A 57,671-nucleotide genomic window follows, 5' to 3' on the forward strand; every position below is an offset into this window, starting at 1 on the left:
CCAGCCAAACGCGCGGATAATTACATCAAACAGAGCAGCAAACCATACGAAGCCGCACTAACGGCGCACGTAGCGGCTTACAAACGGTATTTTGACCGGGTCAGCCTCAATCTTGGTGCAACCGAGGCCGTCAAACAGCCCACCGATGTCCGGATTGACCAGTTTGCCCGCACGAATGACCCGCATCTGGCGGCCCTGTATTTCCAGTTTGGCCGGTATCTGCTCATCAGCTCGTCGCAGCCGGGCACCCAGCCCGCCAACCTGCAGGGCATCTGGAACGGCGAGCTTAAAGGCCCCTGGGACAGCAAATACACCGTCAACATCAATACCGAAATGAACTACTGGCCCGCCGAATCGACGGGTCTGCCCGAGATGCACGAACCGCTGTTCCGGATGCTCAAAGACCTGTCGGTGACGGGTCAGGAGAGCGCCCGGACGATGTATGGCGCGCGGGGCTGGATGCTGCACCACAATACCGACCTGTTCCGGATTACGGGTACTGTCGACCCGGCTTTTTATGGGTTATGGCCTATGGGCGGAGCCTGGCTGAGCCAGCACCTCTGGGAACATTACCTTTTTACGGGCAACAAAGGTTTTCTGGCCGAATACTATCCGATTCTGAAGGGAGCCGCCCAGTATTTTGTGGATGCGCTGCAGGAGGAACCTTCGAACAAGTGGTTGGTCGTCGCGCCGTCTATTTCGCCCGAGAATGCCTATATCCGTACGAAACCCAACGTATCGGTAACGGCGGGTGCCACTATGGATAATCAACTGGTGTTTGATCTGTTCGACAAAACCCGGCAGGCGGCCCGGGCCCTGAACACCGACCGGGCGTTTGCCGATAGCTTACAAACGATGCAGGCCCGACTGGCGCCCATGCAGATCGGACAGCACAGTCAGTTGCAGGAATGGCTAGGCGACTGGGATGACCCCAACGACAAACACCGGCACGTTTCGCATCTGTACGGTCTGTACCCCAGCAACCAGATTTCGCCTACCCGCACGCCGGAGTTGTTCAACGCGGCCCGACACTCGCTGATTTACCGGGGTGATCCATCAACGGGCTGGTCGATGGGCTGGAAAGTGAACCTCTGGGCCCGGCTCCTCGACGGCAACCACGCCTATAAGCTCCTGACTAACCAGTTACACATCGTCACCGAGCAGGGTGGTCAGGGCGGAGGCACGTACCCAAATATGCTGGATGCCCACCCGCCCTTTCAGATCGACGGTAATTTCGGCTGCACGGCCGGCATCGCCGAGATGCTGCTCCAGAGCCACGACGGTACCCTGCATATTCTGCCCGCCCTGCCCGACCAGTGGCCCAACGGCCAGGTCAGGGGACTGCGGGCGCGGGGCGGGTTTGTGGTTGACATGGACTGGAAAGAGGGTAAGATTGATCGGCTGGTCGTTCGGTCAACGTTGGGCGGCAACTGCCGGATTCGGGTCAACCAGCCCATCCGGGCGACTGGCGAGGCTCGTCTGGTAACAGCTACGGGAACAAATTCTAATCCCTTTTATCAGCAGCCCGACATAAAACAGCCGCTGATTTCACCAAAAGCGCAGGTGCAACCGCTCAGGCTGGCTCAAACGCAAATGTATGATCTGCCGACCGTAGCGGGGAAAACATACACCTTCCGCCCGTAAGTCCCATTGAGCGAATATAACAGGATAGGAACCGGCCGAAACCGTTTAGACGGATTTAGCTAAACCGTTTCGGCCCGAAGCGAGTTGAACAGATAGCCGACTGAGTAACTCTACTTTGATCGGATCTCTCGACAAACAATCTTCGACATGCGTCCTATTCTGTTTTCCCTGTTTTTATGTTTGAGCGGGTCGGTCTGCTTCGCACAGATTGATTCGGCCCGTACCGTACGGAGCGGTCAGACGCCCAATCCGCCGGTGTTGACACCGGGTATCAATTCGCCTATATCCGCACCCGGTACACTGATGCAGTCGTCGCCCCGGCCCAATGCGCTCCCGCAGGGCACTCTGGGCAAAGGTGACGTAAAGACAACGCCCCCCAGCGACCCGAGGGCTTTCGGTGTAGCGATACCCCTCGGTAAAGCCAAAAAAGATACGTTGAAAAATTAGCGGCTATTACGTTCGGTAAGGCATAGCCACGTTACCTGTCGGTCTGTAGCCTGATTACGTCTCTATTTCAGTCGCCCTATTCATTACTAAACAAGCGTAATGAATGGGGCGACTGTTTGATTCAGCAGTAAGCGGTTTGGGCTTTAGGTATTTTTTACGTAAAGCCTTCTTTGTATAGCATCATCCTATATCCCTCTCCGCTTATGTTCCGTTTCCGTACCGCAGGCCGGTTGCTGGTGGCAGCCGTCGCAATCAGTTCACAGGCTTTGGCCCAGATGCCTCAACGGCAGCCAACACCCAACGACACGCTTAAAACACCCCAGGTTCTGCCCGGCAATCGGGTCGCCATTAAAATCTTCGCGCCCAAAGCCAGCGAAGTGATGGTCTCCGGCGATTTTCTGGGCGGGGCTAAACCGCTCAGCCTTACTAAGAATGAGCAGGGCGTTTGGTCCGTAACGACCGAACCGCTCAAACCCGATTATTATACGTACACGCTGACCGTAGATGGTGTGCGGACGGCAGATCCAAAGAACCCGACTATCAAGCAGGGAATCAGCAGCCTGGAAAACGTGATGGTCGTAACTGGTAACGAAACGGCCTTCGAGGACAACAGACCCGTACCCCACGGCGAAGTGCGGCAGGTCTGGTATCAGTCCGGCACGCTGGGAATGCCGCGCCGGATGCATGTGTACACACCGCCGGGCTACGAAAAAAGCAGTGCGAAATACCCCGTCTTCTATCTCCTGCACGGCGGGGGCGATGATGATTCGGGCTGGAACACCATTGGTCGGGCAGGCTTTATCCTCGACAACCTGATCGCAGCCGGGAAGGCCAAACCCATGATTGTGGTTATGCCCAACGGCAGTATGCCTCCACCAAGCACAACGGGCGCGCCCAATCAAAGTCAGGCAATGTCCCGGATGCGGACACTGTTTGCCGACGAACTGCTCAAAGACGTTATGCCCCTGGTGGAGAAAAGCTACCGGACGCTGGCTAACCGCGAAAACCGCGCCATTGCCGGTTTGTCGATGGGTGGCTTTCAGACCCTTGACCTGACGCTTGGGCATCCGGAGCTGTTTAATTACGTAGGTGTATTCAGTTCGGGCTTTTTTGGCTCCTCCATTGATGAAGCCGAGACGACCTACGCCCGGGGCTTGCAGGATGCAAACTTCAACAAGGGCAAAAAGCTGTTCTGGATTGAAATTGGTAAGGACGATTTCGTGATGGACGCCAACAAAAAGACGTTGGCCCTGCTCGATAAACACCAGATCAAGTATCAATATAGAGAAACCGACGGGGGCCACACCTGGATCAACTGGCGGCAGTATCTCAACGAGTTCACACCCAACCTGTTTCGGTAGGCTCCAGGGCGGGTATCGGCTTTTGGTCGATACCCGCCGTAAATAAAGACGCCGGTTAGTCTATCCCGATTCTTCTTATCCGGATAAAATATAACTTAAACTACTGAAAAACTTTTTAGCTTGAATATTGGTTGATATATCAACAAGACATACCTTTGCGCCATGCCTTTAGAAAAAGAACTGGATATACAGGAAAAATTCTCCACTCGGATGGGTCGCCTGTCGATCTTCATGATTAGCCACCTCGGCCATCTAATGGCTAAAATGGCCAATCGGGAGCTGATCAAAGCAGGCTTCTCGTTGCAGATTGAGCAATTCCCGGTGCTGTTCATCATCTATTTTTCGGGCGATGATCTATTATCTCAACAGGAGATTGCGAACATGCTCCAGAAGGATAAATCTGGGATACAGCGTTCCATTCGCACCCTTGAACGAAACGGCTATCTCCGAATCATCTCGGATAGCATTGACCGACGTAAGAACCTGATCCAGTTAACACCGGCCGGAAAGCTGGCAGTCGATAAAGCGATTGCCACCGCCGAACAAATTGATAAACAAGTGACCAGCCAGCTTACTGCCGACGAACTCACTGCGTTTTTAAGCACGATGCGAAAAATTTCCACTGTTCTGAATAAATAATCTCTTTTTTTGGTTTAATAGTTGATATGTCCACAGTTGACCTATCAACATTTGGATTTATGAAACGAAAAATTGCACTTGGCTTAGTAGCACTCGTTCTTCCCCTGCTGGGATGGGCGCAGCCAGCCCCCGGTCAACCTGCGGGTGGTTGGAAGCTGAAGGACTGCCTGGACTACGGCCTGAAAAACTATGGTACCGTTCGTATCGCGCAGAACCAGACCCAGATCGCTGCGCAGCAGGCGCGCGAAGCCGTTGCCGGGTATCTGCCGCAGGTGACCGCCCAGGGAACGGTTGATGATAACATTAAACTGCAGACCACTGTCCTGCCGGCGGGTATCTTTGGTCCGGAGCCAACCCGGGTTGCGTTTGGTACAAAATACCAGACGACGGCTTCGGCTTCTCTGGATCAGACTTTATACGACAAATCCCTGCTGATTGGCATTAAGGCCGCCAGGCCAAACGCCCAGAAGGCCGAACTGAACACTCGGCAGACGCGTGAGGACGTGATTTATGCTATTTCGAGCAATTACTATCAGGTGTTTGTAGCCGAGCAGCAGATTGCGCTGCTGAAAGACAATATCGCCCGCACCGAGCAGGTGTTGAACATCCTGAAGTTGCAACGCGACAATGGCGTCATTCAGCCGGTTGATTACAATCGGACGGAGGTTAGCTACAACAGCGCGAAATCGCAGCTGGCCCTGGCCGAAAGCAACCTGTCGCTGGCACTCAACCGGCTGAAATTTCAGATGGGCATGCCGCAGAACCAGGCGCTGGCCCTGTCGGACACGACGCTGACGACCCAGGTACCAACCGTCAATACGGGCACCTTCGACGCCCGCAGCCTAACGGATTTCCAACTGTCGGAAACGAACCTGACGCTGCAGAAGCTCGACCGCGAGCGGATCAAAGCCGGGTATCTGCCCAAGCTGAGCGCCACTGCCCGCTACGGTACGCTGGCCCTTGGTAACAACTACGCCAAGTCGCTGGAAAAATTCTCGGGCTTCGGAAGCATCGGGCTTCGGGTGTCGGTTCCCATTTTCGACGGCTTCCGGCGCGACGCCCAGATTCGCCAGTCAACCCTGAATATTCAGTCGCTGCAGGAGCAGCAGAAACTGAACGTGGCCTCGTACCAACTGCAGTACAACAACGCACAGACGCAGTTGCAGCGCGCGCAGAGTTCGCTGCAGAACGACGAGCGGAACGTGAAACTGGCGCAGCAGGTCTATGACGTTACGACGCTTCAATATAAGCAGGGCACCAAGCCGTTAACGGATCTGGTCAATGCCGAAAACTCCTATCGGCAGGCGCAGAACGATTATATCAACTCGCTGCTGAACTACAACCAGGCCCGGCTCGACCTTGAACAGTCGCAGGGTACATTACTCAATTTTTACAACCAATTGTAAGGCTAATCACCAGAACACACATGAAAAAGACGACGCTCCTAGTGATAGTAGGGCTCCTGGCCGTTTCATCACTAATCGGCTTCCGACTGGCTTCTAACAAGAAGAAAATTGATGAGAAGAACCAGCTCCCCACCAACACCAACATCGCTATTCCGGTAACGGCAGCGGTCGTATCGGAAGGTCTGGTTTCGCAGCAACTGATCAAAACCGGCAACCTGATTCCCTTTAAAGAGGCCGAAATCATGGCTACGGCAGCGGGTAAGGTAACGCGGGTGAATTTCGACCTGGGCTCATCCGTCAGCAAGGGCGCAACATTGATTTCGGTCGACAGCAAGCTGAAAGAGCTTTCGCTGGAAGCTACCCAGCTGAGCATCGACAAACTGAAGAAGGACGTAAACCGGTATAATACGCTGCTCGCTGGCAACGCCACAACCGAGATTCAGGTCAACGAGACCAACTATAACTACCAGAATGCCCTGAACCAGGCCGAGCAGATCAAAAAGCAGATTCAGGATGCCAACGTAAAAGCCCCCATCAGCGGGCGGGTCGTCAAGAAAAACATTGAAGCCGGCGAGTATGTAAATGCCGGTACGGTGCTCGGTACGATTCTGGACGTTTCGCGTCTGAAAGTGCAGGTTCTGGTGAATGAGAAAGACGTGTACGCCCTGCGCGAAGGTCAGCCGGTTCGCGTGACGGCCGACGTGTTTCCGAACCGGATCTTCAACGGTCAGATCTCGTATATCGCTCCGCAGGGTAACGACGAACACAACTACCCGGTTGAGATTACGCTCAACAACGGCGGCCTCCTGAAAGCCGGTACGTTCGTGAACGTTGACTTCTCGAAAAAATCGAATCAGCAGGCGTTGCAGATTCCGCGTTCGGCGCTGGTAGCCAGCATCAAGACGCCTTATGTGTACGTCATTGACGGTGGTAAAGTCCGTCAGCGACCGATCAGCGTTGGTCGTGACTTCGGCGACACCATCGAAGTAACCAGCGGCCTGCAGGCAGGCGAACAGGTCGTAACAACCGGCCAGATCAACCTCAGCGACGGCGCGCCCGTACAGGTGACGAAATAAACTGGCGAACGAGTAAACGAGTGGCGATCAACGCGCTCGTTCTCCTTCCGCTCTTTCAATCTTTATATCCATGTCAATTACCGAAATTGCCATAAAACGACCGTTGCTGGTGACGACTATCTTCACCGTACTGGTCCTGTTTGGCTTCCTGAGCTATAAGCAGTTGTCCTACAACCTGCTGCCGAAGTTTGAAGCCAACGTAATTAGTGTTTCGACGGTTTACCGGGGTGCCTCGGCCGACGAAGTTGAGACGAACGTAACCAAGCGCATTGAAGATGCACTGTCGTCGCTGGAAGGTCTGGACCGGATCAATTCCACCTCGCAGGAAAGCGCTTCGATTATCATTGTTCAGCTGAAAAACGGCATTGACGTCAATCAGGCGCAGCAGGATGCCCAGCGCAAGGTTGACCAGATTGTTAACCTGCTGCCCGATGAGGCCGACAAGCCGACGCTGAACAAGTTCTCGACCGACGAGCTGCCGGTTCTGCGGATGGGCGTTACGGCGAACCTCTCGCCTACCCAGATTTATGACCTGATTGACGATAAACTGAAGCCGCAACTGTCGAACGTACCGGGTGTTGGCCAGATCAGCATCATCGGTGGCACGGAGCGGGAGATTCAGGTGAACGTTGATCAGGAGAAACTGCGGGCCTATAGTCTTTCCATTGGTCAGGTCTCGCAGGCTATCAACCTGGCCAATGCCAGCTACCCGGCCGGTCAGCTGAAAACCCAGGAGAGCCAGTACTCGATTCGCTTCGACGCCACGGTCGAGACCACGAACCGACTGCGCAGCCTGATCATTGCCCGGCGCGCCGATGGCGGTCAGATTCTGCTGCGGGACGTAGCCGAAGTAGTGGATGGTACGGCCGACGCCACCGCCATCAACCACATCAACGCTAAGCCTTCGATTGGGGTGCAGGTGCAGAAACAGTCTGACGCCAACGCCGTTGACGTAAGCCAGCTGGTGCGCGAACGGATTAGCAGGATCGAAAAGCAGTACGCCAACATCGGTCTGAAATTCAACGTAGCATCCGACCAGTCGGTCTATACGCTGGCATCGGCCAACGCCGTGGTAGATGATTTGTTCCTGGCCGTTCTGATCGTATCGGTTGTCATGCTGATGTTCCTGCATAGCTTCCGCTCGTCCTTGTTTGTGCTGGTAGCGCTGCCGTCGTCCATGATTCCGACGTTCATTCTGATGTATGTATTCGGCTTCTCGCTGAACCTGATGACCCTGATGGCCCTGTCGCTCGTTGTCGGTATCCTCGTTGACGACTCGATTGTGGTGCTGGAGAACATCAACCGGCACATGGAAATGGGCAAGGACAAGCGTACGGCGGCTCTGGACGGCCGGAACGAGATTGGCTTCACGGCGCTGGCCATTACGCTGGTTGACATCGTGGTATTCGTACCGTTGGCGCTGACCTCCGGCCTGATCGGGAACATCCTGCGCGAATTCTCGCTGGTGGTTGTCTTTTCAACCCTGATGAGTCTCATCGTGTCGTTTACGCTGACACCCCTGCTGGTTTCGCGCTTCGGTAAGCTGGAAGTTCTGAACCCTAAATCGCTCTGGGGCAAGCTGAACCTGGGCTTCGAGCGGTTCCTGGATACCCTGAAAGAAGCCTATGGCCGGATTCTGACGGCTGCGCTGGGGCACAAGCGGTGGGTATTCATCGCCGTGATTGTGCTGTTCGTCGGCTCGATTGCCTTAGTGCCGATGGGCTTCGTTGGAGCCGCCTTTATGCAGCAAAGCGACCAGGGTGAATTCAACGTCAGCATCGAACTGGCACCAACGGCTTCTATTTACCAGACTAACCAGACGGCTCAGCGGGTTGAACAACTGCTGCTCAAACACCCGGAGGTGACCAATGTCTTCACCAACGTAGGCTACACCAGCAGCGGTATTGCTACGTCGTCGAACAGCAACGTTGCCGACATGAACGTAAAACTCGTTGACAAAGCAAAACGGAATGTATCAACGGAAGATTTTGGCAGCCGCGTCAAGCAGGAGATTGCCCAGATTCCGGGGGTCCGCGTAACGGTTAGCCCGGTATCGATTGCCGGGGGTACGCAGGCACCGATTCAGATCGCCATTAAAGGCACGGATCTGGTGTCAATTCGGCAGGCAGCCGCTCAGGTAAAAGAGGTTGTTCAGTCGGTACCTGGTACGCAGGACGTTCAGTATTCGGTAAAAGATCCCAAGCCGGAAGTCAGTGTCCGTCTGAACCGTGAGCGCATGGCCCAGTTGGGCATCAATGCCGCCGAGGTAGGTCAGGCGCTGCAAACCGCGTTCCGGGGCGATGACCGCTCGAAGTTTAAAGAGAACGGCAACGAGTACGACATTCTGATCAGTCTGGACCGGTTCGACCGCTCAAACCCAGCCGACATCAGCCGCCTGACGTTCGTCAACAACCAGGGCCACTCGTTTGAACTGTCGCAGTTTGCACAGGTTGAGCAGCAGGTGGGCGAAAGCGTTCTGCAGCGGATTGACCGGCTGTCGGCTATCTCGGTCAACTCGCAGGTTGTGGGTCGCCCGACGGGTTCGGTTGGTGCCGACATTCAGGCTAAGATGGCGAACGTAAAACTGCCCGAAGGCATCACGATTGATTACCTCGGTCAGCTGCAGCAGCAGTCCGACGCTTTCGGCAGTCTGGGCCAGGCCCTGATTCTGGGTATTCTGCTGGTGTACTTCATCATGGTGGCTCTGTACGAAAGTGTGGTGTATCCGTTCGTCGTTCTGTTCTCTATTCCGGTCGCCCTGGTGGGTGCCCTGCTCGCCCTCGCCCTGTCGATGCAGAGTCTGACGGTCTTCTCGATTGTGGGTCTGATTATGCTGCTCGGTCTGGTAGCCAAGAACGCCATTCTGATCGTAGACTTTACGAACCAGCTTAAAGCCGAGGGAATGCCCGTGGTCGAAGCCCTGATCGAAGCCGGTAAGGAACGTCTCCGCCCGATCCTGATGACGACGCTGGCGATGATTGTCGGTATGCTGCCGATTGCCCTGGCCAGCGGTGCCGGTGCCGAAGTAAAGAATGGCATGGCCTGGGTGATCATCGGTGGTCTGAGCAGCTCGCTGCTGCTGACGCTGCTGGTAGTGCCGTCGGTGTACCTGGTCGTTGACCGGATCATCGCACGCTTTACGGGTAAGAAAACCCAGCCGAAAAAGCCGCAGGAACTCGAAGTGGCCAAAGCGATCAGCTAAGCCAGAGATGTATAGTTTTTTTGCAAAAAGCCTGCTGTTGAGCAGGCTTTTTGCGTTTTACGCCTGAACGACCGGAGAATCGGTCTATATCTGAAAAAATTCCGGGACACCCTGCCCGAATTCTGGTTAGAGAAAAAGAGCTATTCTATATCCGACCTCTGTCCTGTTAAAACGGCTGGTAATTTCTTCAGCATTCTATACAAAATCTGTCCTGTGTCCATTCAGAAAGAAGATTTCACCATCGGGGTTGAAGAAGAATACCAGATCATTCACCCGCAGACCCGTGAGCTGCGTTCCCGCGCTCAGTCGATTCTATCCAAAGCACGAGCCGCTGTGGGCGATCAGGTAACGCAGGAACTCTACCTGTCGCAGATTGAAATTGGCACCTCTGTTTGCCGGTCGCTGACCGAGGTCCGGACCGAACTTCAGCATTTACGCAGTGAACTGATAGCCGCTGCCGAACGGGAAGGCAGCCGCATTGCCGCGGCCGGCACCCACCCCTTCTCGCACTGGGACAAGCAAAAGCTGACGCCTAAGGAGCGCTACACCGAACTGGCAACCGACTATCAGCAACTGGTACGGGAGCAGCTCATCTTCGGCTGTCACGTGCACGTGGGCATACCCGACCGCGAGATTGCCATTCAGGTTATGAACCGCGCCCGGCCGTGGCTGGCTCCGCTGCTGGCACTGGCCTGCAACTCGCCCTTCTGGCTGGGAACCGACACCGGCTACGCCAGCTTCCGCACGGAAATCTGGGGGCGCTGGCCCATGTCGGGCACTCCGCACGTGTTCAGTTCCCGCTCGGACTACGACCGGCTCGTGGATGATTTAGTGGCCGTAGGCAGCATCTCCGATGCCAGTAAGATCTATTGGGATATTCGTCCTTCCTCCCACTACGAAACGCTGGAGTTCCGGGTTACGGATGTATGTCTGACGGTCAACGAAGCCGTTATGATTGCGGGGCTGGTGCGTGCACTGGCGAGAACCTGCGCCCTGGAAGCCGAGCGTTACGTCGAAATTACCCACGTCCGGCCCGAAATTTTGTGGGCCGCCAAGTGGCAGGCTGCCCGCTTCGGCCTTGACGAAAAGCTGTTCTATACGCAGGAAAGGCAGGCGATACCGGCACCCGCCCTGATCGAGAAATTCTTGACCTATGTGCGGCCGGCGCTGGAAGAATACGGCGAATGGGACGAAATCTCTGCGCTGGTACGGGAAGTGCTGAAGCGGGGCACGGGAGCCAGTCGCCAGCGTGCCGCGTTTGCCCGGAACAGCAGCCTGGAAGACGTCGTTGATCTTATCGTCGCCGAGACCGGCCGGTAACAACCTCTTTCCCAACGGTCTACTACCCGGAAGGCAATTTCCTGCCCGCAACACTTGGAATTACATAGCTAAGGTGAGCTGCTCACCCGACCGGATACTCAATTGATTCCTGCTTTTCGCCGATTCAGGCACGGTCTTTACCTGTTCGCCCGGTTGCGCGTTTTACCATCAGGCAATTAAATCTACTTTTACATCGTAGTCTGAAGCAGCCAGTAGCGCAACACTAACGCGCTAATAGCCAAACCAGAAGCCTTTTCCCAACTAACCTTTTTCGCGTTAAAACAAATCCGTATCATGAAAGCAGTCGCTTCTCTTTTCCTCTTGTTTGCCGTTGTCAGCACGACATTCGGGCAGATCGCCAATGAAAACTCGCTCTCCGTTCAGATTGATGGTAAAGAATACAAAACGCAGCCCCGCCGAATCCGGATCGGTAATTACTGGTGGGTAACTGCCAATGCCATCAAGCCCGACAAATCGCTCCGTATCTGGCTGGGTGGTTACGACAAGAAAGAAACGGTTGAACCAGGTACTTACCTCATCGTAGATGCCGACAATCCCGACACCAAAGACAACTGGAAAACCGTTCAGGGGTCGGGCAATTATAAAGGACTCGCGATTATCAAGTACGTTGAGGAAATCAAAGAACCCCGGATGGAATACCACGTGGGTAAGTCGCAGAACAACAACGAAACCATTACGGTCACCAAAGGGGCAGATGGCGCCCTGGAAGCAACGTTCAACAGCACCCTGGCGGGCTCTTACTGGAAAGAAAAAGGATCAGCAACGGTTTTTGGCGGTATGGGTCGGCTGATCAACAAAATGGAAGATAAAGTCATCACCAAAACCACCGGCTACGACTCCTCAATTGACCCCGAAGGTAATGGCTATAAGAAGCAGGACAAAACCGACAAAATCGTTCTGACGAACGGCCAGTTCAATTTAAAAATGAACTAAGCTCATACGCAATCCGCTGAACGTAACCCAAAAGCCGTACCCTTCCGGGTGCGGCTTTTTATATGTGTAACCAGCTCCCCGACTTCCAGAGCCACCATCTGTTCAGCCGTGCTTTTCAGTCCAGGAGCACAGATTAAAATGTAATAATTTCTTACTTTTGTCTAAAATTAAGTAAATAAGATTTCTCTACTAACCCAGGCTTATCGTTCGATCTTTGCTTAAGCGACTTGTGCCACGAATTATGATCGATAAACAATCATTTGACCATCGCCGTCAGCCACAGAGCTTTGTCGATATGTATTATAACCCGTCTGCTTCTGTCTATAAGCTTCAGTTTAACCCGAAAGACAAGACGCCGAAGTATAAGCAGATTGTTCAGTCGGTAATAACCGATATTGAGCGGGGCGTGTTGAAAAAAGGAGCGCAGTTACCGTCCATCAGCGAGTTAAGCGTTGAATATTATCTGGCGCGCGACACCGTTGAAAAAGCCTATCGTGAACTCCGGGAACGGGGATACATTACGTCGGTGCAGGGTAAGGGCTATTACGTGCAGGCCAATGATGCGGCCAAACTGAAAATCCTGCTTGTTTTCAACAAACTCAGTTCCTACAAGAAAATCATTTACTATGCTTTCCTGAAAGCCCTCGGCGATCGGGCCACCGTCGATCTGCAGATTCACCACTACAGTGCGCAGCACTTTCAGGAGATCATCGAAAAAAACCTGGGCAAATACAATTATTACGTCGTGATGCCGCATTTTACGCAGGACCTCGATAAAGCCGATTATCTGAAGGTGCTGGCAACAATCCCGACCAATGAGCTGGTCTTGCTGGATAAAGACGTACCCGAACTAACTGGCAATTCACTGAGCGTTTATCAGAATTTCGACAAGGACATCTGTGAGGCACTGGAAACCGCTCAGGATCTGTTAACTAAATATAGTCGAATGGTGCTAGTCTTACCGGGCGACGGCAACTATCCCGTCGAGATCGCGCATGGGTTCCGGTCGTTCTGCATCAACTACCAGAAGGAGTTTGTTATTAAGGAGAACGCGCTAAACGAACATCTTCAGCCCGGTACGGCTTACGTCGTTATCGAAGAAACGGACCTTTCGGAACTAGTTAAGAAAGTGCGACAATCGAGCTATCTGCTGGGACGTGAAATCGGCATCATTTCGTTCAACGAAACGACGCTGAAGGAACTGCTGAACATCACCGTCGTAACGACCGACTTTGAAGCGATGGGCTACACAGCAGCCGCGTTACTGCTCGACCATAAGCAGATTAAAGTGAAAAACCCGTTTTACATGATCCGGCGCGGCTCGTTATGAGTTTACCCGACCGTTTTACGGCGAAGTGATCATTCATCAGTAATTACAGCATTTCCTGAACGATAGTGAACCGGTCGGGTTATTCTTTGTAGCAGCCTTCACGTATAACCTTCTCCGGAAACATGCCTGTCTTTTCCCGCCCCCGGGCCCTTGTGTTCGATGTTAACGAAACCCTGCTGGATATGAGCCCCGTGAAGCAGGCATTTCTGGAAACGTTTGACACAGAGTTTGCCTTTACCTACTGGTTCTCGCTGATGCTGCAGTACTCACTGGTCGACACCGTTTCCGGCTCTTACCACACCTTCCCGCAGATTGGCGAAGCGGTCCTGAAGATGACTACTGAGTTTTTCAATCGACCCCTCTCAGAAGAGGTTCAAAAACAGTTACTGCATACAATGGCCCATTTACCTCCGCATCCGGATGTGGAAGATGGACTACAGCAACTCAGGCAGGCCGGGTTCCGGCTGGCCGCCCTGACCAACTCCCCCGGAGACAGCCTTAGCCAGCACATGCAGCAAACAGGGCTAGGCCATTATTTTGAGGGGTTATGGACCGTTGATGATGTTCAGGTATTCAAACCCAGCCCTAAAACGTACCAGCTTGCCTTATCCCGGCTAGGCCTCGGCCCCCAGGAAACCATGATGGTTGCTGCACATGGCTGGGATATTGCCGGAGCTGCCCGGGTTGGTATGCAGACTGCTTTTATTGCCCGAAACGGCCAGTCAGTTTATCCATTAGCCACTCCGGCCACCCTCACGGGGGATACAGTCGGGGCAATTGCCCGACAGCTAATTGCCCACTAAGCTCCTGGTGTGCTCCGGATCCTTACGTCGGTAAAGTCTATTTATAACCGCGGCAGCCGGTAAATGAACATAATGTTCATTCACCGGCTGCCGCTTTGCAAGATAACCGGATGTAAGCGATCAACGCAGGAAGTCCCTTTGACCCACCGGTTTAAATTTTCACAGCCTGCCGGGCCAGTAGTTTCCAGCCACCCTGCTGGTAAACCCACACCAGCAGCACCGACAGACGGGCTGTTCCCGGCGTACCGCTGTTCGCGGTTTCGGCCGACAGCTTATGGCGGACCAGAGCCGTATTGTCCACCAGCGCGATCGTCTGCTCCGTCAGGTCGATCGTTTTGAAATCAGATTCGTTACTGACCAGTGCCCGGATAAACTCAGCTTTGTCCTCTATCTTTCCGCTCGAATGGCCATAACTTAACTTGTCGGAAGCGATGGCCTGTAGCGATACCTCCGTTGGGTCAATCATGGCTTTGCGGAGCCGTTCTACGGCATCGGCCACGCCTTTCTCGTTTTTCTGAGCAACAGCACTGGTTATGGAGCCGCCCAGCAAAACAGCTGCGATAAGAAAACTAGTCAGATACTTCATAAAATGAACGGTTGGTTTAGTCAGTAGAGCTACACGCCCGGCTGATTGATGGTCAGCTTCAAAGCAAACCGGACGGTGTTAATCTGAAAATGGCATCTGCCCTGCTTTCTACTATACGTCCTCTGCTTATTCGTAAAAAACCTGGTTTTACCTACCCAGGGCGTGACCTTCGCTCATTGAAGCAACCGGCCTGAGCGTAACTGGCCCCAGCAGGCCCGATGGCATCGCTTCCCAGGTCGTGGCATCAAACGGACGGTAACGAATATCCACGATATTGATATCGTTGAACTTCTTCCAGCTCGGATTCAGGCGGTCGTACAGCCGCATGTAGTTAGCCGACAGATTCGTTACAGCAACCTCCAGCCGGTTGCCCGTTCGCTTCAGCCGATTAGCCGGAATAGTGAGCCGAAACGGCAAACACCATGCCGTACCGAGCAGCTGGCCGTTGAGTCGTACGTCGGCTACTTCCCGCACGTCGCCCAGGTCGAGCACAAACGCCTGTGCGGCCGACTGCCCTGCGGGCAGATTGAACATAGTAGTGTAGCGGCCTATACCGGAAAAATAACCGGCCGAATCTGACAGGGCTGTCCACGAGACCAGTGTGGGTAAAGTGGCCGAGGCTATCAGCGCCGGTCGGCCCGGACCAAACTGAAACTGCCACGGTCCCTGTAGCACAAGAGCCGGTTCCGAACGGGAATTCTGCGGCTGCTGACTAACCGAACTCACCGGTCTGCCAGCCGGTTTGTGAGCTGTCGACGGTGCCACGTTGATGAAACATGACTGTCCCGGCTCGACCGCTAAAAACACCTCAGGTTGACCATTCTTCCCCTGCCGAACCGGTAGGACTTCGGTATGGCCCGTCAGTGGATCGTAACGGCTCACATGACCCTTCGCCGAGAGCGTAACCCAGTTCTGATGATACCGATTGCCAAGATTAGCGATAAAATACTGAGTCGTATCGGCCGACTGCCTGGCAGGCCTCCGTTTGCGAATGAACGATAGCCCCTGAGCGGCCCACGGCTCTACCCGGATACCCAGGCGGTTCAGGGCATCATAAGGGTCGGCACTGATCGTTACACTAGGCTGTTTCTTGAGACTTTCACCCAGCCGCTGCACCTCCGCCGAGCGTGTCTGGTGTTCGTGGAAGCCCGCTGCCTGCTGGGGCAGGTCACCCTCAAAAACCACCCGCGCGCCCTGCCGGGCCAGTTTGTCGAGCTGTCGGAGCGTCGTTTCGGGTATATACGTCGTGCGCGGCACCAGGATCACCTGATACGTTGCTCCACCTGCGCTTCGAATTCCCTGTTTAGTTATCGACAGGCCGTTTAGCAGCTCATCTGAAATACCATCGAACGAATAACCGCGCTGCAGCAGTTGCTCACCTAGTTGCCCATAGGGCTGAGGCAGCAGCCAGCGTTCAACGTGATGCACCTCCAGCTGGTGAATGCGTCCCTCCGATTTAGCCGGGGTAGCCCACAGGTCATGAATGGGAAAGTAAACCAGCACATCATTATCGGGCCGGCTGTTCTGCAGTCGCGTCTGGCAGCGTTCAACATACTGGTTCAGCAGAGGCAAATGCGGCCAGAAATGCGACGATGGGCCGTAGTTAGTCGACGCGTAGAACAGCCAGCCCGGCCACGACTCCGCCCGGGGCGAATACGGAATGCCGTGGTAAAAAATGTGGTTAATTCCGGCAGTGAACAGTTCGTCAAACTGCGGCTTTAGCTGCGAGAGCGACACCTGGAAATGATTGGCCAGCCAGGTACCGGATTCAGAACTGACCAATGGTTTGCCGGTCAGGTTAGCCGCCGACGAGGCAAACTTCATCGCCAGCGGGTTCGGGGTTCCGAAGCGCTCCACCTCGTAACCCTTATCAACCCGCAAACCGGGAATAGGATAACGGCTGGAGCCGAACGATTCCGTTTCAGGAATATCAACGCGGGCGTACAGGTCAATGAGGTTTCCGGGCGAGCCATGCGCCTGATTCCGGGTCAGATAGCCCGCTTTACGTGCCCAGTCGGCCCAGGTCTGGGTAAACCCGTCGCGCAGCAACTCCGCCAGCGTCTGGTGATAGTCCTGATGGACAAGGATACTTTGTTCGGTCTGACTGGTATCCAAAAAAGCAGTCAGTTGACTGGCCAGATCGTAGCTGCGTCGATTCCGGAATTCGTTTAGAAAATTATCCGTCCAATTGGCGCCGTATACTTCGTAGGAGTCATTATAAACCGCGCGGGGCCGCATCGGCAGATGGATCAGCGTCGAATCGAACCGCTTTAGATACTGCTCCATAGCTGCCTTACTAAAATAATCGACTACGGGGCCCTGTCCACCCGGCCCAGCCCGTTTTACCTGTTGCCGCGTCGGCCTGGTAACCAGCTGATCTTTCTGAACCTGCCACGCTTTGGCAGCTATATCGGGCGTTACGTTCGGTCCGCCGAAAGGCCAGCCCGTGCCGGTCGTCAGATCTACGCCCATGCCCAGCCGCTCCCCCTCCCGAACCGTGTGCGCAAAGACTGCCAGCCAGCGATCGCTCAGAAACGGAATGAACTGCGACTCATACCCCTTAACGCCGTAGATCGGGATGATATGGACCCCCCCCAGCCCGGCCTGGGCAAACTGCTCCAGTTGATGCGTTATGTCTTTTTCATTGACGGCACTGCCCATCCACCACCAGTATGTCCAGGGCTTTGCCTGTTGAGAAGTCGTTCGTATGGCAGGCTGTGCGGCCGCAATGCCGCTGATGAGCAAAAGGGTAAACAGGAAACGTTTTTTCATTTGAATTTATATAATTCACTGCCCGCCAGCAGAAAGCAACCAGGGCCATAATCTTCACAATTCGGCTTGCTGTCATACGTAACCGGCTGACCGTCTTTGGGCTCTTTGCCCGTTCCCAGAACGTCTACCTGATCACGCTTCACCTTGTTGTCGATGGGTGTGCAGGGTTGGCATCGATGGTCTGGCGGCTACGGTCAGGCAGGCGGTCAGCATGAGTACCGCGCCAATGGCTATTTTCATGCGTCGGTATCGGTTGTTTACCACGTCAATTGGTATAGGGATACGCCCTGCCGGGGTAAAGCGGTCCTGAGCTGCACCGCACCGCCGGTTGTTTGCACGGTTTCCGGAGCCGTGAGCACCTGAAGCTGACCCGCTTTTCCCAGCGTTGCAACCTGCTGGGGCGTGGGTTTCTGGGGCGATCCCATCTGCTGCCAGACCGTATAAGCGTTGCTGTGGGTCTGGTCAATGCGGTAGTGCGTAACTTTTACCTGAGCAGCCGGGATACCATTTACCGTAACGGACACGGGCGAGTCGGGGGCGGGCAGGTTATCGTCGTGGTAATTCCAGACCATCACGGTTGCCGCGTTCCGGGTGGTATCTCTGGCCGCCAGGGCGTTAATATCCGGTGCAGCCCGCCGAACGCTCGAATCCCGCACGGTCAGCATGTTGTAGGCCAGGTTCCCGTCAACGGCCACCCGGTTGCCGCGCATCATGCCGTACATACGAAAGACGTTCAGCACCGGCTTATCGACCCCGTTTGTCGCCAGGTCGCGAAACCCATAAAACCAGGGCTGATCTTCAAACTCAAACGACCACGACACGGCCCCTTTGAAATTAACCTTGTGGTAATCGGCCAGTTCGTATTTCCGGGCAAAGGCAGCCGCCGTATAGCTCGAATACAGCGTACCATTCCGATAGGCGTTTTCCGGATTGGTGTGCATCCCACAGGCCGCGCAGCCTTCCGGGTCCGACTCGCCAATAATGATCGGCAGCCGACTGAACTCCGGATACGACGCCACAATCTGAAACCCGCTCGAAATATCGCGCAGCTGAGTTCCCAGATTCATCCGGACGTAACCGTCTATAATTCTGGGGGCACCTTTGGCGTGAAAGGCTACAAAATCGAGCGGGGCGCCGGTTTTACCCGTTACGGCGTTCTTTCCGCTGCGGCAGTGCTCCAGAAAAGCGTTCAGAAAAGCAGCAGCGCCCTTACCCGCCGGACCCGTTACGTGCGGCCCGCCCACTCTGGCCGTTGGCAGCGCCCGACGAACGGCGTCCATTGAATAGTCATACAGCTTCTGATACTCTTCGGGCGTACCACCCCAGTAGCCACTGTTGGGTTCATTCCATAACTCCCAGTACCAGCTTTCGACTTCGGCTTTACCGTAACGTTTCACCGAATGCGTCACCCACTGATAAATCAGTTCCGCCCATTTCTGGTAGTCTTTGGGCGGGTACGTCCAGCCGGTCAGAATTTTCTGGTAAGGCTGGCCCGGTTCCCAATGGTGCCGATACGGTTGCGGTTTAGAGGAGAGAGCCTCGGGCATAAAGCCAATCTGGGCCAGCGGCTTCATACCGCGCTGAATGTAGGTATCGAAAATTTTGTCGATGATCGTCCAGTTATAGACCGGCTTGCCGTTGGCGTCTTCGGTATAGGCGTTGGTTGACCCCCATTTCAACGCGGGCGTTCCGTCGCCGGTCGTCAGCAGGTTGTGCGCCCGGACGTAAACTGGTACCGGACTTAGAGCCGCCAGTTCAGACAGCAGCTTTTTGCCGTCTTTCATGTAGGTGTAATTCGGCTCATCATAGCCGAACCACGCCCAGACTGGGTCCATGCGGCCTTTGGATTTCGACAGATCGACCTGAATGGCCACCGTCGGCATAGATTGTTGAGCCGCTACAGGCAGGCAGCCGGGGAATAAGAGCACGCCCAGCAAGGCAAAAAGTCGTTTCATGAAAGAAGACAGGAATAGCCATTCCAGGCTAGAAACTATTGGCATCAGTTAACAAAGCACGAAAAACCGCGAGCCTAACTCGTATGTCCTCTTTCTAAATACGCAAGAGAACTCAATCGAGAATGAAAGCGATCATGCCTTTGGGACCATGCGCACCCAGAACCAGCGACTGCTCAATATCAGCCGTTTTCGACGGCCCTGCAATGAACGTACCGTACCCATAGGTTTCGTTGCCGATGCGGGCATACGCTTCGTGCATGGTCGGTACTATGTCGGCTTTGCGGATAATGAGCGCCAGTTGCTGACAGATATAGGGCGCAGCCCGGTGTTCCAGCAGAGATTCCGTAACCCAGATCGACCCGTTTTCCGCTACGCCGAAATGCCCCCGTAACAACGCCAGCTCGACATTAGCCAGCTCGTGCGGAGGGGTATTGGGCCATTGCAGCTCGGCAACCGACGCCAGTTCGGGCAGGGTGGTTACGATCCGGTGGGTATGGTCGTAATGCGTTTCAACGTACTGGCGAATCGCGTCCATATCGGTTACGCGCATCACCTCGCCACCAATCCCCTGCAGAACCTGACAGAACCGCTCTACGCCCTGATCGACAAACGAATGCGGCAGGGGCAGAACGGGTAGCGGATACAGGTCCGCGTTGGGTTTGTTGCGGGCAATGGCGGCCAGCATTTTCTCTCGGCTGCTCATGACGGTTTCCGGTTTTTTGCGTACCACTCGCTGAACGATTCGCTGGGCGGGGCAGGCATGTCCCGCTGCTTGTACCAGGGGTTCAGGCGGTTGTTCACCAGGCTGGGAAACCATTTCATCAGCCGCCGTCCGACAGACCCGGCCAGGTGAAACAGCCCCGGCCGCGACAGTACGGTCGTCATTCCCTGCATGCTTACGGTCTTGGCTGCTGTTACGTGACCTTCCTGCACCAGCACCTGCCGCCACTTGTAGAGCTGCTGGTGAATGTCAATTTTTACCGGACAAACGTTGGAGCACGACCCGCAGAGCGTAGAGGCAAACGGCAGATCGGCGTTTTTGGCCATGTCCAGGTTGGGGGCCAGAATGGCCCCGATGGGCCCGGCAACGGCCGAATGGTAACTATGGCCTCCGCTACGCCGGTAAACCGGGCACGTGTTCATACAGGCTCCACAGCGAATGCATTTGAGCGAGTTGCGGAAATCTTCGCGACCAAGCTGAATCGAGCGCCCGTTATCGACCAGAATAAGGTGCATGGTCTGTCCCGGACGGGGCTTCGCAAAATGACTTGAATAGGTGGTAATGGGCTGTCCGGTTGCGCTGCGCGTCAGAAGCCGCAGAAATACGCTCAGGTGTTCCCGCCGGGGAATGATTTTCTCGACCCCCATACTGGCGATATGAACATCGGCCAGGTGCGCACCCATATCGGCGTTTCCTTCGTTGGTGCAAACAACGAACTCACCTGTTTCGGCCACGGCAAAGTTAACCCCCGTCAGGGCGGCCCGGCGCGTCAGGAAGGTATCGCGCAGGTGCAGACGAGCGGCTCCGGTCAGGATCTGAGGATCAGCGCAGCCTTCTTCCGTACCCAGGTGCTTATGAAACAAGACGCCAATTTCTTCTTTTTTCCAGTGGATGCAGGGCAGCACAATATGGCTGGGTGGCTCGCCCGCCAGCTGCACAATTCGCTCACCCAGATCCGAGTCAATTACCTCAATGCCGTGTTCGGCCAGGTATTCGTTCAGGTGACATTCTTCCGTCAGCATGGACTTGCTCTTCACCATTTTCGGAATCCCGTTCTCGGTCAGAATCTGGTGAACAATCCGGTTATGTTCCTCTGCATCGGCCGCCCAGTGAACGGTAATGCCGTTACGCTGCGCATTGGCTTCAAACTGCAGCAGGTATTCGTCCAGATTAGCCAGGACGTTATGCTTGATCTGCGAAGCCGCTTCGCGCAGGGATTCCCATTCGGGCAGGGCATGGGCGGCTTTATCGCGTTTCTGACGAACCCACCACAACGTCTGGTCATGCCAGTCGACGCGGGCTTCGTCCTTGTTGAAGCGGTCGGCTAATTCGGGGTGATCGAGCGTTTGGGTGTTCATTGGATGTTGCTGTTCAGAATTTCGGCAATATGAACCACTTTCACTGGACTCTTCTGCCGGTGCAGCAGCCCTTCCAGATGCATCAGACACGACATATCGGCCCCGGTGATGTACTCAGCTCCGTGACGCAGATGGTCGCTCACGCGGTCTTTTCCCATCTTGGCCGAGACGGCTTCTTCCAGCACGCAGAACGTACCGCCGAAGCCGCAGCACTCGTCGGGCCGGTCGAGATCAATCAGTTCCAGACCATCGACCTGACTTAACAACTGAACGGGTTTTGAAAACGGTGGCGCGACCAGCTCGCTCATCTGCGAGAGGTGCAGCCCGCGTTGCCCGTGGCAACTCTGGTGCAGCCCAACCCGATAAGGAAAACGGGCGCTGACGGTATCCAGCTTCAGCACGTCGGTCAGGAACTCGGTCAGCTCGAAGATTCGCTCTCGCAGGTGACCCGCTTCGGCTTCGTGTTTCGGATCGTGCAGATGCTCTTTCAGATGAAGCACGCAGCTCCCCGATGGCGATACAACGTAATCGTACTGGGCAAAGTTTTCAATGAATAAAGAATTGCACCCGCCCGTCAGGTGTTCAAACCCGGAATTAGCCATGGGCTGGCCACAACAGGTCTGGCGCGGGGGAACCCCAACGGTCAGCCCCTGCTTTTCCAGCAGTTCGAGCGTGGCAATCGCGACCTTCGGGTAAAACTGATCGACGTAACAGGGAACAAATAAGCCAACTTTCATACAATGCGTATTCTAGCCAACCCCGCGGGGTCGTCAACCGTTAAAAGCTTCCCAGCGAGGTTGTCCGCCGTTGGGGCTGGAAAGCTGTATACTTTTTCAATTCAATGCTGTTGCCCGGCAATGGCAGCGGGTTCCAGTGGTGATGAATTGCCAGAGCAGCACCCAGCGCTGACGCCTGCGCCACCGAAGCGGCAAAGACTTCGATGTCGGGGAAGGCCGTTGCCAGCAGGTTCATATAGATCGGGTTTTTACCAAAACCCCCATCAACAAAGATACGCTTCACGGAGGTTCGGCCGTCCGACGAGTCGGCCAGTACCAGATTCGTCGAAATCAACTGCTGGGCAATGATGTCGAGCATCAGCTGGTGATAGGCTTCCTCATACGTAGCAAACGCCGACAGGTTACGCTCTGCAAATAAGGAGCCCCGCATCGAAAGCATCTGAGAGCCGGTTGGCTCGCCATGCCCGTTGACCGGCATCGAATGCTCCCGTAGTTGCTCAATCAGAACCGGATTATAGTCGATACCGACGTAATGGTCAATCGCAACGTGGAAATGCTCGGCCAGCCGCCGGGTCTGCTGCTCATGCTCGTAACCCGCAAACAACCGCGACGCCTTTACGGGCTGGCCCTTGTAGTGCATGTAATTCAGGCAGTCGTACTGAAGTTCTTCGGGCGTTAAAGGCTGACTGTTGAAGGGGTTCATGCTGACGCACCATGTTCCGGTCGAGATCAGCACAAAGGGTTCCTGAAACGAAGCCAGATACGGAATCAGCGCGGCCGAACTGTCGTGCAAACCAACCCCAACGTATAGCGGCCGATCCATGATGATGGCTTTCAGGAAGCTGTCGGACGGTAAAACCGGCGCGAACAGGTTATCCAGTTTTTCAGCCCGCACCCAGTCGTGGTACTGATTTTTTTCAAAGTCCCACAGCATCGTGTGGCAGCCAATGCTGGTTACGTCGGACAGCACCTGCCGCGTAAACAGAAAGCTCAGGTACTGCGGCAGATGCAGCGCATACCAGATACGCCAGTATAACCGGGGCTTGTCGTACTTGATGCGGTAGAGCATCAGGCCCGAGTTCAAACTGTCCAGATTTGGCGAAGCCGTTTGCAGCGCCATCGTGGCTTCGTCCCCATACGTCTGGTAAAACTGCCGGCGAACGGCGTCCGGATACGGCTTGAGGTAATTATACAGACAACCGATTGGATGGCACTCGGCATCCAGATACACCAGGCTGGCTCCATAAGTAGAGAAGTTCACGGCCCGCACCGTGAAGTCCGGCAAATCCAGGACTTCGGACATCGACGATTCAACCCAGTGTGTCAAGCGTTTCAGGTCTTCGCAGGGGTCGCCGTCCTCATCGGGGATTTCGGCAAACTGCTCTGCTTTTTCCCAGATTATCTCGTACCGTTCATTAAACAGAAACAGCTTTTTATTCGTCTTGCCAATGTCGAAAATGGCGATTACAGGAGTTGGCATAGCTTCAGGAGTAAAGGACGAACCAGGAATGGGCTGAATTCACATTTCAACTTCAGACTTAGCTTATAAGCCCGTCGCGACGGTTTTAGCTCCGCGCTCGCCGATCAGTTGTCCACGTACGTTCAGTTGCCGGAATAGGGCCAACGGCTGCAAAGCCCCCCCCGCCCGCCGACGCGCTTCGGCCACCAGTGGCCGTACGTCCGTCCGGAAAGCGTCCTGCAATAACTCCTGCGCCCGCACTACGTCGTTTGCCTCCCGCGCTTCCTCCAGCGCCACCCGATCGACCAGCAGAGCCTGCGCATAAGCCAGCTGAATCGCTTCAACCGACTGCAGCAGATCTTCCAGCGGGTCTTTTACGTTGTGACTCGCGTCGATCATCCAGCCGAGATCCCTGGCGTGATCCAGACCGCGCGCATCCATGCCATCGACCAGTTCGTTGAAAATCAGGAACAGCTGATAAGGCTTGATACTGCCCGCCGTCAGGTCGTCGTCGCCGTATTTCGAATCGTTGAAGTGAAAGCCGCCGAGTTTGCCTTCGTGCAGCAGAATCGCCACAATCTGTTCAATGTTGGCGTTGGGCAGGTGATGGCCCAGATCGACAAGCGTAAAGGCTTTGGGCCCGAGCTTGCTGGCGTAGAGCAGACTGCTGCCCCAGTCACCAACCGTCATGGAATAGAAGTTGGGCTCAAAGGCTTTGTATTCGACAAACATCTTCCAGTTGTCGGGCAGGGCGGCATAGATTTCCTCCAGGCTCTCCAGCGTCCGGTCAAAGGCTTTACGGAAGTTCAGCTGACCGGGGAAGCACGAACCATCGGATAGCCAGACGGTCAGGGCATCCGATCCCAGCGCTACGCCATGCCGGATCACCTCAATATTATGTTCAATTGCCTGCCGACGCACAGCCGGATCGGTATGCTGCAGCGACCCGAACTTATAGCTTGCGGCCTGGTCGGGCTGATCCTGAAACGTATTGGAGTTGACAGCGTCGAAGCGTAAACCATGCTGGGCGGCCAGTTGCTGAATCGCCTGGGCGTCGGACGGAATATCCCACGGAATGTGCAAGGAAATAGCGCCACTGGCCTGGTTCAGCGCATGCAGCAGACCGACATCAGCGATTTTCTCTTCCAGCGAACGAGGCTCGCCCCCGCCGGGAAAACGGCCAAATCGGGTGCCGCCTGTGCCAAGCGCCCAGCTTGGAATAGCAATCTGAAAGTCGATGAGCTTCTGGATAATTGGCTCCGCTTTGGCAACCTCATTGGTCCAGTAGGATAGCTTACGCTGGTGAGCCTCCGCCCTGCTTTGGTTATGATCGGCGATGTGATGGGTTTCGAGTTGCATGGTCAGGTTAGGGGTTTAGGTAGGCTTGTATCAGCAAAAGAGGTACCGACACAAGCCCGGTTAAGAATTAGCGAACAAAGGCCATGGCTACGCCCCCATCCACGTTGAGCACGTTGCCCGTCGACTTGCTCAACAGACCGTTCACCAGCGCCAGACACGCGTTGGCAATGTCCTCGGGCAGGATGATCTCGTTCAGCAGCGTCCGCTTGGCGTAATAGGCCGGCAGCTCCTCGACCGCTACGCCGTAGGCTTTGGCCCGCCCCTCAGCCCAGGCTCCGGCCCAGATCTTCGAGTCGGAGATGACCGCATCGGGGTTGACTACGTTGACCCGGATGTGGTCCTTGCCCAGCTCGGCGGCATTCAGCCGGCTCAGGTGCAGCTGAGCGGCTTTGGCCGAGCCGTAGCCGGCGTTGTTGGGGCCTGACACCAGAGCGTTCTTGCTGACGATGTTGATCACATCCCCGCCCAGTTTCTGCTTCCGCATTACTTCGACAGCCTGCTGGGTAACCAGGAACTGGCCTTTGACCAGCACGTCATAGAGCAGGTCCCAGTCTTTCTCGGTATGGTCTTCCAGGGGCTTGGAGATGGACAGCCCCGCGCAGTTGACGACGATGTCAACTCCGCCAAAGGCCACCGCAGCCGCCTGGTAGGCTTTCTGAATCGCGTCGGCGCTGGTTACGTCGAGCAGCACGGCCGTATACGCATCCTTACCGTACTGCTGCTGAAATTCGTCGCGGGCCGAGGCCAGCCGGTCGGCGTCGTTGTCATTGATGACGACCACGGCCCCTTCGGCCAGGAACGCCTTGGCGATGGCCTTGCCGATGCCCCCGGCGCTGCCGGTGACCAGGGCGATCTTGCCCGAGAGGGGTTTGGGCTTGGGCATGCGCTGGAGCTTGGCTTCTTCCAGCAGCCAGTACTCAATGTCAAACGCTTCCTGCTCGGGCAGGCCAACATAGTCCGAAACAGCCTCGGCGCCTTTCATGACGTTGATGGCGTTGGTGTAGAACTCGGCGGCTACGCGGGCGGTCTGCTTGTCCTTGGCGAAGGTGAACATACCCACACCCGGATACAGAATCACCACCGGGTTCGGGTCACGTATGGCGGGGCTGTTGGCGTGTTTGCTCCGCTCATAGTAGGCCGCGTAATCCGCGCGGTAATCGGCAAAGGCTTTGTCCAGATAGTCTTTGGCATTAGCAGCCAGTTGCTCCGTATCCAGTACCAGCGGCCGAATTTTGGTGCGCAGGAAGTGGTCGGGGCAACTCGTTCCCAGGCGGGCCAGCCGGTCGAGGTCGTTCGAGTTAACGAATTCCAGCACCCGTTCATCGTCGGTAAAGTGACCGATCATTCGGCGCTGGGCTGACGCCAGTCCGCGCAGAGTGGGCATAAGTTCAGCGGCCTGCTGTTTGCGCGTGTCGGCGTCGGTGTTCTGGCGCTTAGCCCCACCAAACACCGGCCGCTTTTTGCCAAAGTGTTCGTGCAGATAGGCAGAAGCCTGCTCGATCACTTCGAGCGTATTGATATACGATTCATAGGACGTATCGCCCCACGTAAACAGACCATGACCGCCGAGAATGACGCCCCGCAGATTGGGATTCTGCCGAACGGTTTCTTCCAGCTTCAGTCCCAGATCGAAACCCGGACGCTGCCAGGGCAGCCAGGCCATCTGATCACCCCAGATTTCGCGCATGATGGCCTCTCCATCGCGGCTCGCGGCAATGGCAATCAGGGCATCGGGGTGAAGATGGTCAATGTGTTTGAACGGCAGCAGACCATGCAGCGGTGTATCGATGGACGGGGCCGCACACTTTGGATCAAACAAACAGTGGTTAAATAGCTCCACCATCTCATCCTCGAACTGGAGACCCCGGTAGCGGTTTTTTAATGCATGCAGCCGGTCAACGTATAGATTCGCACAGCCTTTCTTGGTCAGTGTACCGATGTCGCCCCCGGAACCTTTCACCCACATCACTTCAACGGGTTCGCCGGTCAGCGGGTTGGTTTCCATTACTTTCACCGACGTATTACCACCCGCATAGTTAGTCAGGCGCAGATCGGCCCCAAGCAGGTTGGAACGATATATAAACAGATTAACCTCACTCTCCTGCGGGTCCTTACCCGCCAGTTCGGCGGCTTTGGTTTCATCCCAGAGATAGCTGACGTAGTTGAACGTTTGTGTGTTGTTCATGTGGCTTTAATAAAATAGATTCGTCCAGACGACTTCTTCTAAACAAAGTACGTTCCCATTTTTTTTACCTATCTCATGTACTCTCCTGCTTCGCCAGGAAAATTTCAGAAAATGCCGTAAGAACGACGCCTAGGCCGATGGCTGTAACCCCACGAAATGGTAGGCTTAGGCAATTATCTGGCCGGGCGGTGTTGCCCCCGGATGGGTGTCGCTTAGCGAGCGGGATTACGTCTGTACCGATTCAGGGAACAGCCTTTCAGTTGCCCAAGTCCTTCCATGACAGCTTCCGCATTAAACCGGGCGCCTGCATAATTCGTGTGCGTATGATCGCCGGGAAAGAAGTCGGCTTTGAGTCTGGCCTCATTGTAGCCCGCTTCATACTTACGGGCGATGATCTCGTTCAGATCAATAAAAAAGGCGTTGCCTGAAGCGGCACTCTCGGCGGCCCACTTACCGTAGCTGCCGGAACTACGTTCCACGTGGCCATCCTTCCAGACGTTTCGGGGCACCAGCGAGCAGACAATGGGCGTAGCGCCTTTCTGTTTGGTATCGTTGATGTACTTCTTCAGATACCAGCCATACGAATGCACGATTTCGTGCTGTTTGGTCAGCAGGTTGTCGATTTCCTCAGTTTCGTCGCCAGTGCCTTTAATAGACCCTCTGGCCCGAATGGTGTCATTGATGGCTCCGGCGTCGTTATGCCCGAACTGCATCAGCACGTAATCGCCGGGCTTGAGAACTGCCATAATTTTATCCCATCGGCCTTCGCTCAGGAATGTGCGGCTGCTGCGTCCACCAATGGCGTGGTTTTCGATGTGCAGACGCGTAGTATCGAAATAGGCCGGAATCAGACTCCCCCACCCCCATAACCCATCCGTTCCTTTGCCGGAACCATTCCGAACGGTTGAGTCACCAATGATGTACAGCGTCGGACGGGTTGCCTGTGTAGCAGCTAATCCAAGCAGAAAAACCAAAGCAGAAAAGAAGATAAGGATTTTTTTCATAGAAATTGGCTTATCGCTTCTGGGTCAGTTGAAGCGAACTGTCATTGATTTCAAACGCTTTATTTTTGAGCAGATTGATTACCTCAGCCCCGGCTAACAGTACCGGACCGTAGCTGTGCGCGGCATAGACATTAATCGGGCGGTAGTAATAAAAGGCGGGATCGAAGCCCATGCCCGTCCCGACGCAGGTGCCTTCCACCTGTCCTTTGTCGGTTACCTTGGTCGAAACGGCGTTCCAACCCAGCAGGGTCATCGGCGCGTAGGCGAGCGGGTCAATCCAGCCGCGGTTAATAGCCCGGGCCAGCGCATAAACGTAAATGGCCGTTGCCGATGTCTCCAGATACGAGTCGTTCCGGTCAAGCAGCTGATGCCAGAAACCCGAACCCGATTGACAGGCCGCCAACCCACGGACGTGCGCCCGCAGTTGGTCGAGTACAGCCGCCCGACCGGTATGATTTTCGGGCAGAACGTCGAGCAGCTCAACCGCCGTCATCACTGCCCAGCCGTTGGCCCGCGCCCAGTGGAACTCGGGATGAACGCTCATGCCCTCTACCCAACCGTGCATATACAGCCCTTTTTCTTTATTGAACATCCGCTTTGAGAACTGCAAGACCTGCTTTACGGCCTCGTTATAATAGGTCTGGTCGCCGGTCAGCTTGCCCATCTGCGCCAGGGCAGGAACACTCATGAACAGATCATCGAGCCAGAGCGTGTTCGGCTGGGGCCGGTTGCGGGCCAGCGTACCGTCGACCAGGCGATGTTCTTTCTTCATGATGTAATTCAGATACGTATCAATCTGCGGACGAAAATTAACCTGATTCCTTCCGGTAGGGGTCGCTCCGGACCGGGTCACTCCGGACCGGGTCGCTTTAATCATGGCTGCGGCCATCGCGCCGGCGTCATCCAGCGCATGGGGAGCCAGCATAGCCCGGAGGGGCGTGTTTGCCTGCGGATCAGCAGTAACCTGTGCTCTGAAATAAGGAGTCAGCGATACCAGAAAAGCCAGGCGTTTGTTGGTGTAATCCGCATAGCGCGGATCGCCGGTGGCTTCGCTGGCCAGTAACATCCCGGCATACGTCACACCCCACTCATAACTGGTCAGGCGGTAATCACCTGGTTTGATAATGGCGTTTGGATTAAACGTAGTGAGGTTAGTAACTGACTGTCCGGTCTGGCGGTCAATCAGCTGAGCCGGCGTTGTGCTGTCCAGATAATCATAGACACGGTTCAGAACCTTCGTGACATCAGCAATTCGGGGCTGACCGTAGGGAACCGGATAGTCGGGTTGCAGCAAATGCAGTGGAGTCGTCGAATCGTTGGCCTTGGATGAGAGGTTCTGGGCAAAGCTGATTTGACCGGTAAGAACGAGCCAGGCAAGAGGAGTCAGCAGGGGGGCATAGACTTTTTTCATCAGGATAATGTATTAAACAGGCACACTAGATAAGCGCATAAATGGGGCATTCTCATGACCCACCGAAAAATTAATTTATCCAGTTCAGGGGGCCACCGTTAACTGATCTGAGTTAGTATAGATTAAAGTTTAAAAATGAACCAAGTATTGACAAGAACTCGATGGGTTAAACCTAGACTGACAGAAATAATCGAGCAGGTATACCCCTAGGGAATACCCTACCTTCTACTAAATATTATTATATATTTTCAACAAATTTTCTTATATTGTTTTAAGCATTTTAAAGTCAGTAGATACTCTGTTCCAGATCGAAACGATAATACCAGCAACTCGTTTTCTCAAATCAACCAGGCAATGTACATTGAACGAGACAAGTATGACCAGCTTCCTTTTGCCATTCAGACCGGCGCGTTACAGCTTTGGGGCACTTTGCTAGCATCCTACCAGCAGGCCAACGAGCTCCATCAGCTTTACCAGTTCAATGACTTCCTGGCCGAGCTGCACTACAATCAACAGCAGCAGGTCGTCGGCATATCCACCTTTCCCGTATTGATTAACTAAGGACATATATTAAAGTGCCCTATTCGCTCCGGGAAAATTTCAACACGTTGGTTAGCTGCTGATTTGGCAGAAAACGAAAAACCCCTGCAAGAAACTGATCGACAGAAACTTAACAGGGGTTAATGTACCGGGAGCCGGACTCGAACCGGCATGTCCTTGCAGACAATGGTGTTTGAGACCATCGCGTCTACCGATTCCGCCATCCCGGCTCAAGAATCGGTTCATAAGGCTTTTATGGCCATGCTGAACGCGAACGTGGGGCAAAAGTAGACGCTCAGCCGGTGTTTTGCAAATAAAAACGGATGTCTGTTCAAAGAAAACGAGTAGCGCCACTTTCCCTAGCAGATTTTCCGGGTTTTGCCTAGTTTTACAGTTCCTCGCTACTTTTTGTTCAATGTCCGCTGATTTACGTACTACTTTCCCGACCCTTTCCTCTTCGGCTCTGGCGGATATACTTGACAATTTACCGCATGGTGTACTGGCGTTCGCGGCCATTCGCGGCCAGAATAATCAAATCGAGGATTATCGGATTATTTATCACAACCCGCTGGGATTAAGGTATCTGGGCCGCACTGCGGAGGCCCTACAGCACCAGCCTCTGTTCCAATGGTCGCCGTATGCGCGTTCGATGGCCGAGCAGCTTTTACGGGTTGTCGAGCAGGAAGAGCCTTTCGCCTTTCAGCACTATACGAATCATTCCAATCGCTGGCTGGAAGCTCAGGTTCGGCCGATGGGCGACGGGTTTTTGGCATCAATCCAGGACATTACCGATCTGAAAGAAGCTAAACAACTGCTGGAAAACCAGAACATCGCGCTGCAGAAGAGCATTGAGCACGCAACACAGGAGCACCTGCTGCTGGACAGTGTCATCAACACATCGCCCAATAGCATTACGGTGGAGCGGGCAATCCGGGATGAGGCCGGCACCATCGTGGATTTTCAGGCCATACTGATCAACCAGGCCGCCCTGACCCTGGGTCAGCACACCGAAGCCGACGTTCTGAGCAAACCGATCAGTGAACTCAATCCCATGTTTAAACCTTCGGGGCTGCTGGCGGCTTACCGGGCAGTCGTTGAAACAGGGAAGCCGCTGACGGCTACGTTTTTCTATCCGCCATTGAGTAAGCACCTCGATTTGCTGGCAACCCGCATGGATGCCGATCATATTGTGGTTCTGTTCTCCGACGTAACAGAAGCTCACCAGACAGCCAGGGCACTGCATCACCAGAACGAATTACTCGCGGGGGTTCTGCAGGCATCGGCAAGTGCCATCTTTGTTTTTGATGCGGTCCACGACGAAGCCAACGCCTTGATTAACTTCCGGATCACGCTGGCCAATGAGGCTTACGTGGCTATTGCTGGTCAACGACGGGAGGAAATGGTTGGGATGCTCCTGACCGACATTTATCCGGAAACCAAAGAACGCGGCCTGTGGCATCATTACGTGAACGTATATCAAACAGGACAAACGTTTCGCGGAAGCCATTTCTTTCCGGATGTTCAGAAGTGGTTCGATATCACCATTAATAAACTTGGAGATGGTCTGGTGGCCACGTTCAATGACATTACAGAAGCTCGCCTGACCGCCCGCCAAATAGAAGAACAGGCCAAACTGTTCGATGAAATTCTGGCTAACGCCATTAACGGCTTATCCGTGCTGGAAGCCATCCGCGATGAAAACGGAACGGCTGTCGATTTGCGGTATCTGCGGGTCGCTCAGGCTAACTCCGCGCTTACCGGTCTGCCCAAAGACCAGTATTTGAGCCGTTCGTTACGCTCACTTTTCCCGTTTGTTACCCGAACCGCCTTTTGGCCAGCCTTTCAGAACGTATTGGCATCGGGCGTACCTGAACGCTTTGAACTGCATTATCAGGGCGACGGCTATGATAATTACCTGGACAACTGCCTGGCCCGGCTGGATGAGAACCGGCTGATCTGGGTTTATTCGGTCATTAATGATCAGAAGCAGGCCGAGTTTGAAGCCCGGCGACAGGCCCAGCGAACAGCGGACATTCTAAATGGGGCTATCAATGGAATCCTGCTGGTCAAGGCGTTACCGGAGGATACAATGCCGCCGACCGATTTTATGCTATCAGCCGCGAATCGGGCAGCCTCGACCATTCTGAGTGTCCCGATCAATGAACTGGTCGGTAAACGCATGAGCGAGGTCTTTCCGGCTTACCGGGAAATGGGGTTTCAGGCACTTTATCTCGCAGCCCTTGCAACCAACGAACCACAGCGTGCCGAGCTGTTTTATCAGGATGAGCGTGGTATTTCGGGTTACTACGACGTATCGGCGGTGCGACAGGCAGGCAACGGTATCGTTATTACGTTCATGGACATCAGCGATCGCAAAAGCCTGGAACAGCAGCGCGAACAACTGGTGACTGAACTGGAACGTTCGAATGCGGATCTGGAACAGTTTGCCTATATAGCCAGCCACGACTTACAGGATCCGCTGCGCAAAATTCAGGCCTTTGGTGAACTCCTGCTGGAACAGTATGAGCACCTACTACCCGGCAATGGCCAGGACATGGTGCGTCGTATGCAGTCGTCGGCCGAACGGATGAGTATTCTGATCCGCGATCTACTGGCGTATTCCCGTCTTTCATTGAAACCCGAGTCAGTACAGGGGGTTAACCTTCGGCAGATCATAACCGACATACAGACCGATTTAGAAACGACCATCCAGGAAAAATCGGCGCAACTGATCGTAACCAATCTTCCCGTTCTGCACGGTAACCCAATTCAGCTCCGCCAGTTATTCCAGAACCTGATCAGTAACGCCCTGAAATTTTCGCAACCGGGTATTCAGCCGCAGGTGACCATTAAAGCGCGCACCCTTTCATTCGAGGACATTCCGGCCACGATTCCGCACCATAAGCAGCAGTCGTGGGTGGCGATTGACGTCATCGACAACGGCATTGGCTTCGAGGCCCAGCATCAGGAACGGATTTTTCAATTATTCGAGCGTCTGCAGAGCCGCCACAAATACGCCGGCACGGGCATTGGGCTCGCTATCTGCCGGAAAGTAGCCGAGAACCACGGCGGCACCGTTCTGGCCCGCAGTCAGCCGGGTAAAGGCGCAACCTTTACCGTTTATCTGCCCACCGAGCCCAGTTAACCCGCGATCGGCGAACGTTTGATGTGAGCCCGGCCTATTCGTACCGTAACGCTTCAATGGGGTCGAGTTTCGAGGCTCGCACGGCCGGATAAATTCCCGCGAACAGCCCGACGGTTACGCATACAAGAATTCCAAGGGCCATCCAGCCCCAGGGTACGACGAACCCGCCCTGCCCCTGACTAACGAGCGTTGAGATGAGGTTGCCGATACCCAGCCCCATTATAATCCCACCCAGCCCACCGAAGAGGCAGATCACTATGGCTTCGATCAGGAACTGTTCCCGGATGCGTTTAGGCGTTGCGCCGAGCGATTTCCGGATGCCAATCTCGCGCGTTCGTTCGGTGACGGACACCAGCATGATGTTCAGCAGCGCAATAGACGCGCCCAGCAGCGTAATAAAGCCGATGCCAAACCCACCGATGCGCAGATACCCGGTGATATTGGCAGTTTCTTTCGCCAGATCGTCGGCCCGCTGAATTTCAAACGAATCGGGCTGGCCAAGCGGGTCGCGCCGAACCTGCCGCATAACGCCCCGGGCTTCGCCAATGGCTTCGTCCTGGTCGGCAACCGTTGGCACGGAGGCCGTAATATCAAACGTCAGCTTGCGGGTTCCTGCCAGCGCGCGGGCGTTATCGAGCGGGATCAGCACGATCCGGTCTTCGCTCCCGCCCGACAAACCGCCTTTTTTGGCCAGTACGCCAATAATTTTGTATTGTACGCCCGCCACCCGGATGACCTGATTCAGGGGATTAATTTTTCGCTCGAATAAAGATGCGGCCACTTCGCTGCCAATGATGGCGACGTTCAGCGCATAATTGATATCATTCTGCGTCAGATTCCGGCCGCTTTGCAACGTAAAGCCTTTGACGGTCAGATAGGCATCATCGCCCCCGGTCAGCTGCAGGTTCGGGTTGGTTTTCTTCGAGCCGAACTTCGCCTGTATCGCATCGCCGACGACGGTTGAAACGGCAATCGTAGCCCCGTACGGAAACCGCCGTTTGAACTGAACGGCATCGAAGTAATCAATTGGCTCATCCTGCTTCTGAACCCGCCCGCTCCGACGGGCTATATCCTGCCGGGCAACAAGGCTGAACGTATTGGCCCCCAGCCCTGCAAAGCTGCTGTCGACCGAACTTTGAATCCCGTCAATAGCCGTCAGTATACCTACCAGCGAGGTGATACCGATGGCAATGATCAGCGAGGTCAGGATTGTGCGCAGGCGGTTACCGGCAATCGAACGTAACCCTTCGCGTATATTCTCAAGTAGATTCATTCGTCCCTAAGCGATTGAGTGAATAGCCTGCACATTGTCTCAATTCATTCACTCGATTGCAATTAAATTCCTTGCACAAAATTGCCTATCTTTCGTTATTACAAAACTACCGAGAGCTTCGCTAAACGGAAAACCAATGAAACGGCTGCTGTTACCGCTTATCCTAATCTTAGTACTTACTGGCCAGACCTGGGCTTCTAAAATTCTGATTCCAATGGACGATGCCCAGAAGAATCACCTGAAAGCGTACGGCATTGCCTATTGGGTTCTTAAAACGCACGACACCGAGATCGACTGGCTGCTGAACTACCGGGGCGGGGCGTTTTTAATGCCTCAGAGCCAGGTTTTCATCAATGAACTGGTGATTCGGGGGGTTAGCTACGAAGTGATCTCCGACGCGCAGTCGGCGCAGATTCTGGCCGAGGTGGCCGCTCCCGATGCCAATATGGATGCGGTAAAGCTCCAGAAACCACCTAAAGTAGCCGTTTATTCGCCTAAAACCAAGCAGCCCTGGGACGATGCCGTAACAATGGTGATGACCTACGCTGAGATTCCCTACGACGTAGTCTTTGACGAGGAAGTTATGAACGGCAAACTACCCGAATACGACTGGCTGCATCTGCACCATGAAGATTTCACGGGTCAGTATGGCAAGTTTTTCCACTTTAAAGACCAGCCCTGGTATATCGCTCAGAAGCAGGAGTCCGAGAACATTGCCCGAAAGTTTGGCTTTTCGAAAGTACCGCAGCTCAAGCGGGCCGTAACGCAGAAAATCCGGGACTTCGTGCTGGGGGGCGGCTATTTGTTCGCCATGTGCAATGCTACTGACACCTACGACATCGCGCTGGCATCGCAGAATACCGATATTGTCGATACGTTCTACGATGGTGATCCGGCCGATCCTAATGCCAACAGCAAGCTGGATTTCAGCCAGACATTCGCTTTCCGGAACTTTCAGGTCTATACCAACCCCTACCTGATTGAGTTCTCCAATATCGACAATCAGATTGAAGAACGTGGGGTAAGCGAACACAACGATTATTTTACGCTGTTCCAGTTCTCGGCCAAGTATGACCCCATCCCAACCATGCTGACACAGAACCACCTGAACGTAATCAAGGGGTTCATGGGGCAGACAACAGCGTTCAAGAAGAACCTCATCAAGCCCGAGGTGGTCATTATGGCCGAAAACCGCTCGGCGGGTGAAGCCCGGTACATCCACAGCCCTTACGGGCGAGGCTTCTTTACGTTCTATGGCGGGCACGACCCCGAAGATTATCGTCACGAAATTGGTGAGGAACCTACGGATCTCAACCTGCACCCAAACTCGGCGGGTTACCGGCTGATCCTGAACAACATTCTCTTTCCGGCCGCCAAGAAAAAGAAGCAGAAAACCTAACCAGCTTAATTGCTAAACCACTCCTCGGCCATCTCGCTCCTGCCCTTGCTTTCCAGCTTTCGTTCCAGATCGTCGGGCAGTTTGGGGAAAAAGTCAATGCCGGTCACCTGCTCTATTTGATCGACGGGTACGACAAACTGCTTCAGCGAACTGTTTGAACCTTTGTTGTTCAGCAGGAACCCAATCATGCGAATTTCCGGCTTGTTGCAGTACAACAGCACTTTGTAAAATTTCTGCGGTACGCTGACCTCGTTCTGCTTACCAATGGTAGGCAGACCGGCTTTAAGTACCGGCCCCGTAACGACATACAGGCCATTGTCACGTAACGCCCACTGCCGAACCTGCTCTTCCAGCTCTTTCCAGACGCCCCGGTTAAAATCCGGTGCCTGGGGCGACATGTTACTCATGAAGAAGGTTTCCTGCATCATCTGCTGGGAAAACTTAAAATCGCCCGCCGGGGCCAAATGGCCGCGATCGTAGCCCGAACGCGTGTAGTCGGACGGGAGTGCAGAGCCGCTTCGCACGGCCGGGTCCGGCACAAACCGCGACCCTTCGCGTTCGGCATCCCCGTTGATTTCTTCGGGAAGCAGCGGATACGCCACCCAATCGGCCTGTTTGTATTCGTCGCGAAAGCGGAGCGTGTAGCCTTCGTGCTGGATAATTTCGTCGGAAGACGTATACGCCGGCAGGATGAAATTGGCCTGTTTTTCGAAATCAAACAGCGTCTTTCCACTCGTACTGACCGATGGTCGGTCAGGTTTGTCGTCGCGGGCAACGTCTCCGTTACCTTCCGGCTCGGGCGCTTTGTAGGGATTGGAACCTTCTTTCTCGGATCGGACTGGCCCAAGGCCGACAATTTTACGCACATCGTTCCAGAAGGCAACGACTGGTTTGGTTTGCCCCCCATAGTGCAGAAACAGACCAATCAAAAAAAACACGAACAGCAGAACGAGCGTATTTCCGCGCAGCCGGAACCCCCGTCGAGCGTATTTTCGGGTATTGAATCGTGGATTAAAGAACATAGATGTAAAGCTACAATTGATTTCGATTTATGATTCATCTCTTCTTATTGAGCGTGAACCGTAAAGCCTAAAGCCCTGTTTTTCCTTTATGCCATTGAGTATTGTCGTTATCGGCGGGGGAGCCGCCGGCTTTTTTGGGGCGATCACAGCCGCCGAAACCTTTCCGGGTGCCACCGTTACTATTCTTGAAAAGAACCGCACAGTCTTAAACAAAGTCCGCATCTCGGGCGGAGGGCGCTGCAACGTTACCCATGCCTGTTTCGACAACCGGCAACTGGTGAAGCACTATCCCCGGGGCGAGAAATGGCTGCGCTCGCTGCTGCATCAATTCGACGCAGTAGCGACCGTACGCTGGTTTGAAAACCACGGTGTTCAGCTTAAAACCGAAGCGGACGGGCGGATGTTTCCAACCACCAATACCTCGGAAACCATCGTCAACTGCCTGCTGGATGCAGCTCGTCGACTCAACATTCAGGTGCAGACAAGCTGTGGAGTTAGCACGTTACAAAAAACACCATCGGGCTGGCAACTTCAGTTGCTGACGGGTGAGACGCTCCGGGCCGACCGGGTGCTGGTCGCAACGGGCGGTTTTCCCCAACTGACGGCCTATGGTTGGCTCCCAGATCAGGCTGAGCCGCTGCTGTCGCCGGTACCTTCCCTCTTTACGTTTAACGTGCCCGACAATCCGCTGCTTCCCCTGGCCGGTGTATCAGTCGCCGATGCGCGGGTTTCTATCTCCGGAACCAGGCAGGAACAGCGCGGGCCGGTGCTGGTGACGCACTGGGGATTCAGCGGCCCGGCCGTCTTGCGGCTGTCGGCCTGGGCGGCCCGCGACCTGGCGGCCGTTGACTACCGGTTTACGCTCCGTATCAACTGGGTACCCACCCTAAACGATAACGAACTGCGTCTGGCCCTGCACGATTTCCGGCAGCAGAATGGCCGTAAGCAGGTATTTTCCCAGAATCCCTTGGGTCTACCCTCCCGGCTATGGCAGGCGCTGTCGGCCGAGGCTGGTATTTTGGAAAACCAGCGCTGGGCCGACCTGCCCGCCAAATCCGGAAACCGCCTGATTGAGCGATTGACTAACAGTCAGTTTCAGGTTGCAGGCAAGAGTACGTTCAAGGATGAGTTTGTGACCTGTGGCGGTATTGCCCTAGGCAGCCTGGACCCGCAAACGCTGGAAAGCAAAACCCAGCCGGGGCTCTTCTTTGCAGGCGAGGTGCTGGACGTTGACGGCATCACGGGCGGCTTCAATTTTCAGAACGCCTGGACCACCGGCTACATAGCAGGACGCCATATTGGACTTTAGCAAGTTCCCGGTTGATTTACCCACCAAATCCGACGGGTCTGAACATCTACGTCAGAGCAATATATTTCGTTAATTAATCCCCCATTCAACTAAACAGGCCCGCAATCGCTGATTGCGGGCCTGTTTAGTTGAATGAACTGGCGTGCAGATTAGTTTACGCGTAGCTTCTGTCCCGGCCGGATTCGCGAGCGTGCCGAAATATGGTTCTTGCGGGTCAGCGCCGACACCGACATTCCATAGCGGCTGGCGATCGAGTTAAGCGTCTCGCCCGACCGCACGCGGTGCAGGACGGTACGTTTAAAGCGGGGCTTGGAGCTGATTTCCGACGATGGGCGGCCTCCGCGCAGGTAGTCCCAGACGGAGCCGGTCAGCAGAAAATGATCTGAATTGATGGTGTTCGCCGGAAAACTATAGATGTTCAGCGGGCTGAATGGATTGCCTTCGTAGCGCGTCTCAAAGTGCAGATGAGGTCCGGAACTCCGGCCGGTGCTGCCGCCCAGTCCCAGTTGGTCACCGGCTTTAACGAGCTGCCCCGTTTCGACCGTTTGCTTCGACATATGGCCGTAAAGCGTTTCAAGACCATTGTAGTGCCGAACCAATACGTAGCGGCCATAGCCGTTACCATCCCAGCCGACAACCCGCACAATTCCATCGAATGATGCGTAAATCGGATCGCCGGTGTCCAGGTCGAGGTCAGCGCCCGTATGCCAGCGGCCCCAGCGATACCCGAAATTAGAGGTAAGCTTTCCTTCGTTCAGCGGGGCCGACCAGTAGCGATTGGCCGGGGGATCGTAGAGCTTGATATCAATGGCTTCGTTAAACTCCAGCGGATTGATGTTGTAGGGGTCAATATGCCGGGAGTCCCAGACAGCGTAATAATCGGCGATCTTAACCCACTCGGTGCCAACCAGAACCGAATCAATCACTTCAACAACGCTGGTTTCGCCCTGGTCGATCAGGCTCGTATCTTCACTGACGACCGGATTTAATTCTTTCTTCGGCTCGAACTGGCTATTAAAGCGCAGCTGAGTGGTTTCCTGCTCGAATGGGTCATCCGCTTTTTGGGGCTGTTCAACGACCGGCGTATTCGAAGTATTTTGATTCTGGGGGGTGATCTTCAGATTCTTTTTAAACCGTCCCCGTTCCTGCGCCTGTGCCGTAACGGTCAAACACAGGCAACCGACAGCCAGCAGCCATCGAAAAGCCATATTTCTCATCGGTTTCCTAAGATGAGTTTAGGGGTTACGGTACCCGGCCCGGAATAAGCGAATACGAGCTGTATGCTTATTCGGAACCGGGTACTGTAAACCGTAAACTGGTATGTTAATGAACAAGCTCGTTTTCCTGCATTTCCAGGGTAACCAGATACCGTTCAGCATCAAGGGCCGCCATACAACCGGTTCCGGCCGCCGTAATCGCCTGACGATATACGTTATCCTGAGCGTCTCCACAGGCAAAGACGCCGGGTATGTTGGTTCGGGTGCTTCCCTTCTCGGTCTGGATGTATCCATGCGCATCGAGATCGAGGTAGTCCCGGAAAATGTCGGTATTGGGTTTGTGACCAATGGCCACAAAAAAGCCCGTCACGTTCAGAATTGTTTCTTCGCCCGTTACGGCATTCTTCACCCGAACGCCCGACACTTCGTCGTCGCCGAGTACTTCTTCCGTTTCGGTATTATACAGAATTTCGATATTCGGGGCCGTTTTAACGCGTTGCTGCATGAACCGCGACGCCCGCATTTCATCCCGCCGAACCAGCATATAGACTTTCCGGCAAAGATTCGCCAGATAGCTCGCTTCTTCGGCGGCTGTGTCGCCCGCACCCACGATGGCTACGTCCTGACCACGAAAGAAAAACCCGTCGCAGACCGCACAGGCCGAAACCCCACGGCCATTGAGCCGCATTTCGGACGGCAACCCCAGCCACTTGGCTGACGCCCCCGTCGAGATAATGACCGAATCAGCGGTTATCTCGTGTTTTTCATCGACAATAGCGCGGTGCGGATGCCCCGAAAAGTCAACGCTGGTCACCATCCCATACCGCACATCCGTGCCGAAGCGCCGGGCCTGATTTTCGAGGTCCTGCATCATCTGCGGGCCCTGTACGCCATCGGGATAACCCGGAAAATTGTCAACTTCTGTCGTAATGGTCAGCTGGCCGCCAGGTTGCGGCCCCTGGTACATAACGGGGTTCATGTTTGCCCGGGAGGCATATATAGCTGCGGTATAGCCGGCGGGGCCAGAGCCGATAATCAGGCACTTAACGTGTTCGGAGGTCATTGCAAATGGGGCAATAAGTTGTCTGACAACTGGATAGATTACTCCTTACTCATGGAGTGGTATTCGGACAACGTATGCAAAATTGAAAAAATTTCCCATAGGGAACAAGAAAGAACGAATGTATGACCAAAGCAGCAGGAACCCGCCTTTTACCCGCCCAGGTGCAGTTCTCCCATTTGCGCTCTTCTTCTTTTTTATAAAATCCGCCATTCAATCCGCCGGTTCAACTGCCGGTTCTCGTCGCTCGTGTTAGGAGCCAGCGGGCGGGTTTTTCCGTACCCCACCGCCTTGATGCGGCTTGCCTCAACGCCTGCGCCGGTCAGGTACGTAACAACGGCCTGTGCGCGTTTCTGCGACAGCGTCAGGTTAGCGGCAGCGTCGCCCCGGTCATCGGTATGCCCCGAAATTTCGATACGTACCGATGGGTTCGCTTTCAGAAACGCCGATAGCCGGTCGAGTTCCGTCCGCGATTTGTCGGCCAGATCGTAGCGGCCTGTTTCGAAGAACAGGTTGTTCAGCGTTTCTTTGGCGGTGCCCGCAACGGCCGGTTCCAGGGGTACACTCAACGACATCCCTTCGCCTTTGGTTTTCTGCGTAAAATCAAACGAGAGACTTTTGAAGAGATAACCCGGCACGCTCACGTAGAGCGCATATTCGCCCCCGTTGGGCAGTACGGCCGTGTATTGCCCTGTTTCGGCATCGGCCTGCACGCGTGAGATAATCTGATTCGTCTTCAGGTCGATCAGCTCAACCAAGGCAGCCAGTGGCTTTTTAGACCGAGCGTCGGCGATAACGCCTTTCAGGTAGCTAACGGGTTTGACGCGCTCCCGCAGCGACTCCGGCAGATCGAACGTATAGAGCCGCGACTTCTGCGAAACGCCGTCTTTCTGCTCTTCGAACGAATAGTAGGCCCGCCGACCGTTGGCCGCAACAAACAGTGACGCCTGATCTTCCGATGTGTTTATGGGATAGCCTAGATTCGCGGGAGTCAGCCAGCCGGTGGCTGCACTATCGGCGACAAACAGATCGTACCCGCCGAGACCAACATGACCCTCCGAAGCAAAAAACAGGCTCTGCCCGTTGGCATGAATGAATGGCGAAGCTTCATTGAAAGGCGTGTTGACGGGTTCCCCCAGATTAACCGGTTCCTGCCAGTTACCCTGCACGTCGAGGTCGCTGCGCCAGATATCGCGTTGACCTTTGCCGCCCGGCCGGTCGGAAATGAAATATAGTCGTCGGCCATCCGCTGAAAGTGAGGGCTGCGACTCGTAATAACGGGTGTTGACGACCGGGCCCAGATTCTGCGGACTGGACCAGTCGTTGCCGGTTTTACGGCTCAGGTACAGGTCGCAGCTGCCGAAACCTTTACGTCCCTGACAGGCCGTAAAAACCAGCATTCGCCCATCGGCCGACAGACTAGGTGTTCCTTCGTTGTCGGGCGTATTGATCTGTGTAGAGAGGGAAGTCGGGGGTGACCAGGTTTCGCCGTTGAAGCTGGCCGTCATCAAATCCTCGTCGCCTTCGGGCTTCAGGGCCGTGAACACCAGCGTCTGCTCGTCGGCGGTCAGAACGGGGAAATACTGCGAAGGCGTCGTCTGCAATACCGACGACAGCGGCTTGGGGTCTACCGGCTGGGGATGCTGGATAGCCTCCTGTCCGAACCGGGCCGTTTCGACCAGCCGCGCAATGCGTTTGCCCTGCATGGACTGCGGAGCGAACATGGACTGAAATTTTTCGAGGTAAGGCTGCGCTTCGGCGTAGCGTCCGAGCCGCAGCAGCGTATTGCCCAGCGATTGATAGGCCGCGCCCGAAGCCGGACTGTCGGGCTGCAGCCGAATGGCGTTGCGGTAGGCGGCTAACGCGGGTTCATAGCGTTTGGTGAATTCATACAATTGCCCGAGCTTCAGGTAGGCATCCATGAAATTCGGATCTTCTTTGATGGCCTGCTCCATAAACGGAATGGCCTCGCCTGCTTTCCGCTCACCAAATAGTTTAATGGCTTGGGAATACAGTTGCTGCGCTTTCTTGTTCTGAGCGAAGGTCGCAACCGACGAAAGCAGAAAGAAGCTGATACTGAACAGGGCAGCGAGAAGAATTGGTTCGCATCGGCGTTTCCCCTGGCCTGCGGGCGTCAGGGGATGTCCATGTATTTGTGCGTCTGCAACGAAATCTGCCATTGCGGATGGTCTTTTACGTAATCAACGATGCGGGGCAGCATTTCATTGGAACGGCTCCACTCGGTTTGCAAAAAGAGTTTGCAACCAGGCCGCAAATGAGGCACAAACGATTCGGCAAATGCGAAATCGGACGCGTTGTAAATAATTACTTTCAGCTCGTTGGCGCGGTCGAAAATGGCTGGATTAGGCTTTTTGAACTTCTTGGGCGAGAAGCAGATCCAGTCCCACGAGCCCGTAACGGCCTGACAGACGCCCGATGTTTCGATGTTGGTTTGAAACCCGGCTTTTTGCAGCGCGTTGGTCAGATTCGTCAGGTCGTGCATGAGGGGTTCTCCGCCCGTAATGACGGCCATCCGGCCGGGATACGCCAGCGCACCGGCAACAATTTCGTCAATCGTCAGTCGGGGGTGGGCGTCGGCATCCCACGATTCTTTTACGTCGCACCAGTGGCAGCCCACGTCGCAGCCGCCGAGCCGGATAAAATAAGCCGCCCGGCCCGTATGCGCTCCTTCGCCCTGCAGCGTATAAAAAGCTTCCATAACGGGCAGGGTATCCGTCTGAGGATCAAGAGTTCCAGTTTGTTGTTTCAGTTCAGCAATCATGCAAGATACCGTATGCGTTTTACGCCCCATACGGTTTACAAAGATACGCAAGCCCGGTCGGAATGGCTATTGTTCGACAGGTTGCAGATAGAGTCCCAAGAGGTAGTACTGCTTAAATTATTCAACCAGATGGCTAGTGATCAGGCAGTTTTAAGGATATATTCTGCCCGAATATGCAGCTTTTCATGCAGGCGTTTCGCTAAGTCCATATTGACCTTACGTTTGCCGGCAAGCACTTCAGACAATCGGGTTTCGGTAATGCCTAGCACCTTAGCCGTGTCGCGTTGCTTGAGATTTTCCTGAAACATGCGTAAACGAATCATCTCCGGCAATGTAGCTGGCTCAATAGGCATAGGATAGTGTTCGTCCTCATACCGTTCGACCAGCAGCGAAAGCCGCTGCAATTCAGCCAAATCAGATTCTGTTAGATTTGGCGACCCTTTGGCCAGTAGGCTTTCAATAGCCTCCATAGCCTGTGTGTAATCGGTTTGTGACTCTATTGTTAAAATCATAGCATCCTTTTTGCTACAGTACTTCAGCTACGCTGTCGAAGCGTCTATTTTGTCGTATTCCGAATGTGTACCGATGAACCGGATAAAAACGGTTCGTACCGGAAAAATGATCCGGGCAATCAGGCGATACTGATTGCCTTTTATGTTGAATACGTAATTGTCGTTTCCAACATAATCAACGGAATTAAATGAGTTTTTGACATCAGCCAGATTACTCCAATCAGCGGCTTTTGTTTTCAGATACCATTCATTCAGAGCTTCGGTTGACTGCGGTTTTGATACTCCGTACTCGTGAATGGCTTTTTTGCTGACAATGACCATTGTCCCGGCAGGCTTTAGATTCGACGTTATTTTCCATTTTTTTAAGACACAAACTAGAGGTGTATAGGCGTCTGAAAAATAGCCAGATACTTACACTTTTCAAAATTTTATCATCATTATCGAAATTTATTCGTTCAGGATAGACAATGACCTACTTTTGCATAGAATTCCTGACTTCCTATGCTCAAACGTCTCCCACAGTCCGCTTTTCTTTTCGCTTTTCTAGGTACCTATTCGCTCTTTGCCCAGACGCCTACCCCCTCTTCTCTCGACGATACGCTCCAACTGAATGAAGTGGTGGTGCGGGGTTATGCCACCAACCGACGACTGCTCGAAACGGCAGCTTCGGTGGGTCTGCTGACGCGCCGGGATCTAAACCAGCGCTTCGGCACCCCTACCCTTGTTCCAGCACTCAACACGCTTCCCGGCGTTCGGGCCGACGAGCGCTCACCGGGCAGTTACCGGCTGGCCATCCGGGGCAGCGCGATCCGGTCGCCATTTGGTGTGCGGAACGTAAAGGCCTACTGGAACGAGTTGCCGCTGACCGATGCGGGCGGCAACACGCCACTCAACGCGCTGGACGTTCGGGCACTGGGCCGGATCGAAGTGATCAAAGGGCCATCGGGAAGTTTGTACGGAGCCGGAACGGGTGGCACGATTCTGTTTAGTGGACTGGCGGTTCCGCAGGGACAATCGAACGTAGAGGTATCGGCTTTAGGCGGCAGTTACGGCCTGCTGGGTAATGGCGTAGTGGTGCAGACCGGCAAGAACAACTCGGCCATCACGCTCAATTACAACCATCTGCAAAGCGACGGTTATCGAAACCACAGTGCTCTGGTACGGGACAACATCAGCCTGATCGGGTCGTTCAACGTCAGCGACAAACGCACGGTTTCGGTACTGGGCCTCTACTCAGACCTGCACTACCAGACACCGGGCGGACTGACCCAGGCACAATTCCAGGTCAACCCCCGCGCGTCGCGTCTGGCTACCCGAACACTCCCCAGCAGCGCCGAACAGCGGGCGGGTATCTATCAGAAAGTTGGCTATCTCGGTCTGTCGCATGAATATCGCTGGAATGACCGCATCCAGAATACGACGGTTCTTTACGGCTCAACAACCGACTTTGCCAACCCGTTTATCACGAACTACGAAAAGCGCACCGATCAGGGCATGGGTGGCCGAACCGTTACCCAGATTCGCCTGCCAAATGGTCCGCTGCCCACGACCTTTACGGTTGGCGCCGAGCTACTACGTAACTTTACTATTGTTCGGAACTTTGGTAACCGTCTCGGCACAGCCGATACCATCCAGACCGACGAAGAACTCATTGCCCGCCAGTCTACGGTTTTTGCGCAGGCCGAAATGCAGCTTCCCGCCCGGTTTAGACTAACAGCAGGGCTCAGCCGTAACGACGTTCGTTACGGATTTACGCGCTTCCCGACGCGGGCTATTGGCGCTTTACCGGCCACATTGCTGACGCGCAATTTTTCGCCGGTCTGGTTACCACGGCTGGCGTTGCTGCGTACGTTCGGGCCGAACGTTTCGGGCTTTGTCAGCATCAGCACGGGCTATTCAGCGCCATCGAGTCAGGAAGTTCGGCCATCGGCGGGGGGATTCAGTACAACGCTCAACCCCGAGCGGGGCACGAGTTACGAAGCGGGCTTACGCGGTTCGGCCATCCAGAGCCGACTACGGTATGATGTGGCGGTGTATCAGTTTGCGCTCCGCCAGACTATCGTCCGACGCTCGAACGAAGCCGGGGCCGAATATTTCATCAACGCGGGTCGGACAGATCAGCGCGGCCTGGAAGCGCAGTTTTCGTATGACTTTGTCCGCCCGACTTTTCTTTCTGCCACCGAACGCGGGTTTCTCTCCCTTCTGCGCATCTGGCACAGCCTGACCCTGACGGATTACCGCTTCCGGGATTACATCCAGGGAACCAGTGATCTGTCCAACAATCGGGTGCCGGGAGTCGCACCGGCTACGCTCGTAACGGGTCTGGATGCCGAAACACGACCGGGCCTTTACGCTCACCTGACGTACCAGTTCCTGAACCCGTTCCCGCTCAACGACGCCAACACGGTTAGCGCCCTGCCGACGCGTTTACTGCAGGCCACGCTGGGTTTCCGCCGACCCTTTGGGCAGCACTGGACGCTGGATGTGTACGCCAGTGGCGACAACCTGCTAAACCAGACCTATTCGCTCGGCTACGACCTGAACGCCGTGGGTAACCGCTATTATAATGCCTCCCCGACCCGTAATGGCATCGGCGGAATCCGGATTAGCGCCAAGTGGTGAGTTGATTGGATCAGACTTTATGGGGCTTATGAGGAGCGGTTTTCATGGCTGACGGAAGCGTCCAGGTCAGCTCAAACAATCGCTATTTTTGCCGCTAACCAACCCCTATCCGCTTGCTGACTGTTTCGAACCTGACTAAAGCCTATAACGGACGTACCGTTCTGACCATATCGGATTTACAGCTGCCAATAGGGGTTCATTACTTCCGGGGTGGCAACGGCTCGGGCAAGACCACCTTTTTCCGTACGGTCGCGGGTTTGCTGCCCTTTTCGGGCGAAATACGGCTGGACGGCCAGTATGAAATCAACCGCGATCCGGTTGCGTATCGGCTACGGGTCAATTACGCCGAAGCCGAGCCGCTTTACCCGCCTTTTCTGACGCCCCGTGATCTGGCCGGATTTGTCGGCCGCGCCAAACGTAATCCGGCGGGGCAGGTCGACGAACTGACTGACGTGCTGGGGGTCGGAAACTTCTGGACACAACCGACCGGGACGTTTTCGAGCGGTATGCTCAAGAAATTATCGCTGCTGCTCGCGCTGCTTGGCAGGCCCCGGCTGGTGCTACTGGACGAACCCCTGACGACCCTAGACGTAACGACAGCCACCCGACTGTTCGATTACGTCCGGCGGCTCCGCGATGAAGAGAACGTATCGTTTTGTCTGACCTCACACCAGGACGTTAGCCTGACGGGCCTATCGCTGACCAGCACCTGGCAGGTTAGCGACGGTCAAATTAGCCCCGTAACCTGATCTGCAAATGCTGGCTATCCTCTTCCGAATTTTTGTGAGCCGGTTCTATGTGCAGAATGCGGGTACGTTTCTGTTCATCATTCTGCTGGCGTTCGGCTTTTTGAGCACCCGGGAACACGAAGCCTTGATTCTGGCTATTCTGGGTTCGCCTTTTCTTCTGGCGCTTGTTCTGCTGCTATGGGGCCTGTATACGCTGAACGTGAGCGCCTTCAACCGGCAGGTCCTTACTGAACCGGAACACCTGTTTTTGCAGACATTCTGGCTTATGCCCAACCCGGTTCGTGGGGCGATGTGGCTGGTGATTCATACGGCCCAACTTCTACCCATGATTGCTTACGCAACCTGGATTGTGATCAGGGGCGTCCAGCATAAAGCGTTCGGTCCGGTACTTGCTATCGGATTTGCCCTGCTGGTTTTCGTATGCGTAAGTGCCTGGTCAACGGATTTTCGACTACGCAATCCCGGCCCCGACACCCGGCAACTTCCCCGGTTGAACGTTCGTCTGCCGTATGAGCTATTCTTCCCGGCCTACTGGCTACGGCATGAGCCGCTGTCCTTCGTACTCACAAAAGCCTTTTCGGGTCTGCTGCTAGCGGGCGTTTGCCGACTCTTTCCCACCGATGATTACGACCAGCGGCTGCTGCTCATTGGTCTCCTGCTGGCTGGACTGGGGCATTCGCAGGTCGGCGGACAGCTAAGCGCCTTCGAGCGTCAGTACCTGTTGCTTCTCCCGAATCTGCCACTCGCATGGTGGCAACGGCTGAGCCGGTACGCCTTCACCTACGGACTGATCTGGTTACCGGAGCTGCTGATTTTACTACGTAACTGCCCAGACGCTATTCGTCCGGATTACGTTGTCTGGCTCTGGCTGACCGGCTGGGGCTGGTTACTGCTCATGCATAGTCTTGCTAACGGCCGAGACATCCTGCCCGAACGCTGGTTGACGGGCATTGTGGCGAGCTTTATTATTGGCCTGCTGCTCATCATGTACGGACTGCCCGTCGGTGCGTGGCTAACGTTGGGCTGGCTGGGGGCAGTTGGAAACTGGCATTATGAGTTTCGTCGGCGCGGGCAGGAAACCCCAGCCTCCTGAGCGATTAATGCGCCGTAATCTGATCGAGAATAGCACTGGTCCGCGCGCCAGTTTCGCCCGTACTTGGGCATTTTCCTTCGCCCCGCAGTTCGTTTACAATCTGCTCAATAAGCGGCAGCTGCACATGCTCCGGCATGGGAATCAGGTATTCGTCAGAGCCGGTTTCGGTATCGACCTGGATTCGGAAATTTTCAAAAAACGAGAACGTAATTTTACCCCTGGAGCCAATCAGTTGGGTCTGCTCGATCCGCTGCTCATTATTGACCGTAAAACACCAGCTTCCTGTACCGAGTACGCCCGACTCAAATTCGAAATTAGCCACGACGATATCATCTGCGGCATACAAGTCAGCCTGATTTCGGGAGATTCCCCGGGCGGTCTTGATTGGTCCGAGGATAAACTGCAGAAAATCGAACTGGTGAGAAGCGTAATCGTGGAATAGACCCCCGCCCGAAACAACCGGCAACACACGCCAGTTGGGCTGTGGGCTTTTACCAAGTTCCCGGTCTGCCGGTTGCCAGTTCATCTGAACGTGAACGTAGCGAATGTCGCCAATAACATGCTGGTCAACGAGTTCTTTAACCTTCAGAAAATACGGTAATGCACGCCGATAAAAAGCCACGAACAGCGGCACACCAGTTTCCCGGCTTACCCGATTCATGGCTTCACACTCGGTGGCATTCATCGCCATCGGCTTCTCGACGTAAACCGGCTTTCCAGCGCGCAGCGCCCGAATTGCGTAATCGGCATGGCTGTCGGGGGGTGTAGCAATATAAACGGCATTGACTTCGGGGTCATTAATCAGCGCATCGGCATCGTCGTACCAGGTCGGCACCTGATGTCGTTGCGCATAATCAGCGGCCTTTTCGGCATCTCTGCGCATGACGGCCACTAATGACGAATGCGGCACTTTCCCGAAAGCCGGGCCGCTTTTTACTTCCGTTACGTCGCCACAGCCAATAATTCCCCATTTGAGTTGATCCATACCGTCAATTAGTCGTTTCGACAGATAAGATCAACGTGGGAACTTACTACTGAACGCCCTCAGCTCTTTTTCTGCCTGCCCGCCAGAGCCTGCTTTTCGGCCATCTGCGTAATGGCCGTTACCAGCCGGTCGAGGTCTTTGGGCGTGTGGTAAATGTGGGGCGTTACGCGTACGCCGTGGATGTTCTCCCAGTCGATGGGCGACGTATGGATTTTGTACTGGCCAAGCAACTGACTTTCGATCTCACCGGGTTTCATGCCGTCGATGGAAAACAGGGCCACCGCGCCGGCGAACTCCGGCTTGAGCGAGGTATGAAGTTTAACCCCTGGCACTTCCCGGACCCGTTCCATCCAGTAGTTTTTCAGATAATGCGCCCGGGCGAACTTGCGGGCCGACCCGATGCTGTTGTGGAAATCAACGGCTGTACCGATTGCCATTTCCGAAGCGAACGAGCGTGTCCCCAGACTCTCGAACTTGCGGATGTCGGGACCGTCGGGTTCGTTGTTGGACAATAATGCCCATACATTTTTGATTTTGGGCTGGCGGATGTAAAGCATGCCGCTGCCAAACGGCGCACAGAGCCACTTGTGCAGACTGGTCGCGTAATAATCCGCGCCGAGGTCAGGAATTTTGAAGTCGAACAAGGCAAACGAATGCGCACCGTCAGCAATGACCTCAATCCCCCGCTTGTGGGCTTCATCGGCAATTTTCCGCACCGGCACGACCTGCCCTACCCAGTTGATCAGGTGGGTAACGTGAACCACCTTCGTGCGGGGCGTAAACGCTTTGACGTACTGCTCTACCAGCGCGTCTTCGTTTTCGCTGGGGAGTTCGAGATTCAGATATACCAGCTTGATGCCATCGCGTTTTTCGCGCTGTTTCCAGGCATTGAGCATGTTCGGATAGTCCTGTTTGGTCAGCACTACCTCGTCGCCCGCTTTTAAATTCAGTCCGAAAATGACCGTGTTCAGCCCTTCGGTGGCGTTGCGGTTGATGGCAATTTCTTCCGCCGAGCAACCCGCCAGATCGGCCAGCTTGCTGCGCAGGGCTTCGCGGCCCTGATCCAGAATCCGCCACATGTAATAGGATGGCGCTTCGTTGGCGTACTGATAGAATCGGATGTGCGCGTCCTGCACCACTTTCGGCTGCGGACAAACCCCGCCATTATTAAGGTTCAGCAGGTTCGGCGATACGGTGTACTCTGATTTTACCCACGCCCAGAAATCTTCGTCCTGCGCCCACTCGGTCGGCGATTTTAGCGAAGCATCGGCTAGCGTAATGGGGCTGGCATACGTTTCGGGGGTAAATAGCGGTAAGGTCAGGGCGCCAGCGGCTGCGGCCTGCCGAAAGAAGGTTCTGCGGTTGGTCATGGCGAATCAGGTTGTGAGGAGGAACGATGCAGAGTAAAACTACACGTTTCAGCTTAGAAAACAAGCTTTTACGCCCTGATTAAGCCGTTTAAGGCCCCATCTGAAGCTTTTAGTCCATAAACTCCAACTGCCCGAGTTGGTCTGGTAATCATGGCTTTGCGGGTCGTATAGTCGCAATAGCCGACGATCAGATTCCCACCCACTTTCTTTTCAGGGAGCTCTCAACTATTCATTGTGGTATAGAACCGCCGGTGTAAAAATGTAAGTAGGCTATCTGCTAACCTTTTACCTTTTGCCAACAGATTCGTCAACCAGCAGCTTCAGCCCATGAAAACCCGGTTCAGGTCAACGAAAAAAGTGGATCAGGAAGGTAGTCAGCGAAAAAAATCAGCGTTAAGAGAGTGGGGCAATTCGGTTCTGTTTGCCGTGGTAGCCGCCACCCTGATTCGCTTCTTTACGTTCGAAGCGTTTGCCATTCCGACTCCTTCTATGGAGAACAGCCTCTTCGTAGGGGATTATTTATTCGTCAGTAAGCTTCATTACGGATCTCGAACGCCTAGGACACCTTTGCAGGTTCCGCTTACCCACCAGAAAATATGGGGCACAAACATCCCGTCCTACAGCACGGCCATTCAGCTCCCTTCTTATCGTCTGCCCGGTTTTTCAAACGTTAAAAACGGGGATGTCGTCGTCTTTAATTATCCACCACCCAAGGCGGGCGAGCCAGCCTACCCTACCGATCTGAAAACTAATTTCATCAAGCGGTGTATCGGGATTCCCGGCGACGTTGTGACGATCAGATTAGGTCAGGTATATGTCAATGAAAAACTAGTGCCCGCGCCACCCCAGTCGGAGGCTAATTACTTCGTCGAAACCACGGAAATACTTGACGAGCGGTTCTTCCGGAAATACGGCATTGTCAACGATTACGGGTCAGCGGAAGGCCCGTTTATCAACTGGCAACCCCTTGAGTCCTTCAATGCCTTAACCCAGACGACAACGCTGGTAGGGTATCGGGTCAATGCAACCCAGGCTACCATCGATCAGTTCAAGAAATTTGATTGGGTAAAGAACGTAGAACGCATGACGGTCCGGCCTGGCGAGCGGCAATCCGTTTACGGCAGTTCGGCGTTCAACTGGAATCTGGACAATTTTGGTCCGCTGACGGTTCCTAAAAAGGGTATGACCGTGCCCATAAACAAAGAAACCCTGGCCGTTTATGGGCCTGTTATTCAACGCTACGAAGACAATAAAATTCCCGTCCTGACACCCACCAGCCTGACTATTGATGGTCGGCCCATTACGTCCTACACCTTCAAGCAGGATTATTACTTCATGATGGGCGACAATCGACACAACTCCGAGGATTCGCGAGTTTGGGGATTCGTTCCCGAAGACCACATCGTTGGTAAGGCGGTGTTTGTGTGGATGTCGATTGATCCCGTTCCCGCCGACATCTGGCATAAAATCCGCTGGAGCCACCTGTTTAGTGTGGTCAGGTAACTTGATCCAGTTGCTGTAAAAATAAAGCCAGAGCTACTACGCCCTGGCTTTATTTTTACAGCAACCCAGGCTCGCTTACGGGAACTTGGGAAACTTGCTGAAATCCGGTTTACGCTTTTCCAGGAAGGCGTCCTTACCTTCTTTGGCTTCTTCGGAGAGGTAATACAGCAGCGTCGCGTCGCCGGCGAGTTGCTGAATACCCGCCTGCCCGTCGAGTTCGGCGTTGAACGAGGCCTTCAGCATACGTAACGCAATCGGACTTTTTTCGAGCATCTTCCGGCACCAGGCAATGGTTGTTTCTTCCAGTTGGTCGAGCGGCACAACTTTGTTCACCAGCCCCATATCGAGGGCTTCCTGCGCATCATACTGATCGCAGAGATACCAGATCTCACGGGCCTTCTTCTGACCAACGATCCGGGCCAGGTAGCTGGCACCGAAGCCTCCGTCGAAGGAGCCAACTTTGGGGCCGGTCTGGCCAAAGCGGGCGTTGTCGGCCGCGATGCTCAGATCGCAGACGACGTGCAGAACGTGCCCGCCACCAATGGCGTAGCCCGCCACCATCGCCACAACCGGCTTTGGAATCCGCCGAATCTGCATTTGCAGATCTAGCACGTTCAGACGCGGTACGGCATCTTCACCAACGTAACCGCCGTGACCCCGCACCGACTGATCGCCACCCGAACAGAAGGCTTCGCCCCCCTCGCCGGTCAGAATCACCACGCCCACGCGCTCGTCCTGCCGGGCCAGTTCCATAGCTTCCGACATTTCTTTGACTGTCAGGGGCGTGAACGCATTCCGCTTGTGCGGTCGGTTGATGCTGATTTTGGCGATCCCTTCGTAATAGGAAAAAATAATCTCGTTGTATTCCTTAATAACTTCCCAGGGGTATTGGCTTTGCATGATTAAAGAGTGAAAAAGCGAAAAAGCGAAAGAGTGAACAAACCGGAATCGCTCATTCACTCCTTCACTCGTTCACTCGCTGTGTGAAACATCGTGATACTGCACGTCCCAGGTGTGGTCGGCCATCATACGAACCGTAGCTAAGCAACGTTCAAACGGAAACTTGCGGCCCCACTCGTTTGGGCCGATCATCGAAAGAACATCGGTACCATTTTTGCGGGTATAAAAATAATACGTATGACCAACGACCGGCTCGAAATTCATCTGGGCCGCATAAATCCGCTCCGAGACTTCGACGCGGTGGCGGATGGCGGTGGCCTGCTCGGCCAGCAGCTGCATCTGCCTGTAAAGCTGGCTCAGCTGCAGGTCGGTTTGCTCGCGCATGGCCGATACGGCCCGGCCGGTAATCTTGCCTTTATCTTCGGGCCGAATGACGGCTCCGCCCGCCGTGTGGGCATAGGCCAGCAACCCAGGCTCTTCAGCAACTTTCTCCGGCGAAATCGGGTTAATAACTACTTTCGCTTCTTCCATCGTTCTTGGGTAACTGCCCGACGAACGGCTTTGTTCGCTGTCGTTGAATGACAAAAAAGACTCATATTTACACCAGCAAATCGGTGCTTAACCGCAAAAGTACAATAAACCGCTATGGAAACCATTCTTCCGGCCTCGGACGGTCCGACAATGCCCCGCCACGAGTTTTTTCGCTTAGTCGGCACTAGCGTCGGAACGATTCTGCTTGCCCGCTGCATGGCGGGCTGCGCTAACGACGGTGCCGGTGATCCGAATCCCAGTCCGGAACAGGCCGTTGACTTTGTCATTAACCTGGATGAAAAGGTCAATGAAAACCTGAAGCTGAAGGGGGGTTACGTCATCATCAAAAATATAATCATTGCCCAGACAAAAGATGGCCAGTTTGTAGCCGTTTCGGCTAAATGCACCCATCAGGGAACGCAGCTGGTGTATAAGCCCACCGAGAATCAATTCTATTGCCCCCTGCACCTGTCGCGCTTCGACATCACCGGGAAAGTGGTAACCGGTCCGGCCTCCCAACCCCTGATCCGCTATGCCGTGGCAACACTGACCAACGGTACGCTGCGCATTCAGACGATGCCATGATTCTGGACCCCTCGGCTCCTGAGAATTGGCCGTCTGGCGGCCCGGCTTCCTCACTGACTGCCTACGAAGCCGAAGCGCTGGCCTTTTGCCGGGCGTGGCTGAGTGGACAGACAACCTTTACGCTCCATACATCCGGCTCGACCGGAACGCCTAAACCCATTAGCCTCACGCGGGCGCAGATGCGGGCCAGCGCTCACCTGACCGGCCTGACGCTTGGCCTGCTGCCGGGCGATACTGCCCTGGTCTGCCTGAACATTCGTTACGTAGCCGGGGTCATGATGCTGGTTCGCGGCCTGGAACTTGGCCTGCCCATGACCATCCTGGAACCCACCAGCAATCCCTTAGCTGACTTTCGGCCAACCAAATCTGGCTCACTTTCGGCTCCTTTTGCCTTTTCGGCCCTGGTTCCGCTGCAACTGCAAACCATTCTGGAGGAAACGCCCGAAAAAATTCCTATCCTGAACGGCATGAAAGCGATTCTGGTGGGCGGAGCCGCCACAAGCCCCGCCCTGGAACAGGCTCTGCAGGTCCTAACAGCCCCGGTGTATGCCACTTACGGCATGACCGAAACCGTCTCGCATATTGCCTTTCGTCGGCTCAACGGGCCGACGGCCACGGACGTATTTACCGCCCTTCCCGGCGTAGAAATGGGGACGGACGAACGAGGGTGTCTACACATTACGTCGGCTGCCACCAATTTTGAGCGTATCCAGACCAACGATGTCGTTGAACTGGTGAATCCGCCTACGGATAGCGCGACGCGATTCCGGCTGTTGGGTCGCTCCGACCGGATCATTAACAGCGGGGGCGTAAAGGTGCAGCCCGAACGGATCGAGCAGCTCATTGAAACGGTACTGACCAGCTTCGGTCCCGTACCGCGCCTGTTTGTAGCGGGTCTTCCTGACAAACGGTTGGGCCAGCGAATTGTGCTGGTCAGCGAAGGTAAGGCTATAGATGATGCTCCGTGGGCCAACGTACAGGAGGCAATCCGGGCGCAACTGGGGCCATACGCGGTTCCTAAAGAGCGGCTTACTGTTCCACGCTTTGCCGAAACGCCAACCGGCAAAATTGACCGAACGGCTACCCTGGCGGGTTATACCAGTTGATTTATGCCGTCCGACTTTCGACCTTTGCCCGTCTATGTTCAAACGCCTTGAAATCCGCTACCAGACGGCCCGGTCGTTGCCCGCGCCCTACGCCTATTTCTATACATTAACCTTAAAGCCCGTCGCGGATAGCCGGTTGCAGGTGGACCTGGCTATTTCCTATCCCGACCGCGAGGACATTGACGACGATGAGCTGATTGCGGAGGGTTATAGCCGTGATGATGATTTTTCGTGGTCGGGGCAGCTACCCCAGACCTGGCAGCAGACGGTGGATGAACTGGCGAAGAAAACCAGGCTGCAGCCTTTCCGCGAAGATCAGCTTGGCGAAGACGATGACTATTGGGATGCCCGGATCGAAACCACAGAGGGCGTTAAACAGGGTCGGCCAGCCAATGCAGAGGACTGGCAATATCTGGTGCAGGAACTGATTCAGGCGGCTTACGAAACCGCAGGCCGCGAACGGGTCTTTGAACTGACGTATCTCGACCTAAGCCAGGATGGCCATAATCTGGAATTGCAGCTATCTGCTTCGTTTGCCAACCGTACGATCAACGTACGCTCCGTACAGAATCAGCAGAATCGCTCGAAGACCTTACCCTGGTCGGCTCTGCAACGAATCATGACGGAGGTGTATAACCATGATTACGACCCCGATGAAGCGCAGACCAAGCGCCCGAAACACGACGGTCAATGGCTCAATCTGGGCACCGACGAATGGCATGACATTAGCGAACTGCGATCTTTGACAAGCCTGTTACGCGGCTTATGAACCTGGCGTCATTCGTCAACCCAAACCTCCGCCGTAACCATACCAGCTACCCGCCTTTCGCGGGTCTGCAGTTTTAACCGGGCCTCGGCCAGCAGTCGCTGCCAGTCGGCCAGCCGCCGGGTTTCAATATTGGCCGTCAGTCGAAAAAAACGGATCATCGCCCACACCAGCGCCTGCTGCCACCAGACGTTTGTCCGGACGAAATCGGTCACGATCCAACAGCCGCCGGGCTTAAGGGCGCTGCGAAGTCGCGAAATCAGAGAATTTTTCAGCGTTGACTCGGTGAATAAATCCAGCACGTAGGGCGTCATAATGACGTCGAAACGCTCATCGGAGCGCAGTGTGGTCTGGTCGCCCAACCGGAATTCGACTGTCCCGGATTGTGCTTTCCGAATCATTCGCTGACTAGCGCGGGCCAGCATCTTCCCCGACGATTCCAGGTAAAGAATTCGGCTCAGTGGTGGCTGACCAGAACCGGCAGGGTTGTGCGCCAGAACGGCTTCGAGCAGCCGCCCCGTTCCTCCCCCAACAATCAGCACGTGCGCTCCGGCTTTAATCTGACCGAGGTGAACCAGTTGCGCCTGATGCAGCTTACGTCCAAAAATCAGGAACGTCAGCGCGTCGTAAACCGGTGCAATCCAGTCGAAGTCGGTGCCGGTTGTTGGGGACGATTTCATACACCCCTGAACGAAGAGATTGAGACAAAGAAAATGCGTTCCATAACCTGACTGATGCAGGTTATGGAACGCGGGAAACTTAGGCCGCTACCGGCGTCATCACCGATTTCTGGCTTTTGGCGGCTACCGTTACGTCCTCGCCGTGTACCCGAATCGTTACCGGTGAGTTGGAAAAGTTATGCACCCGAATATCCTGCTGCGTCGTCGTAATTTCCAGCAGGGCACCCCGGAAGCGAATTTTAAACGCCAGGGACTGCCAGTTGTCCGGGCAATAGGGGCTCAGACTGAGTTGGTCATTTTCGACCCGTAACCCACCGAAGCCTTTTATGACCGCCAGCCACGTACCCGCCATAGACGTAATGTGACAGCCGTCTTCGGTATCGTTGTTATAATCGTCGAGGTCGAGCCGGGCCGTGCGCAGATACATCTCGTAGGCTTTTTCTTTCATACCCAGCTTCGACGCCTGTACCGAGTGAACGCAGGGCGAAAGCGACGACTCGTGCACGGTCATGGGCTCGTAGAACGAATAATTCCGGCGCATGGTCTCCGTATCAAACTCATCCTCGAAGAAGTATAGCCCCTGCAGTACATCGGCCTGCTTGATAAAGCACGACCGAAGAATCCGGTCCCACGACCAGTTCTGGTTAATGGGCCGCTGCCCCTTCGGAATCTCCGAAACGGTCATCAGGTCTTTATCCAGAAAGCCCTCCTGCTGCAGGAAAATACCTCGTTCCTCGTCCTGCGGCAAATACATATTGTCGACAATATGCTGCGCTTTTTCGATTTCCTTATC

47 protein-coding genes, 1 tRNA gene and 1 pseudogene (2 of these 49 cut by a window edge) are annotated in these 57,671 nt (G+C 54.7%); 22 read left to right on the forward strand and 27 right to left on the reverse strand.

Annotation, left to right across the window (positions count from 1 at the left end):
• The 11 genes from HNV11_RS13705 to HNV11_RS13755 all read left to right on the forward strand — a co-directional run.
• On the forward strand, window positions 1-1,644 hold the 3' portion of the coding sequence (locus HNV11_RS13705; protein WP_171740200.1) for a glycoside hydrolase family 95 protein. 813 nt of this gene lie to the left of the window's left edge; 1,644 of the gene's 2,457 nt are visible here — the last part of the coding sequence; its start codon lies off the left edge, out of view; its stop codon occupies window positions 1,642-1,644.
• A gap of 147 nt (window positions 1,645-1,791) precedes the next feature.
• Window positions 1,792-2,091 (forward strand): hypothetical protein, encoded by a 300-nt coding sequence (locus HNV11_RS13710; protein ID WP_171740201.1) that lies wholly within the window; start codon window positions 1,792-1,794, stop codon window positions 2,089-2,091.
• A 203-nt stretch (window positions 2,092-2,294) separates the two neighbouring features.
• Window positions 2,295-3,452, forward strand: coding sequence for an esterase (locus HNV11_RS13715; protein WP_171740202.1), 1,158 nt, complete (start codon window positions 2,295-2,297; stop codon window positions 3,450-3,452).
• A 162-nt stretch (window positions 3,453-3,614) separates the two neighbouring features.
• On the forward strand, window positions 3,615-4,091 hold the full coding sequence (locus HNV11_RS13720; RefSeq protein ID WP_171740203.1) for a MarR family winged helix-turn-helix transcriptional regulator: 477 nt from the start codon (window positions 3,615-3,617) through the stop codon (window positions 4,089-4,091).
• Window positions 4,092-4,150: 59 nt separating this feature from the next.
• The gene (locus HNV11_RS13725) at window positions 4,151-5,497 is read left to right on the forward strand and encodes a TolC family protein (RefSeq protein WP_171740204.1); all 1,347 of its coding nucleotides are present in this window, start codon (window positions 4,151-4,153) and stop codon (window positions 5,495-5,497) included.
• 20 nt (window positions 5,498-5,517) lie between these two features.
• Window positions 5,518-6,573: an efflux RND transporter periplasmic adaptor subunit gene (locus tag HNV11_RS13730; RefSeq protein ID WP_171740205.1), complete on the forward strand. Its 1,056-nt coding sequence runs from the start codon at window positions 5,518-5,520 to the stop codon at window positions 6,571-6,573.
• A gap of 70 nt (window positions 6,574-6,643) precedes the next feature.
• Complete coding sequence (locus HNV11_RS13735; RefSeq protein WP_171740206.1) at window positions 6,644-9,775, forward strand: efflux RND transporter permease subunit; 3,132 nt, start codon at window positions 6,644-6,646, stop codon at window positions 9,773-9,775.
• Between the two features lie 213 nt (window positions 9,776-9,988).
• A complete protein-coding gene (locus HNV11_RS13740) occupies window positions 9,989-11,095 on the forward strand; it encodes a carboxylate-amine ligase (RefSeq protein ID WP_171740207.1) in 1,107 nt (368 codons plus the stop codon).
• A gap of 294 nt (window positions 11,096-11,389) precedes the next feature.
• Window positions 11,390-12,049 carry a hypothetical protein gene (locus HNV11_RS13745; protein ID WP_171740208.1) on the forward strand — a complete coding sequence of 220 codons (660 nt, stop codon included), beginning with the start codon at window positions 11,390-11,392 and terminating at the stop codon, window positions 12,047-12,049.
• A 241-nt stretch (window positions 12,050-12,290) separates the two neighbouring features.
• Window positions 12,291-13,379, forward strand: coding sequence for a GntR family transcriptional regulator (locus HNV11_RS13750; RefSeq protein WP_171740209.1), 1,089 nt, complete (start codon window positions 12,291-12,293; stop codon window positions 13,377-13,379).
• A gap of 122 nt (window positions 13,380-13,501) precedes the next feature.
• Window positions 13,502-14,182, forward strand: coding sequence for a haloacid dehalogenase type II (locus tag HNV11_RS13755; protein WP_171740210.1), 681 nt, complete (start codon window positions 13,502-13,504; stop codon window positions 14,180-14,182).
• A 151-nt stretch (window positions 14,183-14,333) separates the two neighbouring features.
• Here the strand turns inward: HNV11_RS13755 and HNV11_RS13760 are convergent, their stop codons facing one another.
• From HNV11_RS13760 to HNV11_RS13815, 12 genes and pseudogenes are all read right to left on the reverse strand, one after another.
• Window positions 14,334-14,768: a nuclear transport factor 2 family protein gene (locus tag HNV11_RS13760; protein ID WP_171740211.1), complete on the reverse strand. Its 435-nt coding sequence runs from the start codon at window positions 14,766-14,768 to the stop codon at window positions 14,334-14,336.
• Between the two features lie 147 nt (window positions 14,769-14,915).
• Window positions 14,916-17,540 (reverse strand): glycosyl hydrolase, encoded by a 2,625-nt coding sequence (locus HNV11_RS13765; protein WP_171740212.1) that lies wholly within the window; start codon window positions 17,538-17,540, stop codon window positions 14,916-14,918.
• Window positions 17,537-17,662: pseudogene (locus HNV11_RS23985) on the reverse strand (glycoside hydrolase family 88 protein); the annotation flags it as partial. The gene HNV11_RS13765 and the pseudogene HNV11_RS23985, both read right to left, overlap by 4 nt.
• 135 nt (window positions 17,663-17,797) lie before the next feature.
• The gene (locus tag HNV11_RS13775) at window positions 17,798-19,495 is read right to left on the reverse strand and encodes a GH39 family glycosyl hydrolase (protein WP_171740213.1); all 1,698 of its coding nucleotides are present in this window, start codon (window positions 19,493-19,495) and stop codon (window positions 17,798-17,800) included.
• Between the two features lie 112 nt (window positions 19,496-19,607).
• Window positions 19,608-20,198: a LutC/YkgG family protein gene (locus tag HNV11_RS13780; RefSeq protein WP_171740214.1), complete on the reverse strand. Its 591-nt coding sequence runs from the start codon at window positions 20,196-20,198 to the stop codon at window positions 19,608-19,610.
• Window positions 20,195-21,574, reverse strand: a complete 1,380-nt coding sequence (locus HNV11_RS13785) for a lactate utilization protein B (protein WP_171740215.1) — start codon at window positions 21,572-21,574, stop codon at window positions 20,195-20,197. Before HNV11_RS13785 ends, HNV11_RS13780 begins: the two co-directional genes overlap by 4 nt.
• The gene (locus HNV11_RS13790) at window positions 21,571-22,311 is read right to left on the reverse strand and encodes a (Fe-S)-binding protein (RefSeq protein WP_171740216.1); all 741 of its coding nucleotides are present in this window, start codon (window positions 22,309-22,311) and stop codon (window positions 21,571-21,573) included. Before HNV11_RS13790 ends, HNV11_RS13785 begins: the two co-directional genes overlap by 4 nt.
• Window positions 22,312-22,351: 40 nt before the next feature.
• Window positions 22,352-23,791 carry an FGGY-family carbohydrate kinase gene (locus tag HNV11_RS13795; protein WP_171740217.1) on the reverse strand — a complete coding sequence of 480 codons (1,440 nt, stop codon included), beginning with the start codon at window positions 23,789-23,791 and terminating at the stop codon, window positions 22,352-22,354.
• A 63-nt stretch (window positions 23,792-23,854) separates the two neighbouring features.
• Window positions 23,855-25,129: a TIM barrel protein gene (locus HNV11_RS13800; protein WP_171740218.1), complete on the reverse strand. Its 1,275-nt coding sequence runs from the start codon at window positions 25,127-25,129 to the stop codon at window positions 23,855-23,857.
• Window positions 25,130-25,196: 67 nt separating this feature from the next.
• Window positions 25,197-27,314: a bifunctional aldolase/short-chain dehydrogenase gene (locus HNV11_RS13805; protein WP_171740219.1), complete on the reverse strand. Its 2,118-nt coding sequence runs from the start codon at window positions 27,312-27,314 to the stop codon at window positions 25,197-25,199.
• A gap of 212 nt (window positions 27,315-27,526) precedes the next feature.
• Window positions 27,527-28,318 (reverse strand): rhamnogalacturonan acetylesterase, encoded by a 792-nt coding sequence (locus HNV11_RS13810; RefSeq protein WP_171740220.1) that lies wholly within the window; start codon window positions 28,316-28,318, stop codon window positions 27,527-27,529.
• A gap of 10 nt (window positions 28,319-28,328) precedes the next feature.
• Window positions 28,329-29,729, reverse strand: coding sequence for a glycoside hydrolase family 88/105 protein (locus HNV11_RS13815; protein ID WP_171740221.1), 1,401 nt, complete (start codon window positions 29,727-29,729; stop codon window positions 28,329-28,331).
• Window positions 29,730-30,083: 354 nt separating this feature from the next.
• On the opposite strand from HNV11_RS13815, the gene HNV11_RS13820 reads away from it, so the two are divergent.
• Entirely contained in the window at window positions 30,084-30,290 is a 207-nt protein-coding gene (locus tag HNV11_RS13820) for a hypothetical protein (RefSeq protein ID WP_171740222.1), read from the forward strand.
• 125 nt (window positions 30,291-30,415) lie between these two features.
• Here the strand turns inward: HNV11_RS13820 and HNV11_RS13825 are convergent.
• Window positions 30,416-30,499 (reverse strand) — tRNA-Leu (locus HNV11_RS13825).
• A gap of 185 nt (window positions 30,500-30,684) precedes the next feature.
• On the opposite strand from HNV11_RS13825, the gene HNV11_RS13830 reads away from it, so the two are divergent.
• On the forward strand, window positions 30,685-33,414 hold the full coding sequence (locus tag HNV11_RS13830; protein WP_171740223.1) for a PAS domain-containing protein: 2,730 nt from the start codon (window positions 30,685-30,687) through the stop codon (window positions 33,412-33,414).
• Between the two features lie 34 nt (window positions 33,415-33,448).
• Here HNV11_RS13830 and HNV11_RS13835 read toward each other — a convergent pair whose 3' ends face one another.
• Window positions 33,449-34,687, reverse strand: a complete 1,239-nt coding sequence (locus tag HNV11_RS13835) for an ABC transporter permease (RefSeq protein ID WP_171740224.1) — start codon at window positions 34,685-34,687, stop codon at window positions 33,449-33,451.
• A gap of 136 nt (window positions 34,688-34,823) precedes the next feature.
• Between HNV11_RS13835 and HNV11_RS13840 the strand changes: the two genes are divergently transcribed.
• Window positions 34,824-36,086 carry an asparagine synthetase B gene (locus tag HNV11_RS13840; RefSeq protein WP_171740225.1) on the forward strand — a complete coding sequence of 421 codons (1,263 nt, stop codon included), beginning with the start codon at window positions 34,824-34,826 and terminating at the stop codon, window positions 36,084-36,086.
• A gap of 5 nt (window positions 36,087-36,091) precedes the next feature.
• On the opposite strand, the gene HNV11_RS13845 is transcribed toward HNV11_RS13840, so the two are convergent.
• Window positions 36,092-37,108: a DNA/RNA non-specific endonuclease gene (locus HNV11_RS13845; RefSeq protein ID WP_171740226.1), complete on the reverse strand. Its 1,017-nt coding sequence runs from the start codon at window positions 37,106-37,108 to the stop codon at window positions 36,092-36,094.
• Window positions 37,109-37,196: 88 nt separating this feature from the next.
• On the opposite strand from HNV11_RS13845, the gene HNV11_RS13850 reads away from it, so the two are divergent.
• Window positions 37,197-38,417 (forward strand): BaiN/RdsA family NAD(P)/FAD-dependent oxidoreductase, encoded by a 1,221-nt coding sequence (locus HNV11_RS13850; RefSeq protein WP_171740227.1) that lies wholly within the window; start codon window positions 37,197-37,199, stop codon window positions 38,415-38,417.
• Window positions 38,418-38,566: 149 nt separating this feature from the next.
• On the opposite strand, the gene HNV11_RS13855 is transcribed toward HNV11_RS13850, so the two are convergent.
• The 6 genes from HNV11_RS13855 to HNV11_RS13880 form a co-directional block, all read right to left on the reverse strand.
• The gene (locus tag HNV11_RS13855) at window positions 38,567-39,634 is read right to left on the reverse strand and encodes a peptidoglycan DD-metalloendopeptidase family protein (protein WP_171740228.1); all 1,068 of its coding nucleotides are present in this window, start codon (window positions 39,632-39,634) and stop codon (window positions 38,567-38,569) included.
• A 106-nt stretch (window positions 39,635-39,740) separates the two neighbouring features.
• Entirely contained in the window at window positions 39,741-40,697 is a 957-nt protein-coding gene (gene trxB / locus HNV11_RS13860) for a thioredoxin-disulfide reductase (protein ID WP_171740229.1), read from the reverse strand.
• 194 nt (window positions 40,698-40,891) lie between these two features.
• On the reverse strand, window positions 40,892-42,874 hold the full coding sequence (locus HNV11_RS13865; RefSeq protein WP_171740230.1) for an OmpA family protein: 1,983 nt from the start codon (window positions 42,872-42,874) through the stop codon (window positions 40,892-40,894).
• Window positions 42,829-43,476: a 7-carboxy-7-deazaguanine synthase QueE gene (locus HNV11_RS13870; protein WP_171740231.1), complete on the reverse strand. Its 648-nt coding sequence runs from the start codon at window positions 43,474-43,476 to the stop codon at window positions 42,829-42,831. The genes HNV11_RS13865 and HNV11_RS13870 overlap by 46 nt, the downstream gene beginning before the upstream one ends.
• A gap of 140 nt (window positions 43,477-43,616) precedes the next feature.
• Complete coding sequence (locus HNV11_RS13875) at window positions 43,617-43,946, reverse strand: helix-turn-helix domain-containing protein (protein ID WP_171740232.1); 330 nt, start codon at window positions 43,944-43,946, stop codon at window positions 43,617-43,619.
• A 69-nt stretch (window positions 43,947-44,015) separates the two neighbouring features.
• Window positions 44,016-44,309: a type II toxin-antitoxin system HigB family toxin gene (locus HNV11_RS13880; RefSeq protein ID WP_171740233.1), complete on the reverse strand. Its 294-nt coding sequence runs from the start codon at window positions 44,307-44,309 to the stop codon at window positions 44,016-44,018.
• Window positions 44,310-44,489: 180 nt separating this feature from the next.
• Here HNV11_RS13880 and HNV11_RS13885 point away from each other — a divergent pair, with 180 nt between their 5' ends.
• The 3 genes from HNV11_RS13885 to HNV11_RS13895 all read left to right on the forward strand — a co-directional run bounded on the left by HNV11_RS13885 (window position 44,490) and on the right by HNV11_RS13895 (window position 48,452).
• Entirely contained in the window at window positions 44,490-46,610 is a 2,121-nt protein-coding gene (locus HNV11_RS13885; RefSeq protein WP_171740234.1) for a TonB-dependent receptor, read from the forward strand.
• Window positions 46,611-46,723: 113 nt separating this feature from the next.
• Entirely contained in the window at window positions 46,724-47,359 is a 636-nt protein-coding gene (locus HNV11_RS13890; RefSeq protein ID WP_171740235.1) for an ABC transporter ATP-binding protein, read from the forward strand.
• A 7-nt stretch (window positions 47,360-47,366) separates the two neighbouring features.
• Window positions 47,367-48,452: a hypothetical protein gene (locus HNV11_RS13895; protein ID WP_171740236.1), complete on the forward strand. Its 1,086-nt coding sequence runs from the start codon at window positions 47,367-47,369 to the stop codon at window positions 48,450-48,452.
• A gap of 4 nt (window positions 48,453-48,456) precedes the next feature.
• Here HNV11_RS13895 and HNV11_RS13900 read toward each other — a convergent pair whose 3' ends face one another.
• Together HNV11_RS13900 and HNV11_RS13905 are read right to left on the reverse strand one after the other, a co-directional pair.
• Window positions 48,457-49,437, reverse strand: coding sequence for a Gfo/Idh/MocA family protein (locus HNV11_RS13900; RefSeq protein ID WP_171740237.1), 981 nt, complete (start codon window positions 49,435-49,437; stop codon window positions 48,457-48,459).
• Between the two features lie 59 nt (window positions 49,438-49,496).
• A complete protein-coding gene (locus HNV11_RS13905; protein WP_171740238.1) occupies window positions 49,497-50,807 on the reverse strand; it encodes an aminotransferase class V-fold PLP-dependent enzyme in 1,311 nt (436 codons plus the stop codon).
• A 327-nt stretch (window positions 50,808-51,134) separates the two neighbouring features.
• On the opposite strand from HNV11_RS13905, the gene lepB reads away from it, so the two are divergent.
• Window positions 51,135-52,310, forward strand: a complete 1,176-nt coding sequence (gene lepB / locus HNV11_RS13910; RefSeq protein WP_171740239.1) for a signal peptidase I — start codon at window positions 51,135-51,137, stop codon at window positions 52,308-52,310.
• Window positions 52,311-52,385: 75 nt separating this feature from the next.
• Here the strand turns inward: lepB and menB are convergent, their stop codons facing one another.
• On the reverse strand, window positions 52,386-53,210 hold the full coding sequence (gene menB / locus HNV11_RS13915; RefSeq protein ID WP_171740240.1) for a 1,4-dihydroxy-2-naphthoyl-CoA synthase: 825 nt from the start codon (window positions 53,208-53,210) through the stop codon (window positions 52,386-52,388).
• A gap of 72 nt (window positions 53,211-53,282) precedes the next feature.
• On the reverse strand, window positions 53,283-53,741 hold the full coding sequence (locus tag HNV11_RS13920; RefSeq protein ID WP_171740241.1) for a DUF2452 domain-containing protein: 459 nt from the start codon (window positions 53,739-53,741) through the stop codon (window positions 53,283-53,285).
• Between the two features lie 114 nt (window positions 53,742-53,855).
• Between HNV11_RS13920 and HNV11_RS13925 the strand changes: the two genes are divergently transcribed.
• Genes HNV11_RS13925 through HNV11_RS13935 form a run of 3 tightly spaced genes read left to right on the forward strand, consistent with a single transcriptional unit; the run spans window position 53,856 to window position 56,201 of the window.
• Entirely contained in the window at window positions 53,856-54,326 is a 471-nt protein-coding gene (locus HNV11_RS13925; RefSeq protein ID WP_171740242.1) for a QcrA and Rieske domain-containing protein, read from the forward strand.
• Window positions 54,323-55,432: an AMP-binding protein gene (locus HNV11_RS13930; RefSeq protein WP_171740243.1), complete on the forward strand. Its 1,110-nt coding sequence runs from the start codon at window positions 54,323-54,325 to the stop codon at window positions 55,430-55,432. Before HNV11_RS13925 ends, HNV11_RS13930 begins: the two co-directional genes overlap by 4 nt.
• Window positions 55,433-55,466: 34 nt before the next feature.
• Window positions 55,467-56,201, forward strand: a complete 735-nt coding sequence (locus HNV11_RS13935) for a hypothetical protein (RefSeq protein ID WP_171740244.1) — start codon at window positions 55,467-55,469, stop codon at window positions 56,199-56,201.
• Window positions 56,202-56,209: 8 nt separating this feature from the next.
• On the opposite strand, the gene HNV11_RS13940 is transcribed toward HNV11_RS13935, so the two are convergent.
• Both HNV11_RS13940 and HNV11_RS13945 read right to left on the reverse strand, forming a co-directional pair.
• A complete protein-coding gene (locus HNV11_RS13940) occupies window positions 56,210-56,878 on the reverse strand; it encodes a class I SAM-dependent methyltransferase (protein WP_171740245.1) in 669 nt (222 codons plus the stop codon).
• A gap of 79 nt (window positions 56,879-56,957) precedes the next feature.
• On the reverse strand, window positions 56,958-57,671 hold the end of the coding sequence (locus tag HNV11_RS13945) for a glycoside hydrolase family 65 protein (protein WP_171740246.1). 1,608 nt of this gene lie beyond the right edge of the window; only the last 714 of its 2,322 coding nucleotides appear in the window; its start codon lies off the right edge, out of view — the gene reads right to left on this strand; it ends in the stop codon at window positions 56,958-56,960.

The organism is Spirosoma taeanense, from assembly GCF_013127955.1.
In the GTDB taxonomy this organism is placed as follows: domain Bacteria; phylum Bacteroidota; class Bacteroidia; order Cytophagales; family Spirosomataceae; genus Spirosoma; species Spirosoma taeanense.

Excerpts from the sequence above, each read along its gene's own strand:
- HNV11_RS13900 (WP_171740237.1), bottom strand. The coding sequence starts at position 49,437 with ATGGATCAACTCAAATGGGGAATTATTGGCTGTGGCGACGTAACGGAA.
- HNV11_RS13805 (WP_171740219.1), bottom strand. The coding sequence starts at position 27,314 with ATGAACAACACACAAACGTTCAACTACGTCAGCTATCTCTGGGATGAA.
- HNV11_RS13780 (WP_171740214.1), bottom strand. The coding sequence starts at position 20,198 with ATGAGCAGCCGAGAGAAAATGCTGGCCGCCATTGCCCGCAACAAACCC.
- HNV11_RS13855 (WP_171740228.1), bottom strand. The coding sequence starts at position 39,634 with ATGAGAAATATGGCTTTTCGATGGCTGCTGGCTGTCGGTTGCCTGTGT.
- HNV11_RS13710 (WP_171740201.1), top strand. The coding sequence starts at position 1,792 with ATGCGTCCTATTCTGTTTTCCCTGTTTTTATGTTTGAGCGGGTCGGTC.
- HNV11_RS13815 (WP_171740221.1), bottom strand. The coding sequence starts at position 29,729 with ATGAAAAAAGTCTATGCCCCCCTGCTGACTCCTCTTGCCTGGCTCGTT.
- HNV11_RS13870 (WP_171740231.1), bottom strand. The coding sequence starts at position 43,476 with ATGATTGCTGAACTGAAACAACAAACTGGAACTCTTGATCCTCAGACG.
- HNV11_RS13785 (WP_171740215.1), bottom strand. The coding sequence starts at position 21,574 with ATGAACACCCAAACGCTCGATCACCCCGAATTAGCCGACCGCTTCAAC.
- HNV11_RS13790 (WP_171740216.1), bottom strand. The coding sequence starts at position 22,311 with ATGAAAGTTGGCTTATTTGTTCCCTGTTACGTCGATCAGTTTTACCCG.
- HNV11_RS13865 (WP_171740230.1), bottom strand. The coding sequence starts at position 42,874 with ATGGCAGATTTCGTTGCAGACGCACAAATACATGGACATCCCCTGACG.
- HNV11_RS13755 (WP_171740210.1), top strand. The coding sequence starts at position 13,502 with ATGCCTGTCTTTTCCCGCCCCCGGGCCCTTGTGTTCGATGTTAACGAA.
- HNV11_RS13845 (WP_171740226.1), bottom strand. The coding sequence starts at position 37,108 with ATGTTCTTTAATCCACGATTCAATACCCGAAAATACGCTCGACGGGGG.
- HNV11_RS13725 (WP_171740204.1), top strand. The coding sequence starts at position 4,151 with ATGAAACGAAAAATTGCACTTGGCTTAGTAGCACTCGTTCTTCCCCTG.
- HNV11_RS13800 (WP_171740218.1), bottom strand. The coding sequence starts at position 25,129 with ATGCAACTCGAAACCCATCACATCGCCGATCATAACCAAAGCAGGGCG.
- menB (WP_171740240.1), bottom strand. The coding sequence starts at position 53,210 with ATGCAAAGCCAATACCCCTGGGAAGTTATTAAGGAATACAACGAGATT.
- HNV11_RS13820 (WP_171740222.1), top strand. The coding sequence starts at position 30,084 with ATGTACATTGAACGAGACAAGTATGACCAGCTTCCTTTTGCCATTCAG.
- trxB (WP_171740229.1), bottom strand. The coding sequence starts at position 40,697 with ATGACCTCCGAACACGTTAAGTGCCTGATTATCGGCTCTGGCCCCGCC.
- HNV11_RS13760 (WP_171740211.1), bottom strand. The coding sequence starts at position 14,768 with ATGAAGTATCTGACTAGTTTTCTTATCGCAGCTGTTTTGCTGGGCGGC.
- HNV11_RS13750 (WP_171740209.1), top strand. The coding sequence starts at position 12,291 with ATGATCGATAAACAATCATTTGACCATCGCCGTCAGCCACAGAGCTTT.
- HNV11_RS13940 (WP_171740245.1), bottom strand. The coding sequence starts at position 56,878 with ATGAAATCGTCCCCAACAACCGGCACCGACTTCGACTGGATTGCACCG.
- HNV11_RS13930 (WP_171740243.1), top strand. The coding sequence starts at position 54,323 with ATGATTCTGGACCCCTCGGCTCCTGAGAATTGGCCGTCTGGCGGCCCG.
- HNV11_RS13775 (WP_171740213.1), bottom strand. The coding sequence starts at position 19,495 with ATGAAACGACTTTTTGCCTTGCTGGGCGTGCTCTTATTCCCCGGCTGC.
- HNV11_RS13935 (WP_171740244.1), top strand. The coding sequence starts at position 55,467 with ATGTTCAAACGCCTTGAAATCCGCTACCAGACGGCCCGGTCGTTGCCC.
- HNV11_RS13810 (WP_171740220.1), bottom strand. The coding sequence starts at position 28,318 with ATGAAAAAAATCCTTATCTTCTTTTCTGCTTTGGTTTTTCTGCTTGGA.
- HNV11_RS13765 (WP_171740212.1), bottom strand. The coding sequence starts at position 17,540 with ATGAAAAAACGTTTCCTGTTTACCCTTTTGCTCATCAGCGGCATTGCG.
- HNV11_RS13795 (WP_171740217.1), bottom strand. The coding sequence starts at position 23,791 with ATGCCAACTCCTGTAATCGCCATTTTCGACATTGGCAAGACGAATAAA.
- HNV11_RS13920 (WP_171740241.1), bottom strand. The coding sequence starts at position 53,741 with ATGGAAGAAGCGAAAGTAGTTATTAACCCGATTTCGCCGGAGAAAGTT.
- HNV11_RS13880 (WP_171740233.1), bottom strand. The coding sequence starts at position 44,309 with ATGGTCATTGTCAGCAAAAAAGCCATTCACGAGTACGGAGTATCAAAA.
- HNV11_RS13850 (WP_171740227.1), top strand. The coding sequence starts at position 37,197 with ATGCCATTGAGTATTGTCGTTATCGGCGGGGGAGCCGCCGGCTTTTTT.
- HNV11_RS13925 (WP_171740242.1), top strand. The coding sequence starts at position 53,856 with ATGGAAACCATTCTTCCGGCCTCGGACGGTCCGACAATGCCCCGCCAC.
- HNV11_RS13715 (WP_171740202.1), top strand. The coding sequence starts at position 2,295 with ATGTTCCGTTTCCGTACCGCAGGCCGGTTGCTGGTGGCAGCCGTCGCA.
- HNV11_RS13745 (WP_171740208.1), top strand. The coding sequence starts at position 11,390 with ATGAAAGCAGTCGCTTCTCTTTTCCTCTTGTTTGCCGTTGTCAGCACG.
- HNV11_RS13835 (WP_171740224.1), bottom strand. The coding sequence starts at position 34,687 with ATGAATCTACTTGAGAATATACGCGAAGGGTTACGTTCGATTGCCGGT.
- HNV11_RS13830 (WP_171740223.1), top strand. The coding sequence starts at position 30,685 with ATGTCCGCTGATTTACGTACTACTTTCCCGACCCTTTCCTCTTCGGCT.
- HNV11_RS13905 (WP_171740238.1), bottom strand. The coding sequence starts at position 50,807 with ATGACCAACCGCAGAACCTTCTTTCGGCAGGCCGCAGCCGCTGGCGCC.
- HNV11_RS13895 (WP_171740236.1), top strand. The coding sequence starts at position 47,367 with ATGCTGGCTATCCTCTTCCGAATTTTTGTGAGCCGGTTCTATGTGCAG.
- HNV11_RS13720 (WP_171740203.1), top strand. The coding sequence starts at position 3,615 with ATGCCTTTAGAAAAAGAACTGGATATACAGGAAAAATTCTCCACTCGG.
- lepB (WP_171740239.1), top strand. The coding sequence starts at position 51,135 with ATGAAAACCCGGTTCAGGTCAACGAAAAAAGTGGATCAGGAAGGTAGT.
- HNV11_RS13730 (WP_171740205.1), top strand. The coding sequence starts at position 5,518 with ATGAAAAAGACGACGCTCCTAGTGATAGTAGGGCTCCTGGCCGTTTCA.
- HNV11_RS13735 (WP_171740206.1), top strand. The coding sequence starts at position 6,644 with ATGTCAATTACCGAAATTGCCATAAAACGACCGTTGCTGGTGACGACT.
- HNV11_RS13885 (WP_171740234.1), top strand. The coding sequence starts at position 44,490 with ATGCTCAAACGTCTCCCACAGTCCGCTTTTCTTTTCGCTTTTCTAGGT.
- HNV11_RS13875 (WP_171740232.1), bottom strand. The coding sequence starts at position 43,946 with ATGGAGGCTATTGAAAGCCTACTGGCCAAAGGGTCGCCAAATCTAACA.
- HNV11_RS13840 (WP_171740225.1), top strand. The coding sequence starts at position 34,824 with ATGAAACGGCTGCTGTTACCGCTTATCCTAATCTTAGTACTTACTGGC.